At 38.0% G+C, this 57,671-nt stretch carries 46 protein-coding genes (1 of these 46 running past the window's edge); 37 read left to right on the top strand and 9 right to left on the bottom strand.

All coding sequences use genetic code 11. The features are described from left to right. The 5 genes from J2S08_RS05455 to J2S08_RS05435 form a co-directional block, all read left to right on the top strand. Nucleotides 1-9,444, top strand: partial view of a non-ribosomal peptide synthetase gene (locus J2S08_RS05455; RefSeq protein WP_307227439.1) — the 3' portion only. 4,341 nt of this gene lie to the left of the window's left edge; only the last 9,444 of its 13,785 coding nucleotides appear in the window; its start codon lies off the left edge, out of view; the stop codon is at nt 9,442-9,444. A 366-nt stretch (nt 9,445-9,810) separates the two neighbouring features. Then, nucleotides 9,811-11,676 (top strand): asparagine synthase (glutamine-hydrolyzing), encoded by a 1,866-nt coding sequence (gene asnB, locus J2S08_RS05450; protein WP_307227437.1) that lies wholly within the window; start codon nt 9,811-9,813, stop codon nt 11,674-11,676. A 47-nt stretch (nt 11,677-11,723) separates the two neighbouring features. Beyond that, nucleotides 11,724-16,658 (top strand): non-ribosomal peptide synthetase, encoded by a 4,935-nt coding sequence (locus tag J2S08_RS05445; protein WP_307227435.1) that lies wholly within the window; start codon nt 11,724-11,726, stop codon nt 16,656-16,658. Next, complete coding sequence (locus tag J2S08_RS05440; protein WP_307227433.1) at nt 16,658-18,028, top strand: condensation domain-containing protein; 1,371 nt, start codon at nt 16,658-16,660, stop codon at nt 18,026-18,028. The genes J2S08_RS05445 and J2S08_RS05440 overlap by 1 nt, the downstream gene beginning before the upstream one ends. Nucleotides 18,029-18,060: 32 nt before the next feature. Continuing rightward, complete coding sequence (locus J2S08_RS05435; RefSeq protein WP_307227431.1) at nt 18,061-19,344, top strand: MFS transporter; 1,284 nt, start codon at nt 18,061-18,063, stop codon at nt 19,342-19,344. Nucleotides 19,345-19,360: 16 nt separating this feature from the next. On the opposite strand, the gene J2S08_RS22440 is transcribed toward J2S08_RS05435, so the two are convergent. After that, the gene (locus tag J2S08_RS22440; RefSeq protein ID WP_370875638.1) at nt 19,361-19,615 is read right to left on the bottom strand and encodes an IS3 family transposase; all 255 of its coding nucleotides are present in this window, start codon (nt 19,613-19,615) and stop codon (nt 19,361-19,363) included. 363 nt (nt 19,616-19,978) lie between these two features. Between J2S08_RS22440 and J2S08_RS05430 the strand changes: the two genes are divergently transcribed. The 7 genes from J2S08_RS05430 to J2S08_RS05400 all read left to right on the top strand — a co-directional run bounded on the left by J2S08_RS05430 (nt 19,979) and on the right by J2S08_RS05400 (nt 27,184). Continuing rightward, nucleotides 19,979-20,359, top strand: coding sequence for a GntR family transcriptional regulator (locus J2S08_RS05430; protein WP_307227429.1), 381 nt, complete (start codon nt 19,979-19,981; stop codon nt 20,357-20,359). Nucleotides 20,360-20,361: 2 nt separating this feature from the next. Then, on the top strand, nt 20,362-21,240 hold the full coding sequence (locus tag J2S08_RS05425) for an ABC transporter ATP-binding protein (protein WP_307227428.1): 879 nt from the start codon (nt 20,362-20,364) through the stop codon (nt 21,238-21,240). Then, nucleotides 21,233-21,919, top strand: a complete 687-nt coding sequence (locus J2S08_RS05420; protein WP_307227426.1) for a hypothetical protein — start codon at nt 21,233-21,235, stop codon at nt 21,917-21,919. Before J2S08_RS05425 ends, J2S08_RS05420 begins: the two co-directional genes overlap by 8 nt. A 28-nt stretch (nt 21,920-21,947) precedes the next feature. Beyond that, entirely contained in the window at nt 21,948-24,443 is a 2,496-nt protein-coding gene (locus J2S08_RS05415) for an ABC transporter permease (protein ID WP_307227424.1), read from the top strand. Between the two features lie 119 nt (nt 24,444-24,562). Next, complete coding sequence (locus J2S08_RS05410; protein WP_307227422.1) at nt 24,563-25,234, top strand: ABC transporter ATP-binding protein; 672 nt, start codon at nt 24,563-24,565, stop codon at nt 25,232-25,234. Between the two features lie 685 nt (nt 25,235-25,919). Then, on the top strand, nt 25,920-26,708 hold the full coding sequence (locus tag J2S08_RS05405; RefSeq protein ID WP_307227420.1) for a threonine/serine exporter family protein: 789 nt from the start codon (nt 25,920-25,922) through the stop codon (nt 26,706-26,708). A gap of 14 nt (nt 26,709-26,722) precedes the next feature. Further along, nucleotides 26,723-27,184: a threonine/serine exporter family protein gene (locus tag J2S08_RS05400; protein WP_307227418.1), complete on the top strand. Its 462-nt coding sequence runs from the start codon at nt 26,723-26,725 to the stop codon at nt 27,182-27,184. Nucleotides 27,185-27,365: 181 nt separating this feature from the next. Here the strand turns inward: J2S08_RS05400 and mnmH are convergent, their stop codons facing one another. Continuing rightward, nucleotides 27,366-28,406 (bottom strand): tRNA 2-selenouridine(34) synthase MnmH, encoded by a 1,041-nt coding sequence (gene mnmH / locus J2S08_RS05395; RefSeq protein ID WP_307227417.1) that lies wholly within the window; start codon nt 28,404-28,406, stop codon nt 27,366-27,368. Nucleotides 28,407-28,429: 23 nt separating this feature from the next. Further along, on the bottom strand, nt 28,430-29,479 hold the full coding sequence (gene selD, locus J2S08_RS05390; protein ID WP_307227415.1) for a selenide, water dikinase SelD: 1,050 nt from the start codon (nt 29,477-29,479) through the stop codon (nt 28,430-28,432). A 494-nt stretch (nt 29,480-29,973) separates the two neighbouring features. Between selD and J2S08_RS05385 the strand changes: the two genes are divergently transcribed. After that, nucleotides 29,974-31,131: an iron-containing alcohol dehydrogenase gene (locus J2S08_RS05385; protein ID WP_307227414.1), complete on the top strand. Its 1,158-nt coding sequence runs from the start codon at nt 29,974-29,976 to the stop codon at nt 31,129-31,131. A 632-nt stretch (nt 31,132-31,763) separates the two neighbouring features. After that, nucleotides 31,764-32,330 carry a cupin domain-containing protein gene (locus J2S08_RS05380; protein WP_307227412.1) on the top strand — a complete coding sequence of 189 codons (567 nt, stop codon included), beginning with the start codon at nt 31,764-31,766 and terminating at the stop codon, nt 32,328-32,330. A gap of 242 nt (nt 32,331-32,572) precedes the next feature. On the opposite strand, the gene J2S08_RS05375 is transcribed toward J2S08_RS05380, so the two are convergent. From J2S08_RS05375 to J2S08_RS05360, 4 genes are all read right to left on the bottom strand, one after another. Continuing rightward, on the bottom strand, nt 32,573-33,994 hold the full coding sequence (locus J2S08_RS05375) for a glycoside hydrolase family 1 protein (protein ID WP_307227410.1): 1,422 nt from the start codon (nt 33,992-33,994) through the stop codon (nt 32,573-32,575). A gap of 402 nt (nt 33,995-34,396) precedes the next feature. Beyond that, nucleotides 34,397-34,753 carry a PTS lactose/cellobiose transporter subunit IIA gene (locus J2S08_RS05370; RefSeq protein WP_307227408.1) on the bottom strand — a complete coding sequence of 119 codons (357 nt, stop codon included), beginning with the start codon at nt 34,751-34,753 and terminating at the stop codon, nt 34,397-34,399. A 26-nt stretch (nt 34,754-34,779) separates the two neighbouring features. Continuing rightward, nucleotides 34,780-36,012 (bottom strand): PTS sugar transporter subunit IIC, encoded by a 1,233-nt coding sequence (locus J2S08_RS05365; RefSeq protein ID WP_307227406.1) that lies wholly within the window; start codon nt 36,010-36,012, stop codon nt 34,780-34,782. Nucleotides 36,013-36,037: 25 nt separating this feature from the next. Beyond that, nucleotides 36,038-36,352 (bottom strand): PTS sugar transporter subunit IIB, encoded by a 315-nt coding sequence (locus J2S08_RS05360; RefSeq protein WP_307227404.1) that lies wholly within the window; start codon nt 36,350-36,352, stop codon nt 36,038-36,040. Between the two features lie 174 nt (nt 36,353-36,526). On the opposite strand from J2S08_RS05360, the gene J2S08_RS05355 reads away from it, so the two are divergent. Together J2S08_RS05355 and J2S08_RS05350 are read left to right on the top strand one after the other, a co-directional pair. Beyond that, on the top strand, nt 36,527-38,461 hold the full coding sequence (locus J2S08_RS05355; protein ID WP_307227402.1) for a BglG family transcription antiterminator: 1,935 nt from the start codon (nt 36,527-36,529) through the stop codon (nt 38,459-38,461). A gap of 770 nt (nt 38,462-39,231) precedes the next feature. Then, nucleotides 39,232-39,786 (top strand): DUF6944 family repetitive protein, encoded by a 555-nt coding sequence (locus tag J2S08_RS05350; RefSeq protein WP_307227400.1) that lies wholly within the window; start codon nt 39,232-39,234, stop codon nt 39,784-39,786. A 233-nt stretch (nt 39,787-40,019) separates the two neighbouring features. Here J2S08_RS05350 and J2S08_RS05345 read toward each other — a convergent pair whose 3' ends face one another. Both J2S08_RS05345 and J2S08_RS05340 read right to left on the bottom strand, forming a co-directional pair. After that, on the bottom strand, nt 40,020-40,460 hold the full coding sequence (locus tag J2S08_RS05345; RefSeq protein ID WP_307227398.1) for an ImmA/IrrE family metallo-endopeptidase: 441 nt from the start codon (nt 40,458-40,460) through the stop codon (nt 40,020-40,022). A 12-nt stretch (nt 40,461-40,472) separates the two neighbouring features. Beyond that, a complete protein-coding gene (locus tag J2S08_RS05340; RefSeq protein ID WP_307227396.1) occupies nt 40,473-40,922 on the bottom strand; it encodes a helix-turn-helix domain-containing protein in 450 nt (149 codons plus the stop codon). A 320-nt stretch (nt 40,923-41,242) separates the two neighbouring features. Between J2S08_RS05340 and J2S08_RS05335 the strand changes: the two genes are divergently transcribed. The 21 genes from J2S08_RS05335 (at nt 41,243) to J2S08_RS05240 (ending at nt 57,041) form a co-directional block, all read left to right on the top strand. After that, nucleotides 41,243-41,425 carry a hypothetical protein gene (locus tag J2S08_RS05335; RefSeq protein ID WP_307227394.1) on the top strand — a complete coding sequence of 61 codons (183 nt, stop codon included), beginning with the start codon at nt 41,243-41,245 and terminating at the stop codon, nt 41,423-41,425. A 48-nt stretch (nt 41,426-41,473) separates the two neighbouring features. Further along, the gene (locus J2S08_RS05330; RefSeq protein ID WP_307227392.1) at nt 41,474-41,926 is read left to right on the top strand and encodes a helix-turn-helix transcriptional regulator; all 453 of its coding nucleotides are present in this window, start codon (nt 41,474-41,476) and stop codon (nt 41,924-41,926) included. Nucleotides 41,927-42,338: 412 nt separating this feature from the next. Beyond that, on the top strand, nt 42,339-42,842 hold the full coding sequence (locus J2S08_RS05325; protein WP_307227390.1) for a sigma-70 family RNA polymerase sigma factor: 504 nt from the start codon (nt 42,339-42,341) through the stop codon (nt 42,840-42,842). Between the two features lie 105 nt (nt 42,843-42,947). Then, nucleotides 42,948-43,250, top strand: coding sequence for a hypothetical protein (locus tag J2S08_RS05320; protein ID WP_307227388.1), 303 nt, complete (start codon nt 42,948-42,950; stop codon nt 43,248-43,250). Nucleotides 43,251-43,290: 40 nt separating this feature from the next. After that, nucleotides 43,291-43,671, top strand: coding sequence for a hypothetical protein (locus J2S08_RS05315; protein WP_307227386.1), 381 nt, complete (start codon nt 43,291-43,293; stop codon nt 43,669-43,671). A 59-nt stretch (nt 43,672-43,730) separates the two neighbouring features. Further along, nucleotides 43,731-44,567: a hypothetical protein gene (locus J2S08_RS05310; protein WP_307227384.1), complete on the top strand. Its 837-nt coding sequence runs from the start codon at nt 43,731-43,733 to the stop codon at nt 44,565-44,567. After that, nucleotides 44,554-44,760 (top strand): oligoribonuclease, encoded by a 207-nt coding sequence (locus J2S08_RS05305; RefSeq protein ID WP_307227382.1) that lies wholly within the window; start codon nt 44,554-44,556, stop codon nt 44,758-44,760. The genes J2S08_RS05310 and J2S08_RS05305 overlap by 14 nt, the downstream gene beginning before the upstream one ends. Nucleotides 44,761-44,763: 3 nt before the next feature. Beyond that, nucleotides 44,764-46,167: a phage tail sheath subtilisin-like domain-containing protein gene (locus J2S08_RS05300; RefSeq protein WP_307227381.1), complete on the top strand. Its 1,404-nt coding sequence runs from the start codon at nt 44,764-44,766 to the stop codon at nt 46,165-46,167. 162 nt (nt 46,168-46,329) lie between these two features. Further along, a complete protein-coding gene (locus tag J2S08_RS05295) occupies nt 46,330-46,770 on the top strand; it encodes a phage tail tube protein (RefSeq protein WP_307227378.1) in 441 nt (146 codons plus the stop codon). 16 nt (nt 46,771-46,786) lie between these two features. Then, nucleotides 46,787-47,278 (top strand): phage tail assembly chaperone, encoded by a 492-nt coding sequence (locus J2S08_RS05290; protein ID WP_307227376.1) that lies wholly within the window; start codon nt 46,787-46,789, stop codon nt 47,276-47,278. Nucleotides 47,279-47,437: 159 nt separating this feature from the next. Beyond that, complete coding sequence (locus J2S08_RS05285; protein WP_307227375.1) at nt 47,438-50,209, top strand: hypothetical protein; 2,772 nt, start codon at nt 47,438-47,440, stop codon at nt 50,207-50,209. Between the two features lie 81 nt (nt 50,210-50,290). After that, nucleotides 50,291-50,941 carry a LysM peptidoglycan-binding domain-containing protein gene (locus J2S08_RS05280; protein WP_307227373.1) on the top strand — a complete coding sequence of 217 codons (651 nt, stop codon included), beginning with the start codon at nt 50,291-50,293 and terminating at the stop codon, nt 50,939-50,941. Nucleotides 50,942-50,945: 4 nt separating this feature from the next. Beyond that, a complete protein-coding gene (locus J2S08_RS05275) occupies nt 50,946-51,938 on the top strand; it encodes an XkdQ/YqbQ family protein (protein ID WP_307227370.1) in 993 nt (330 codons plus the stop codon). A gap of 1 nt (nt 51,939) precedes the next feature. Then, nucleotides 51,940-52,251, top strand: coding sequence for a DUF2577 family protein (locus J2S08_RS05270; protein ID WP_307227368.1), 312 nt, complete (start codon nt 51,940-51,942; stop codon nt 52,249-52,251). 1 nt (nt 52,252) lies between these two features. After that, complete coding sequence (locus J2S08_RS05265; RefSeq protein WP_307227366.1) at nt 52,253-52,735, top strand: DUF2634 domain-containing protein; 483 nt, start codon at nt 52,253-52,255, stop codon at nt 52,733-52,735. Further along, complete coding sequence (locus J2S08_RS05260) at nt 52,707-53,822, top strand: baseplate J/gp47 family protein (protein ID WP_307227364.1); 1,116 nt, start codon at nt 52,707-52,709, stop codon at nt 53,820-53,822. The genes J2S08_RS05265 and J2S08_RS05260 overlap by 29 nt, the downstream gene beginning before the upstream one ends. After that, the gene (locus J2S08_RS05255; RefSeq protein WP_307227363.1) at nt 53,819-54,460 is read left to right on the top strand and encodes a putative phage tail protein; all 642 of its coding nucleotides are present in this window, start codon (nt 53,819-53,821) and stop codon (nt 54,458-54,460) included. The genes J2S08_RS05260 and J2S08_RS05255 overlap by 4 nt, the downstream gene beginning before the upstream one ends. 308 nt (nt 54,461-54,768) lie before the next feature. After that, entirely contained in the window at nt 54,769-55,980 is a 1,212-nt protein-coding gene (locus J2S08_RS05250; protein WP_307227361.1) for a phage tail protein, read from the top strand. A 21-nt stretch (nt 55,981-56,001) separates the two neighbouring features. Further along, on the top strand, nt 56,002-56,253 hold the full coding sequence (locus J2S08_RS05245; protein WP_307227359.1) for a hypothetical protein: 252 nt from the start codon (nt 56,002-56,004) through the stop codon (nt 56,251-56,253). Beyond that, complete coding sequence (locus J2S08_RS22435; protein WP_370875633.1) at nt 56,250-56,396, top strand: CD1375 family protein; 147 nt, start codon at nt 56,250-56,252, stop codon at nt 56,394-56,396. The genes J2S08_RS05245 and J2S08_RS22435 overlap by 4 nt, the downstream gene beginning before the upstream one ends. A 147-nt stretch (nt 56,397-56,543) precedes the next feature. After that, nucleotides 56,544-57,041 (top strand): GrpB family protein, encoded by a 498-nt coding sequence (locus J2S08_RS05240; protein ID WP_307227357.1) that lies wholly within the window; start codon nt 56,544-56,546, stop codon nt 57,039-57,041. Nucleotides 57,042-57,671 lie beyond the last annotated feature (630 nt).

Below are 57,671 nucleotides of genomic sequence, written 5' to 3'. Positions count from 1 at the left end.
CATTCTCCTCAAGAAATGACTATGTTGAGATCGGCTCAACATATCCACAATGAGGGCGGTGCTGCTTTAAAACAAGGCCATGCCGAGGTGGCGGCAACTGTTAAAGCAATTTCAAACGATTCTTCCGCAGGCCAAAGCTTTGTTCCTTATCGACCGCTATCCTTGAATCAGGCAGATCATTTAACACCAAGGCAGCGAGAGCATTTAGAACATTTAATTAAACAATACACTGAGCGGACAAAGGGTACAAAGTCACTGACGCAATTATATCGTTCCGTCTATGCAAACAATCGAAATGTTGCAGGATTTAGGCCTTTTTTAAAGGAAATGGTTTATCAAATCATTGCTGATAAAGCGAATGGTTCGAAGATTTGGGATGTGGATGGAAATGAATACATTGATTTAACAATGGGGTTCGGAGTGAACCTATTCGGGCATAGTCCGGATTTTATAAGAAGGGCATTGAACAAAGAACTGGCATCAGGAACGCCGATTGGTCCTATGTCAAAATTGGCTGGAGAAGTAGCTCAAGCCATTTGTGAAATGACTGGAGTAGAGCGGGCAGCATTTTATAATTCCGGTACAGAAGCGGTTATGGTTGCTTTGCGTCTAGCCCGTGCAGCTACTGGGCGTTCGAAAGTTGTTATTTTTTCGGGGTCCTACCATGGGACATACGATGGTGTGCTTGCGTTAGGCGGAGTAGGAAATGACAAGAGAAAATCTACACCTTTAGCCCCAGGTATTACGCAGAGTATGGTTGATGATGTCATTGTGCTTAATTATGGAACAAAAGAATCTTTAGACGTCATTAAAATGCTTGGACAAGATCTTGCGGCAGTTCTTGTGGAACCTGTTCAAAGCCGTAGACCTGATTTCCAGCCAAAAGCATACTTGCATAAGTTGAGAGAATTAACAGTTCAACTTGGAACGGCCCTTATTTTTGATGAAATTATTACCGGTTTCCGCATTCATACCGGAGGCGTACAAGCTTGGTGTGGAGTGAAAGCCGATCTTGTTACTTATGGAAAAGTAATTGGTGGAGGGATGCCGATTGGCATTGTAGCGGGAACGGCAAAGTATATGGACGGAATTGACGGGGGCATGTGGAGGTTTGGTGATGACTCTTATCCTCCTCATGAAAATAGGCGCACATTTGTAGCCGGAACATTTTGCCATCATCCTCTTGCCATGTCAGTTACTAAGGCTGTACTAGACTATTTAAAACAAAAAGACGTTTTAGAAAGTTTAAATAGAAAAACAGAGCTGCTTGCTAACGAGCTTAACAGATTATTTGAAGAATCGGGAGTGCCGATCAAGGTAGTTTATTTTGGTTCACTCTTTCGTTTTGTATTACACGGCGACTTAGAATTGTTTTACTATCATTTAATTAACAAAGGAATTTATATTTGGGAAGGAAGAAACTGCTTTTTATCAACTGCTCATTCAGATGAAGACATCATCAAAATTGTCAATGCGGTAACAGAGACAATTCATGAAATGCAAGACGGGGGTTTTTTACCTGACCCGCCTCCTTCAGCATCGAAGCGCAATAAGGCATCTAACATAAAATTACTTAACGCATTACAGCAATTGTCGGTTCATACGATAGATGATAGCTCTCAAGATTATCCAGCATCTTCCTTTCCTTTAACTGAAGAACAAAGGCAAATTTGGATTGCATCGCAAATGGGGGAAGAAGCTTCTGCTGCATGTAATGAGTCTGTCCTTTTTGAACTAAATGGTTTACTTGACATAGATGTATTAGATAATGCTTTTCAACATGTGGTTACGCACTATGAAGCTTTGCGAACTTGCATTCATGAAGACGGTGAGCTTCAAGAAGTGATCTCTGAATTTCCAGTGAAAATGGAAGTGTGCGATTTTTCTCATTTGTCACCTGATTTGCAGGACCAAAATCTAACAGAATGGTTTGAACAAGATAAGAGCCGGACATTTGATATAATACACGGTCCTTTAGCCAGGCTAAGCGTATTGAAACTAAGTGATCACAAGCAGCTGTTAGCTTTTACGGTCCATCATATTATTTGTGACGGGTGGTCTATCGGAGTATTAATGGATGAACTGGCAAAGATATATACAGCAAAGATTCGGGAACTTCCATATGAACCTGCCGCCCCTGTGTTATTTAAGGAATATGTAGACTGGAACCGAAGTATTCGCAGTGACTCTGATATGAAAAAAGCTCTGTCTTTTTGGGAAAAGCAATTGGCTGATTTAAAAAATGTCGCACAGTTGCCGAGCGACTTCCCAACAAGTCAATTAAAGACGTTCCGAGGCGCAAGAGCCAGTGCGGTATTAGACACTGAATTATGCAACAAATTAAAAACAGTCAGCTTACAGCATAACAGTACATTGTTCATCACGTTATTAACAACATTCAAAACACTGCTATTCCGTCTGACATCACAAAACAATATCGTAGTAGGAATACCGTTTGCCGGTCAGCTTTCAATGGGAGCCCATCATTTAGTAGGGCAGTGCACAAATGTGCTTCCGGTATGCAGCCATTTGCTGGCTAATACGTCTTTTGTTGATTATTTAACTGCAGTAAGAGAACAAATGATGATGCTGAATGAGCACCAGAAGGTTACACTTCCTATGCTAGTTGATCAATTAGACGAAGAGCATATTCCAAACTTGGATATTATATTTAACATGGACCCTGCCATTCAGCTGCCGAATTTTGCAGGAAACAAGGCACGTTATGTTGCGTATCCAATTAGCTATGTAAACTATGATCTGTTTTTAAATGTGATGGAAGTAGAGGGCAGATTACATGTTCATTGTGATTACAATACCGATAAATTCACCGCTGAAACCATTCAGTCATGGATGGGGCATTTTGAAATATTATTGCATGCCATCGTTGACAATGCAATTTTAGCTGTATGTAATCTTCCTTTATATTCAGAGGCCGATCTTATTAGAATGTTAGGTTCAGAGCAGGAAAAGATTCAGCAGAGCTTACTAAGTGAGCACCCTGAACTATTAAATGATTTTGCGCTGTCTGACAGGATTGAAGTATCTGTATTAATTGCAGATGAACAAATGAATCCTGTTCCAGTCGGCTCGATCGGCGAGATTTGTATCAGTAAAAAGGAGACAATAGAGAAAGATGCATTCGTTCATACAGGGAAAATGGCTAAATATCTTTCGGGTGGACAGGTGAAATATTTAGGGACTGCAAGTGAAGTGAGCTCATTTGATCATTGTAGCAATTCTGTCCAAATAACAGATAAGCTTGATCATAGCGAAGGGCCGAAAAATAAGACAGAAGAACGTTTGCTTCACATTTGGCGCGACATATTAGGGGTTAATCGGATTAGTGTTAACGATGACTTTTTAAAGCTAGGAGGCAACTCTTTAAAAGTTGCAGCACTTGCATCCAGAGTAAATAAAGTTTTTCAAGTAAAAGTTCCTTTAAAGTTGGTGTTTGAGAATAGAACCATTAGAAGTTTAGCAAACCGTCTTCACACAAATAAGCAAGAGAACATCGATAAAATTCATTCTGTTGAGAAGAGAGAGTATTATCCGTTAACGCCCGCACAAAAGAGACTTTTTGTCTTGCAGAAGACATATGGGGCCACAACTGGCCATAACGTATCAGGTGCAATCGTTATTGAGGGAAAGCTTGAGAGGGAACGGCTGGAGGGTGCGCTGCATTCTTTAGTGCAAAGGCACGAATCTTTCCGAACCTTATTTGACCTGATAGATGGTATTCCAATGCAAAGGGTTTGTGAAAAAGCAGAATTAACTATTTCTTATGTAAAAGTAGACGAGGAAGCAATAGAGCGGACGATTAAAGAGAACCTGAAACCATTTGATTTAACTAAACTTCCGCTATTGAGAGTAGTTCTTATGAAAATAAATCCTGAAAGACATATCCTTCTTTGCGAATTCCATCATATTATCGCTGATGGCTTATCGGGAAGTTTGTTCCTTAAAGAACTGGTTGAGCTGTATGATGGGCGTGCTTTACCAGATCAGCAAATACAGTACAAGGATTATTCTGTTTGGTTTGATCAGTTTCTCCAAACTGATGAAATAAAAAAGCAAGAAGCTTATTGGTTAAATGAATTTAACGATGGGGTTCCTTCGTTTCATTTTCCAACAGATTTTTCAAGACCGCCAATCAAGGACTTCGAAGGAGATACAATCTATTTCAGTATCGAGTTACATCTTGCCGATCGTTTGCACAGCTTAGCGTTACAATCAGGATCCACATTATATATGGTCCTGCTGGCAGCTTATAAAGTATTGCTTGCTAAACATAGCGGTCAAGAGGATATTGTTATCGGTACACCAGTTGCTGGGAGAAATCATCTCGAAACAGAGGATGTAATCGGGATGTTTGTCAACACTTTAGCAGTGAGAAGCTTACCTTCAGGTAACAAGGCCTTTATAGATTATCTCATAGAAATAAAAGATAAGCTGTTTCAAGCAATTGATAACCAAGATTATCCTTTTGAAGAACTGATTCATCACTTAGGTATTGATAGAGATGCTAGCAAAAATCCAATATTTAATCATTTATTTGCCATGCAAAACGACGATGATGAAGTATTAAAGTCGAATAGACTAACGATGAAAATTTATGAATATAGCACTGGTGTTTCCAGTTTTGATCTCGCGTTAAATGCAAAAGAGAAAAACGGTGAAATTTACTTTAGTCTGGATTATTCTACCTCTCTTTTTAAAAGAGACACGATGATTCGCTTAATAGAGCATTATATCCATATCCTAAGATTCATTACTGATAAGCCAATGTCACGAATTTGTGACATAGATATGTGCAGTCTATCGGAGCGACAGCAATTATTGTTTGAATTTAACAAAGCCGCTTCAGATGATAGTAACTCTGCCAGTCTGCATACATTGTTTGAAGAACAAGCAGCAAAGATACCTGATTTACCCGCTATCACTATTCATTCTTGTGAAAGGGACGCAGAAACTGGTCATTCATTTACTTCCCGAACATTGACATATAACGAGTTGAATATGGCAGCAAATAAACTGGGCAGAACCCTTCAAAGCATAGGTATTCAAAAAGAAAAAATTGTTGGTATCCTTGCAGAAAGTTCATTTGAGCTAATTATTGGAATTCTTAGTGTTTGGAAGTCAGGGGGGGCTTACCTTCCGCTGCACCCAGAACAGCCAGCTGAAAGACTTGCTTTTATGATTAAAGATTGCAATATATCCCTTCTATTAGTCGAGAACGGGAGCTTAGCTAGACAAGTATTAGATCAACTGATAAAAATTGGAATCGACTGTTCAGTTAGAATGATCAATGAAATCGATGATTCGGCTGATGATTGCAACTTAGAATATTCCCATGGTCCGAAAGACTTGGCTTATGTCATTTATACATCCGGCACGACTGGAACACCTAAAGGAGTGATGATTGAACAAGGAAGTATTTCTCGTGCCATTCAGTGGAGGAGGAATGAATATAAGCTGAATAGCGAGGATGTTGTACTACAAATGTTTTCTCACACTTTTGACGGTTTTCTAACCAGCTTTTTTACCCCTATCATCTCAGGCTCTGAAGTCATTCTGTTAAGCTCAGAAGAGACGAGAGATGCCCTGCGTATAGTGGATTACATTAAGAATAAAAAAGTGACACATTTTATTGCGATTCCTACATTTTATTCTACATTGCTGCAGATTGCAGAACCGAGTGATTTAAGCAGTTTAAACGTAGTAACACTTGTTGGAGAAAAAACAAATGTCCGTTTAGTGAATGAAAGCAAAAAGAAACTTGGCTGCGTAGAGCTGGTTAATGAATATGGACCTACAGAAAATACGGTTGTTTCTACCATTTATAGAGATATGCAGCCAAACAGCGAGGTTCTTATTGGCAAGCCCGCGGCAGGAACGAAGGTCTATATTCTTGATTCGTTTGGTAACTCTCAGCCGATTGGGTTTCCTGGTGAAATATACCTAGGTGGTGAAAGGCTGGCAAGAGGATATATCAACCAGCCAGATTTAACAGCTGAAAAATTTATTCACAATCCATTTGTGCCAGGTGAGAAAATGTACAAAACTGGCGATATCGGAAAATGGACTGAGGATGGTAATATTACTTATATTGGAAGAGTTGATGACCAAGTTAAGGTAAGAGGGTATAGAATTGAAACTGGAGAAATTGAAGCGGCTTTATTAAAAAACGAACAGATTAAAGAGGCTCTTGTTGTTCCCGAATCATCTAGTCATTCTCTTTGTGCGTATATTGTTGCCAATAATGACATAACGGTGCAACAGATAAGAGAGGATTTATTAAAGGAATTACCTGTTTATATGATTCCTGCTTACTTCATTTTGCTTGAGCAAATGCCGCTTACACCTAACGGCAAGATTGATAAAAAAGCATTGCCTAAACCGAATTTACAGAGCGAAGTAGAGTATATCGCACCGCGAAATGACATAGAGGAAAAGTTGGTTGAATTATGGCGTGAAGTATTAGAGGTCGAAGCAATTGGGATAAATGACAATTTTTTTCATCTTGGAGGCGATTCCATCAAGGCCATCCAAGTAGCTGCCCGCGCAGTGAAATATGGATTGAATTTGAGCGTAAAAGATTTACTGAGACATCAAAAAATATCAGATGTTAGTAAATATGTCACAACATCTGCAACAAAGATCAGTCAGGAGCAAGTGTCAGGTAAATGCCCATTAACGCCTATTCAAAGTTGGTTTTTTAAACAACAGTTCTCAGAATCACATCATTTTAATCAATCTGTGTTACTTTTTAAAAAGGATCGGTTTGATCATGTTCAATTACATGAGGCCATACATCAAGTTGTTATACATCATGATGCGTTACGGATGATCTATACGGTTAATGGTGAGGAAATTATTCAGCACAATCAATCTGACTGTATATTTGGGTTTGAAGTGTGTGATTTACAGAAGGCAGAAGACGTTATGGAGAAGATGACACAAAGAGTCAACGAGCTTCATTCAAGTATGTCACTAGAACATGGACCGCTATTTAAGGCCATTTTATTTAAAACTGAACAGGGCGACTATTTAGTGATTGTCATCCATCATTTAGTCGTGGATGGGGTTTCATGGAGAGTGATTCTAGAAGATTTGGCCGCTGCATATGAGCAGCTGGAAAATCGTAAAAAAGTGTCTCTTCAAGATAAAACTCATTCATATAAAATGTGGTCGGAAAATCTTCAGCGTTATGCAAATTCACCACAGCTTTTAAGTGAAATCAATTATTGGGAGGATATGGATAATAAGCAGACAATTCCAATTCCTAAAGATGGAAATATTGATGATAATTGTATTGTAGATGAAGTGGTTGCTGTGGCTTCACTCTCAAAAGAAGAAACAGAATTACTGATAAAAGATGCGCATCAGGCATTTAACACGAATGTAAATGAACTGTTACTTACTGCTTTAGGGCTTACTTTAAAAGAATGGGCAGGCAGAGGAAATATCGCCATTAATATGGAAGGGCATGGCCGAGAAATAGTGGCAGAAGGTATACATGTGTTGCGGACTGTTGGCTGGTTCACATCCCAATATCCGATAGTGCTGGATACTTCACAAATGGAAGACATTTCTTATGCCATTAAATATACAAAAGAAAGCATCAGACGAGTGCCGAATAAAGGGATTGGCTATAGCGTTTTGAAGTATTTAACTGCAGAGGAAAACAAACGCAACCTTGAATTTAAATTAAATCCAGAAGTCAATTTTAATTATTTAGGACAATTTTCCGAGGAATCAGAAAATGATTTGTTTACAGTTGTGACTATTAACTTTGGACAAACCGTAAGCTTAAAGCAGCGTCGGCCATACACATTAGATATAGATGCCATCATTATTAACGGAGAGCTTCGAGTAAATATCCATTATAACAAGCATGAATATCATCATTCTGCGATAAATAAACTGGCGAATATTTATAAAAATTATTTAATTTTAATAATCGAGCACTGCATAACAAAAGACCAGCCAGAATTGACCCCGGATGATTTCGGAATACACACATTATCAATAGAAGAATTGGGCAGCATTATCGATAAGTATGGAGAAGAAATCAGCAAAGTTTATCCGCTTTCGCCAATGCAAAATGCTATGCTGTTAAACTGGCTGCGAGATCGCACTTCGAGTGCCTATTTCCAGCAAGTTTTATTTAAAATGACAGGGTTAGTAGATATTAAATTGTTGGAAGACAGCTTTAATCATTTAATCAAGCGTCATGATATTCTTCGCACAGTTTTTGAATATCGTCATTTGAGGCAGCCTCATCAAGTGGTCATGAAAAATCGCTTAATCAATATCCGTGTAAAAGACTTGACTCATCTCAAGGAAGAGAAGCAAAAGCAGTATATAGCTCAGTATAAACAAGAGGATTTGAGGCAATCCTTTGATCTTTCCAAAGATTTGCTGATGAGAATAACCCTTTTTAAAACATCAGTTAACACGTATCAGTTTTTATGGAGCTTTCATCACATCCTAATGGATGGATGGTGTATAGGCATTTTAATAAGAGAGTTATATTCATTTTATCGTTCTTCCATGGAAAAGGAACAAGTTCAGCTGGAAGCAACAGTCCCTTATAACTATTATATTAATTGGCTGGAAAGACAAGATAAATCGGAAGCATTGGTCTATTGGGATAAGTACATGAGAGGTTATATATCTAATTGTTATTTTTCTGACAAACAAAATACTTTTAGTAAAGATTTAGATAACAGACAAGAAGTGAATTTTGTTATCCCCCAAAAAGATAATACGTTACTAAAAGACATTGCAAAAAAGAAAAAAATTACAGTGAGTACTGTTTTTCAAACAATTTGGGGGTTACTCCTGCAAAAATATCATCTTCTTGATGATGTCACCTTTGGAGTCGTTGTGTCTGGAAGGCCGTATGATCTTCCCGGTATAGAAAATATGGTAGGGCTTTTCATTAATACAATACCATTGCGAATACAATGCAACCTAAAAGAGCGTTTTAGTGACCTCTTAAGCAAAGTCCATGAAGATATGATTCATGGAAATAAATATAGCTATGTGTCACTGGCAGAAATACAAGCTGGCGTAAATGGAGGAAAAGCATTATTTGACAGCGTCATTAGTTTTGAGAACTATGCTCATCGAGATGAATTCCAGAAGATCATCAGTCAAAAAGACGAGCGGAGCTTTACAATTAGTGACATTGAGGAGCTGGAACAGACCAACTTAGATTTGACAATCGTTCTGGAGCCTGAAGAGGAAGAAATAAAAGTGAAGCTTATTTATCACGCAAATGTTTCCAGTCAAGATTTTATTAATCGTATAGAAGAGTATATGAAAGAAATGATTCAGCAAATTACTGACAATCCTGATATCCTCGTATCAGAAATTTCAATTTTGCCAAAACAAGAGCTGAGCCAAGTGCTTCAAGATTTCAACGAGGAATTGTAATTCATGTTTGAAAGCTTGATTAAAAACGGGAGAGAGTGGAGTATATCAAGATAATCATAGAGATGATCGAGGGAGTCGGGCCTTATTCGGAATCGATTTAGTCAAAAAAATTTTTGATAGTACAAAAGCTGATAAGGATCAAGATCATTTATCTACTATCCTAATGTCATTGCCACATAAAATAGTAGACAGAAGTGATTGTATTAGAATGGTAGAGATTTTGCTTTAGAGCAAAGTGAAGTGGCGGACATTATTTAGTAGATGCGACTTTAGTACTCGCCTGATCTTTAATTAAAGCGGCTTCTCCAGACAAGCTTAATCGTAAGATGCGTTATCAAAATGGATGTAACAGTTAGAGGGGTTCATATGTGCGGAATAGTTGGAATGTTAGATATGAATAATGAAGGCAGGATCAATGAAACGATTATCTGTAATATGACACAAAAGATACGTCATCGGGGACCAGATGGATTGAATTATTTTGTGAAAGATAATGTAGGATTTGGTTTTGCAAGGTTAAGTATTATCGATTTAGAAGGCGAGATACAGCCGTTTTTTAATGAAGATTATTCGATCGTGATGATTTGTAATGGAGAAATTTATAACTATAAAGAGCTTTGCGAGGATCTCCATTTAAAAGGGCATAAATTAAGGACAAATTGTGATGTTGAATGTATCGTACATCTCTATGAAGAGTATGGAGCTGAATGCATCAATAAATTGAATGGTCAATTTGCCTTTGCAATTTACGATTTTAAAGAGGAAACACTGCTTTGTGCAAGAGATTATGCGGGAATTGCTCCTTTTTTTTATACGGTTGTTGACAATATGTTTATATTTGCGTCTGAAATTAAAGCTATATTGGAGTATCCAGCTGTTAAAAGAGAAATTGATTTAGTAGGGCTCGATCAAATTTTGACTTTTCCAGGGCTAATTAGTCCGCGAACAATGTTTAAAGATATTTCTAGCTTAAAAGCTGGTCACTATATTAAGATCAACCATTTTGGCAATATGAAAATGAATGAATATTGGGATTTAGTCTATCCAAAAATTGATGAAATAGAGTATAGAAAGGATGAAACATTTTATATTGAGCAGCTGGATGAATGGCTCTCTAGAGCTGTTAAATATAGGCTTCAAGCGGATGTGCCAGTCAGCTTTTATTTAAGTGGCGGCTTGGATTCCTCTATAATTGCAGCAAAGATAAACAAAATAGATCCGACGCGGCGTCATTCTTTTTCCATCGACTTTACTGATAAAGAAATATCGGAATCTAAGTATCAGAGACTAATGTCACAGCATGTAAATTCTATGCATCATGAGTATTTATTCAGGTTTTATGATATCGAGCAAGAGCTGCGCAAAGTGGTTTACCATTCTGAATGTGCTCTAAAGGAGACATATAATACAGCCTCAATAAAATTATCGAATTTGGTAAAACAATATGGATTAAAAGTCGTGCTAACTGGCGAAGGAGCAGACGAACTATTTGGGGGCTATATTGGATACAGATTCGATAAGCTTAAACAAATGCAGGGGCAGCAAGCGACTGCTAATGATGGGATTGAAGATCATGTAAGAGAAAGTATTTGGGGAGACAAGAGCTTTTTATATGAAAAAAATTATTTTTCCTTTCAACAAATAAAACAAGATCTTTATTCAGATGACGTCAATCGGATGTATGAGGATGTTAATTGTCTGAATCATTTTATAGTAAATAAAGAACGATTGCGAAACGTTGATGTATTGCATAAAAGATCATATGTAGATTTTAAGCTTAGGATGAGTGATCATTTACTTTCCGATCACGGAGATCGGATGACATTTGCTAATTCAGTTGAGGCAAGATACCCATTTTTGGATAAAGGTTTGATTGAATTTGCGACTAAAATTCCGCCAAGCTTGAAGTTAAAGGAATTTGAAGAGAAGTATATTTTAAAAAAGGTTTCAGAAGGGCTTATACCTACAGACATTGCCAAGCGGCCGAAGTTTGCGTTTACTGCTCCAGGAAGCCCAGAATTACTGAAACAAAATATTGAATGGATAAATGACTTGCTTTCTTATGATCGTATTAAAAAGCAAGGTTTGTTTCGGCCTGAAAAGATCGAGCAATTAAAAAACAGTTATTCTCAACCTGACTTTAGGCTAAATGTCCCTTATGATAACGACTTCCTAATTACAGTTATAACGGTCGGTCTTTTGATGGAAGAGTACAATATGAAAGGGTTGTAACAAACAGTTTTGTCAGTTCAATGATTCGAAAGGCAGGGTGATTAAAGGTGAAGAATCAAGAAAAAACGTTGCAAGCCAGAATCTTTGAATGCTTGCAGCGTTACAGAGAAAACGTTGCATTAGAATGCGGAGAAGAGAAAATATCATATGAAGAGCTGGATCGTCATTCAAATTGTATAGCCAACATGATCCTATCTTCCAATGGCAACAAAAAGTTTGCAAACATTTGTATATTGCTTAATAGTAAGACTCGTTTTATTACAGCAATGATTGGTATCTTTAAAGCAGGCTGTGTGTTTGTTCCTCTCGATCCTGCCTACCCAGATAAGAGAATAAAAAAGATGATTGAAACAGTAGAACCAACAATGATTATTACAGATCCCGATAATATTTATAGACTTAAAAATTGCAGTTTAAATGAAAATACAAAAGTCATCGCCGTTTCTAACCAATTTTATAGCGATGATAAATCACAGATGCATCAGCCGAATGTATCGTATTCCATCGATGACCCTATTTACATTTACTTTACATCCGGTTCAACTGGGGCTCCGAAAGCGATTGTTGGAAAAAACAATAGTTTAGTGCATTTTATAGAATGGGAAATGGAAACATTTGGAGTGGATGAAACATTCCATATTAGTCAATTGACGACTCCTTCTCATGATCCTTTGCTTAGAGATGTATTCGTTGCTCTATTTTCTGGAGGAAAAGTATGTATACCAAAGACAAAGGAAATGATATTAGATTCCGAGCAATTAATTAATTGGATTGATCAGTCTCGTATCAGCTTAATTCATTGTACTCCTAGTCTTTTCCGGATGTTTAACTCCTTAAATTTGAGCAAACAGCACTTTTCACAATTGAAATATATCCTATTAGCAGGCGAACGGATTATCCCATGGGAATTAAAAAGCTGGTTTGAACGGTTTAATAATCGAATTCAATTAGTTAATTTATATGGTTCTACCGAAACAACGATGGTTAAGACATTTTATTTGCTTAAACCTGGAGATGTCAACAGAAGGTCTATTCCAGCAGGAGTGCCAATGAAAGGAGCCAAGGTCATTATTTTGGATAACAATATGGAGGTATGTCCTTCAGGAGCTTTAGGAGAAATTATTATTCGCACACCTTATCGAAGTCTTGGTTATTACAACCATCCTGAATTAAATAAAAGCAAGTTTATCCAAAATCCGTTTAGTAATAATCCAAACGACCTTATTTATAAGACTGGTGATCTGGGGAGAATCTTGCCTGATGGGAATTTAGAGTTTTGCGGAAGAGCTGACAGACAAGTGAAAATTAGGGGGATTCGCGTTGAGCTGGAAGAAATTGAAAATGAAATTTTGAAATACGCTCCGATTAAAGAATGCGCCGTTCATCTGATTTCAAGTTCTGTGAATGACGAAATGCTAGCAGCTTACTATGTATCAAATGTAGAAGTAGATGAAGCTGAGCTAAGAAGTTTTTTGGAGGATTCAATTAATCATTATATGATGCCGGCTCATTTTATTAAACTCGAAGCAATGCCGCTGACACCGAACGGGAAGCTGGATTATGATGTCTTGCCTCATCCAGATAGGGTCACTACTCAACAGTCTGATTCTCCACGAGATGAAATAGAGAAGAAGCTCGCTGAAATTTGGCTTGAAATTCTAGATATTTCAGAAGTAGGAGTTAAACAAAACTTTCTTCATATTGGCGGTCACTCTTTGAATATTATGACTCTTATATCAAAAGTAAATAAACAATTTGATGTAGAACTGCCACTTTCTGAAGTGTTTAAGGATGCTACGATTGAGGGAATTGCTAATTATATTCGTAAGTCTAAAAGAAGAGAGTATATACAGATCGCACCTGTTTCTAGAAGAAGATTTTATCCTGTTTCTTCTTCACAAAAAAGAATGCTTGCTCTTTCACAGTTTGCACCTCAAGCAACAGCATATAATATGCCTTGTACAATGTGGATTGAAGGAGATCTAGATAAAGACCGATTTGAAAATACTTTTGCAATGATCCTAGCAAGACATGAAGTACTTAGAACGTCCTTTGAATTAGTTAATAGTGAGTATGTTCAGCGAGTGCATGAAAAAGTAGATTTCAAAATTAATTATTTTGATGTTTCGTTAGAACAAGCTGAGGATATGATTTCATCGTTTATTCAGCCATTTCATCTGGAAGAAACTCCATTGTTCAGGGCTGCTTTAATTCGTGTTTCTCATCTTAAGCATTTATTCATTTTTGATATACATCATGTGGTGGCGGATGCGGAGTCTATGAGCATTATCCTTCGCGAATTCGTTCAATTATATGAAGGGAATTCTTTGGAGGACTTAACTGTACAATTTAAAGATTATTGTATATGGCAAAGCAAGTTTAGAGAAACCAATAATTATAAAAAACAAGAGCATTACTGGCTTGAGTTATTTAAAGGAGAGCTGCCAACTTTGCAGCTGCCTTTGGATTTTGTAAGACCTGAACTAAAAAGTTTTGAGGGCGATAGGGTTAAATATACATTGTCTTCTGATTTAGCAGCGGATATTAGAGAGGCGGCATCGAATGGAAATGCCACTGTTCACATGTTTTTAATGACAGCCTTTTATGTACTGCTTCATAAGTATACTGGGCAAGAAGATATGATAGTCGGGACTGTATCTAGTGCAAGGCGTCATGAAGAGATAAAGGATAATATCGGGCTTTTTATTAATACATTACCGATGAGAAATTATCCTTATAAGGAAAAGTCCTTTACTCAATTGCTGAATGAAGTAAAGTCAAATGCGATAAACGCATATGAAAATCAGGATTACCCATTTGAAGAGTTAATTGAAAAGCTTGAAATTGAAAGAAATACAAGCCGCAATCCTCTATTTGACGTAGCTTTTGATTTACAGAGTGAAGATAACGAGCAAATAAAAACAGCAAATTTAAAATTCACGCCGCATTTTTATGAGGAGAAAACATCTAAATTTGATTTATGTATACGCAGTTTAGAAATAAATCGGGAAGTACAGTTTGAAATTGAATATTGTTTGAAGCTGTTTAGAAGAGAAACGGTAGAAAAATTATTGCAGCATTATTTAAACATTATTAAAGAAGTTTTAGACAATCCGGCAAAGAAAATAGCAGATATACAAATGTTGTCACAAGAAGAAAAGAGACAGCTGTTAATTGATTTCAACCCAAAAAGGAGCTTAACAAATAAGACAACTATTCATGAACGATTTGAGCAAGTTGCCAAGGAAAACCCTAAAGCAGTTGCCCTTGAGTATAAGGTTGGGGAGTCGCTCGTTCAAATACATTATGAAGAGTTAAATTGTAAAGCCAATCAATTAGCTTGTTTATTAAAAGAAAAGGGGATTGGGCCTGGAAAAATAGTTGGTATAATGACAAACAATTCACCTCACATCATCATTTCAATTTTGGGAATTTTAAAAGCAGGTGGAGCATACCTGCCGATTGATCCGAGTTATTATCCAGAAAATCGATTACTGACACTTATTAATGACAGTGAAATAAATATACTTTTAACGGAAGAATCGTTCAGACATAGTCTTTTTACTAAAGCAACCAATTATGATCAATTTAAAATATTATTCTATGATGAAATTGTAAGTCAATTACAAAATTATTCCCAACATAATTTAAAAAATATGAATCAGCCAGACGATTTAGCCTATGTGATTTATACATCAGGTACAACAGGAAACCCTAAAGGTGTTTTAATTAAACATAGTGGGGTTGTGAATTTATCATCTTCTGTAAGTAAACCGCTTGGAATTAGTATAGATAGTAAAGTGCTTCAGTTTGCTTCATGCAGCTTTGATGCGTCTGTATGGGAAATATTCACTACTCTACTAAATGGGGCAACCTTGTGTTTGGTTCAAAGAGATAATGAGTTTATTAACAATTTATCAAATATTCTAAGAGAAAATGCTATAAATGTTGTGACATTACCGCCAACCATTCTTAAAAGTATACAAAGTGACAATTTGCCAAATTTAAAAACTGTTGTTTCTGCAGGGGAAAGCTGTACTAAAGATATTATTAACAAATGGTCATTAGGGAGATATTTTTTAAATGCATACGGTCCAACGGAATCAACTGTTTGTGCAACATTAACAGACTGTCTAACACCGAAAAGTACAATCACAATTGGTAAACCTATTAATAATATTAATATTTATATTGTGAACTCAGCAATGCAACTAGTACCAGTTGGCATACAAGGTGAACTATGTATTGGAGGAGTTGGAATTGCTGCTGGTTATTTAAATAAACAAGATTTAACATTAAAAAAGTTTGTGCCGAATCCCTTTATTCATGGCGAAAAAATGTATCGAACTGGTGACTTAGCAAGATGGCTACCTGATGGAAGTATTGAATTTATTGGAAGAGCTGATCAACAAATTAAACTTAGGGGATTTCGTATAGAAAAGGACGAGATTGAATATCAGTTAACTAGGCATGAAGCCGTGGAAGAGGCAGTTGTAATAGATATTGAAGATGAAAGCGGCGAAAAGAGTTTATTTGCTTTTATCGTATCAAACAGTAAATTGGATGAACAAGAGATAAAAAGATATTTAGCACCAGAGCTCCCTGCTTATATGATCCCATCCTTTTTCATTCAAATCGATCAAGTTCCTTTAACAGCAAATGGAAAGATAGACAGGAAAGCGCTAAAGGAACTGGCACCTAATATGTATATGAAAACAAGTAATGAACTGCCACGGAACGAAATCGAGCAGGCGTTGATTGAGATTTGGAAAGACGTTCTGCACCTCAATAATATTGATATAAATGATAACTTCTTTAATATAGGAGGCCATTCTTTAAACGTTATTGAGATGGTATCGAAGGCGAAAGAAGCAGGGCTTGTATTAAGAGTTAACGATTTGTTTCAATATCCGACAATAAAGCAATTGATGGATCATCAGCTTGTTGAAAAAGCTGCTGAAGTTAAAGGAGGAATACTGTGATGAGGGATTACGTAAAGTCCCTTTCATCAAATATTATTTACTTTGATGGTAATGAAGCAACAGTAGAAAAAAAACTCGTAAGTGTGATGAAACTTCAAACAGAGATTTCAAAACAATTAATTGCAGGAAAGATTGAAAATGAGTATCCTCTTGCACCAATTCAATATTATTATTTAGATCATATGGACTATTCTGGGATCTTTATTCCTTTTCAAGGAGAGTTAAATAAAGATCAGTTGAATAAATCAATTTTACAATTAATCAATCGCCAACAATTACTAAGAAGTGTTTTGTACTTAGAAAAAGGACAAATAAAGTGGAGAGTTTATGAAACACTTCAAGAAATCAACATTCCTACAATAGATATGTCGCTACTTTCTCCTGATTTACAGGAGAAAGCTCTTGATAAGATCATTAAAAAGGTTTATTTAAGGGAGTATAAGAAGTTTAACTCAATATTTTACAGAATCATACTAATTAAAAAAAGTCCACACGATTTTCTATTAATCATGCCTTTTTCACATATTATTTTTGATTTTTTTAGTAGTGAGGTTCTTAAAAATGAATTGATGAATCTTTACTTTTCTTTTAATCAAGAGGAGAGTCCTATGCCACAAAAACATTATTGGAATTACGTACAGCAAATATTACAGGGACCTCAACTATTGAGTGATCAAGAATTATGTGATGTTTATGAGCTAGCAGATCTAAATAAACTTACTAAGGCGATATCACTTACTATTAATCAGCAACCTGATAGTGGAAAAAAAGTAAATGTAATAGAGTTTAATATGGATTATTTAGTAAAAGATACAAACTCGGATACATTTTTGAGTGATATTTTTTACTATAGTGCAGCAGTGTGTAGGATGCTATTAGATCTTAAAACTTCAAAAATACCAATATGGTGTATTAGCCTTGGGAGAGTTTACCAAAACGAAGTTTATTTTGATTTAGTTGGAGAGTTTATCGATTTTATTCCTACGATCATTGACCTTGATAATCGTAAAGCTCCAATTGCTCAATCAATAAAAAAGAAGATTCAGATTGCACAGCAACACAATATTAACTTTATCGGTATGATTTACAATCACAAAGTGAAAGAAAAGAATGTCATGTCAAGCAAGTTCATTCGAACTTGCTTAACAGAGAATTTAATTATTTTGAATGTCTTGGGAATGAACGATGAAGTGAATGGGTCTCTAGAACAATTAATTATGAAAAACAGCCATTTCAAACCAGACAACAAGATCATCATTGAAGCACGATACAGCAAGAACAAAATTAACTTCAAACTATTTTTACCTTTTGAAGTCGATAATACATCCTTGAAGGTATGGTTAGGCGAAGAGGGATATGTCCATTTCTAGACTAGTTGTACCGAGAAAAAGGAGAGGTGACAATGAAGGAAAGTATGATCTTAAATAACATGCCACAAAAACAAACCAACAATCAATTCAAATTAAACTTTGCGATTTTTACTACGTCACGATTAATTTCAGAACTAGGTACTTCTGTTTTTAAATTTGCATTGAGTCTTTTTATTCTTGACTTAACAGGCTCAGCTGCCCTATTTTCAGTAGTTTTAGGATTCACTATTCTTCCAGGAGTGTTTATTAATATTTTTGCAGGTGTTTTTATTGATAGGCACAATAAAAAGAAGATTATTATCATATGCGATTTTTTAAGCGGTATTACCATGTTAACCTTTTTCTTGGTGTTTATAAATTTTCAACCTAACATTGTCATGTTTATTGTAATGGCAGTTATATTAAGTGTTATTCAAGCATTTTTCTCAATTGCACTTCAATCATCAATTCCTGAATTAGTTGAAAGAGAAAATGTTACTAAACTTAACTCTAGCTACCAAGCATTAGGGGCTATCATCAATGTAATAGGTCCTATTTTAGGTGCGATTGCCTATAATTACTTAGGACTTAAATATGTATTAATTATTGAGGCAATTTCTTTTCTTTTTGCAGGTGTCATTCAAGTGTACCTTAAGTATAGGGTTAATGAAGAAGAAAAGAAGTTAAAAAGTTATAAGGAAAGCCTAAAGGATGTATTTAAATATTTAAAAATGCAAAATTCTATTGTTCAATTAATAGGTCTCGTTGTAGTAATCAACTTTTTATTAGTACCGCTGCTTTCTGTTGCCTTGCCGTTTATTGCATATAAGGGGATTAATGTTTCTGGAGCGCAACTTTCTCTCATGCAAGCCATGTGGTTTTTAGGGATTATTGTTGGAGCTGTCACTGTCTCAATGGATAAAGTGAACAAAATTGTAATTGATAAATTGTTTATTCTTTTACAAATACAAGCTCTGTTTATTGCTTTTTGGATTTTTCCTAAATTACCATTCTTCAGTACACTTTCATTATTTATAATAACGGGGGTTTATTGTGTTATTTTAATAATCGGAGGAGTCTTTAATGCAATGACAAATATACCAATGTTGAGTTATTTACAAGTAAAGATTCCTGAAAAAGTGAGGGCAAGCGTATTTGGTGTTGTCAACACTGCTATTCAAATTGCAATACCTTTTGGGTTTTGGATTTATGGGCTTGCATTAGAATATATGGACTGGATGTATGTAATTGTGGTTCCGGGTGTTTCCCTTATTATCATAGGTGTTTTTGCACATAGTAATAAGCCTCTAAGACAATTTTTTAGTAATCCAAACTAAACAAATATATAATAAGTCAGCCCTGTCTAAAAATTGACCTGCCCCCTGTCAAGTAGACAGTGGAAATAATAAAAATGCTTAAACGGCTTGAGCCCTGTATTCCAATGGACTTAAGCCGTTTAATGTCATTATTGTAAAACTGAATATAATCAAATATCGCTGGTTGTAACGCTTCAAAGGTCTCATGCTTATGTACAACGGATACCCGCTGCTTTATTCCGTATATGGAAAAGTTAAAAGGTTCCTGCCTGCCAATGCCGAAAACAATCATTATGAATTTCGGATACGGCAGTGAAAGCAACTAAGTATATGCTACAGAAAAAGAAATAGACTACCTGCCCTCTTATCATACCTATTTGAAAAAACAAAAGCGCGCAGAGAGAAAAACAGGATGTTTTTTCTCTCTGCGTTCTCATTTTAGGGACTTATGAGTCAATCCCACTTCTCGGCTATGCTAGCCCAAATCAATATTGAGTTACATAACATCATCTTAATAAAAAAGAAGGGGGCGTATATCCTGAAAAAACGGAATTTACAAATTTATCTTGACTTGTATATATTTTCTTTATATAGTTAATTACATAAGTAACTAACTAATGAGGAGTGTGTAAATGAGCGGGTATGTTTAGGGGAGATGATAGTATTGAAGGCTAGTTTTGATGATACTCAGCCAATATTTCAACAAATTGCTAATATGACAGAAGATCATATATTAAACGGTACGTACGGTGAAGATGAACAGGTCATGTCAACAACGCAAATAGCTAAAACCTTTCAGATTAATCCGGCAACTGCAGTAAAAGGCATCAATCTGCTTGTCAATGAAGGGATTCTTTATAAGAAGAGAGGGTTAGGCATGTTTGTTGCTTCTGGCGCTAAAGAGAAAATATTAACGAAAAGAAGAAAGATGTTTTATCAAGAATATGTTGTGAAATTGCTTGAAGAAGCAAAAAAAATCCAATTGTCTGCTGAAGATATTGTAAACATGATTAATAACGATAGAGAGGGTGATTGAATTTGGGGGAAATTCTAAAATGCACAAATTTAGAAAAAAGTTATGGAAAAACCAAAGCTTTAAGGAATATTGATTTCGCTTTGGAGGAAAACACAATTTATGGTCTTTTAGGACGAAATGGAGCAGGAAAGACTACATTATTAAATATAATAAGTGGCAGTATATTTCAGGATTCTGGAGAAGTTGAAATTGCTGGTAAAAAGATAAATCGAACTCAAGGTATTGAAGACCTTTGTTACGTAAAGGAGAAAACTTTATTTTTTAATCATGTAAAGGTAATGGATTTGTTAGAGATTGCGTCTTCCTTTCATAAAACCTGGGATTGGGATTTTGCTAAAGAATTGTTAAAAATGTTTGAATTAAATCCTGAAAAAAAATTTAGACAACTATCTAGAGGAATGGAATCTCTTGTAGGGATTATTATCGGTTTGGCAAGTAGAGCTCCTCTAACAATTTTTGATGAACCTGTGCTTGGCCTAGACGTATTTATGAGAGAAAAGTTTTATTCAATAATATTGGAAGATTATTCAAACTGCCCTCGGACAATTCTTATGTCAACCCATTTAGTTAATGAGATAACTAAAGTGATTGAAAAATTTTACATTATTGATTCAGGAGAGATTTTATTGCATGAAGAAATGGATGACTTTAGAAGCAAATCTTATTATGTAACTGGTAATAAAAAAGCTGTTGAAAGTTTTATTGAAGGAAAAAATGTTCTTCAGTGTGAATCACAAGGTAATATTATGATTGCCGCTTTGTTTGATACGATGAATGACCAGGAAAGGCTTCATGCCAAAAGATTGGATTTGTCCGTTGATGGCATGCCACTGCAAAAATTTTTCACTTATTTTGTAGATGGGAGGAATCACATTGAGTAGGCTATTAAACGTTGTTAAAGCAAGTTATGGAGTTTTAAAAGTTTATTTAATGATCCTTGTAGGCCTGGTTGCAATAGCTTTTTTCATTAATTTATTGTTAGGCATTGTTGGTGTAAATCGTACTACTGAAGTTTCATCTGGAAATATAGCAACTGTTTTTTTATTAATGATTGCAGGAGTTTTACCATTATACTTTTTTAAACGAATCATCAATTTAGGGGCGTCACGTAAAGCGTATTATTTTGGGACGATGCTTTCATATGTTTTATGGGTTGCTGGCTTTTCGGTATTTAATATCATTTGGTTTTTACTCGAACAAAATATCTTCATTAAATATAAAAGTTATTTTAATATTATTGAGATATTCGGCTGGGACAGATATGGTGTTATAGGTATGTTCATATATCAATTTTCTGCTTATTTATTTATCGTAGCTTTTTTCAATCTCGTTTTCTCATGTATTAGGGATACGATGGCGTTAGGGCTATACATTTTGCTTGCGGCAGTCATTTCAGTTAGCATGTCTATTTCTTCTTTAAGGGAAGCTGTATTTAAAGGGATTGCTATTCTTTTCTTTAACCCGAATATATTGCCTAGCACGATGTTAACTTTAGTATTGATTGTTTTGTTGTTCATGGCAGGTTGGTTTTTTACAATGCGGAGAGAAATTTATAAATAATTATTTCAAGTGTGAAGAGGGGGATATGATGAAATTTATTATTAAAAGTATTTTAAAAAATATGTTTGTAAAGAAATTTCGCATCTTTTTAATTGTCCTTTCCATCACAGTCTCTACATCATTGTTTTTTGCCTCAATGACGATACCTGATACACTGGGAAAAATCTATACGGAAAAGCTAAAAAGTTCTGTAGGCAATGGAGATATCATTATTGCTAATGGTAATAAAGCGGCACCACCTTTTTTTCATACTGATAAAGCTGAAGAGTATGAAGATCGTACGCGGTATATTGTTGGTGAACTGCTGGGAGAGGCAGTATATACGACACAAGATCAAACGAATGTATGGGTTAACTTACATGGAATCGACCCGTCTGATATGAATAAGGTGAATCCTTTTAAAATTGATCAAGGAGCAGACGCGGAAAATCTTAGTGGTGATGAAATTATTTTAAGTTCGAACGCAGCTAAAAAATATAATTTGGACATTGGAGATCGGTTTACGTTAGAAGTAGGCGGCGAAAAACACAATTTTGTGTTATCCGCTACATCTTATCCTATGGGCATTTTTGCTGATGAAGCACGTTATCTATCAGCTATAATACCTAAAGAAAAGTTAAGTGGTATTTATCAAGCGAATGATGCTGTTAATATTATTCATGTAAAGCTGAAAAACCCTGATGATAAAGCATACATGCTTAATAAGTTATCACAAACGTATAGCGAATATTCTGTACGAGAACCAATAACACAAGAGGACATTAACAACCAAATTGGTGTCATGTCAACCGCTTTTTTAGTTGTGATGGTTGTCGTATCAATGATGAGTATTTATATCATCTATTCTAGTTGTAAAGTTGTAATACTGGAAAGATTACCTTTAATCGGTACTTTTAGAAGTATAGGTGCTACGAAAAGTAAGACTAATTTTATGCTTATAAGTGAAATCTTTTTATACGGTATAATCGGTGGTTTAACTGGCAGTTTGTTAGGTATTGGGATTTTATACGCAATGTCAGTCATTTCAACACCTGAGTATTTAAAGGATCTAAATAATGTCATTCAAATTACTTATTCAGATGTTATCACAACTTTTGTATTTGCTGCACTATTAAGTTTAGTTAGTTCAATCCCTTCTATTATAAAAATGTCAAAAATTCCAATTAAAGAAATTGTCTTAAACACCATTGCTAACAAACCTGTAAAGAGAACAATTCGATTTGTAGTTGGAATCATTTTGCTCATTCCTGTCTTTATTTTGCCGCAATTTGTTACGGGGCAGCTGGCAGTGGTAGCTGTTGTTATGAGTGTTTTGTTAGCAGGGATTGCTATTGCTTTATTAATCCCAGGTATTTCAGAGTTTTTCATCTCATTTTTTCAGCCTATTTACAAATTGATTTTTGGTAATGTAGGGACGATAGCAGTTAAAAATATTAGACAAAATAAAAATATGTTAAATACTATTTCGTTATTAGCCATTGGAGTTTCCAGTCTTATTTTTATTATCTCTGCAAGCAGCAGTGTATTAAGTGCAACTACCAATCTATATTCCGAAACGGCCTTTTTTGATATTGAGATGTCTGTCGCAAAAGCGGATAAGGAGTTTGTACAACGTATAAAAGATGTGGATGGCGTTGAGGATATATATGGAACGTTTCGGGCTATGAATATTGATGTAGTCGGAAAAGGCAGCATCGTAGCTATTGATAGCGTCGATAAAAATAAGCTTAATCATTTTTGGGATTTCGAGTTCCGATCAGACAGTAGTAAAGTTTTAGAAAAACTTGATTCAGGAAAAACTATTTTGCTTGCAGCACAAACGAAAGAAAGATTAGGTGTAGAGGATGGCGATGAAATTACACTTGAATTTCCAGAGGGGGAAAGAACATACACAGTTTTAGGAGATTTTTCTACATTACAGTTTACGGGGAACTATGCATTAATATCTGAACAGAATCTAAAAGAGGATTTAGGAACCCCATATTACTCTAATATTTATATAAAAACAAATAAAGATTCTAATCAAGTTATTAAGAATCTTGAAACAACGTTAAAAGAGAGCCGCCCTGATATCATCACAACAAAACAGCTTGAAGAAAATAATGTGAGAAGCAACAATCAGATTTTTACGATTATAAAAGGATTTGCTCTTTTCTCGATGCTTATCGGTATTATTGGAGTTTTCAATAATTTAATTGTAGGGATTATAGAGCGAAGGAAATCTATCGCAATGTTTCGTTCAATCGGAATGAGTAAGGCGCAAATAGTTAAAATGATTTTTCTCGAATCATTAACATGCGGTTTAATTGGCGGAATCATTGGATCCATTGGGGGATATATCTTTGTTTGGATAATCCCGTATATTTTCAAAGCTATTTACATTCCTCCTATCTCAGTAGAATATCCTCTTAGTCAAGTCATCTTATTTATTCTAGCAACAGTCATTATCACTATCATTGCATCGATTAGTCCAGCTATTCAATCACTAAGATTTAATATTATTACAGATATTAAATATGAATAAGCAGTTTGTTTCATTGAGTTATGAAAGGATCTCTAGAAAAATGACTGTCGATGCTGATTTTGACAGCCTTTCTGTAGACTCTTTCAATCATATTAATCTAATAAAAAGGGGTCATGATAATGAATTCCGTCATTCAGGTTGAGAATATGACTAAATCATTTAAAATAGGATCAGAACAAGTAGACGTATTGAAAGGAATTAATCTTAGTATTGAAAAGGGAGAGTTTGTCTCTATAATGGGGCCATCTGGGTCTGGTAAAAGCACACTTTTATATTTGATGGGCGGTCTTGATAAACCAAGCTCTGGACAAGTAAAAATAAAAGGAAAAGAAATTTCAATAATGAAGGATAAAGAGGAAAGCTTAGTTAGAAGGAAAGATATCGGCTTTGTATTTCAATTTTACAACCTTATTCCTAATTTTAATGTAGAAGACAATATTATATTGCCTATTTTACTAGATGGAAAAAAACAAAAAAACTATCGGAAAAAGCTTGATAAAGTTATTGAGGTTGTCGGTCTTTCTGAAAGAAGAAAGCACACTCCTAAAGAACTTTCTGGAGGACAGCAACAGCGTGTTGCAATCGCACGAGCATTAATGAACGATCCGGAAATTATTCTTGCTGATGAGCCTATTGGGAACCTGGATAGTAAAACGGGTTATGAAATTATGGATTTATTCCGGGAAATCAATAAAGAAAAAGGTCATACAATCATTCAAGTAACTCATTCAGAAGAGGCTGCTGCATACGGAAATAGAACGATATTTTTAAAAGATGGCAAGTTACAGTAGAGAAAGTGAAACAACGTGAATGATCCAATCTAGAACGTTAAAAGTCTCCACCGAGAAATATACTCACTAACATTCTTTTAAATGCTTTCTTTTTTAACAAGTAACAATTAACCAAGTGATGATGAAATTGAAACTGGCTTGGCAAGAAGTCACAAAATATAATGTACTTCATTGAAAGTACGACATGAAAAACACCTTCAAACTGAAGCTCAGGTATGCTACTACTTGAGTAGGGCTTGCAGGTGTTTTTTCGACGTGAAAGACAATATACATATATTTTGGTGTGCAGTTTCTTTCTTTATAACATTTATCCCACATCTAACTAGCAGTAAGATCCCACCTCAAGAGTAAAAGGAATCAAAGAAGTCTAGGAGGGGGATAACTGAAAGTCAAATGTCCGATTGGTTCGGGCCAACAGGACAAGGAAAGCTTCTTGAATCAACATCGCACGAAGAAAAAGTGCTCTTCTTTTTCGAGGATGTTGGTCATTCAAGCGTTGCGACAGGACGTCGCGCTTTTAGCTTGAGATCCTTTATAGGGGGGATAAGAGAAAACCCTCACTGATGGAAGTTTCACTTTATCATCCTAGTCGTTTCCGTATATTTTACATTCAATGTCTAATCAGTTGTTCCCAAAGAGAATCGGATTTGGTATATTGCAATATATATACTGCGGCACGCGATACATGCCGAAGGGGGTAAATATCATAAAAGAACAGTTTTACCAAGCATCTGACATTTTAGATATTTGTATATTAGCAGGTGAATTAATGTTAAAGAATGGGGCAGAGACGTATCGGGTAGAAGATACTGTTACGCGTATTGCTCGCAGCTATAGTATTTCACATGTCAATGTATTTGTCACACCTACCGCGATTATTATGACGATGCAGGATCCGGAAGGGACAATTGATCATACGGAGCTCCTTCGTGTTGTTAATCGTACGATTGATTTGCATAAAATTGCGTTGGTGAACGATTTGTCCCGTCGAATTGCAAATCATCCTCTTCCATTGGAAACAGTGAGGGAGCAGCTGGAGCAGATTGATACGTCAACTCGTACTTATCCATACTGGTTTCAAATTTTATCAGCGGCCTTAGGAAGTGGCTGCTTAATGATGATGTTCAATGGTACGTGGCCGGATTTTTTGCCGGCTTTTATTACTGGAGGAATCGGATACGCTGTTTTTTTAAAGGTGCAGCAAGTGATCAATGTTAAATTTTTCTCTGAAGTCTTTGCATCATTTTTGATTGGATTGCTTGCGGTTGCTTTTGTAGCCATGGGAGTCGGGCAGGAGTTAGATAAAATTATTATTGGCTCAGTTATGCCTTTAGTACCTGGGTTGGCAATTACAAATGCTGTTCGCGACTTAATGGCCGGACACTTATTGTCGGGGTTATCTCGAGGCGTGGAAGCGTTGCTGACAGCAACTGCGATTGGATCGGGAGTGGCGATCGTGATTACTTTTTTATAAGGAGGAAACAGTGAATGTGGCTTGATATATTAAAACAGGTAGAGCCTTTCGTAATAAGCTTCTTTGCGGCCGCGGCATTTGGCATTATTTACAATGTGCCACACAGAACCGTGTGGGCTGGCGGATTAGCTGGCATGGTAGGGTGGAACGTATATAAAGCTTTAGTGACGGTGGGCAGCTTAGATGCTGTTATTGCGACGGTTGTCTCTTCTTTCATTGTTGCGATGATCTCTCAATTTTTTTCCCGCCGATATAAAATGCCTGTCATTGTTTTTAGCATTGCCGGTATTATTCCGATGGTTCCTGGTGGGATGGCTTATAATGCGATGAGACAGTTTGTTGAAAAGGATCATGGGTTAGCGTTGCAGTACGCTTCTGAAGCATCAATGATTTCCGGTGCCATCGCATTTGGCTTATTATTAGGAGGTGTGTTTACACAAATTATTAAGAAGCAATCTGAGCCGGTAATGCGTTAAATCCATTTTTCTGCCTTCTCTATGACGTTTGTCATCTAGTCTTGATTCCGTTTTTATAGGATAATTAACTATTTGGAAACTACCTAAGAAGTAAATTTCAACATGTTCCTTAACATTCTTAAACATAAAAGGGGCATCCAATTGTCAAAAATTTGACTTGTTGGAAGGCCCCTCCATTAACTTAATGAAGAATATTCTTTTTTATTATTTGGATTATTTTATAAAAAGCATCCTCCGTATTTGCGGCCTCAATGATGATTTTTTGCTGATCGGGATATTGTCGGCTCGAATATTCATATTTCGGATCGTAATAATATTCAAGTAACAGCCGGACGGCAGAGGCAAAGTCCCGATTCTCTAAATCTGTTTCAATTTTTTTAGCAACAGGTGTGTGAATACGCTTTTTAATCAATTGAAACGCCTCTTCAAAGCGCTGCGGATAATTCCAAGGCTGATAATCCTCTAAGATAATCTGCACTCTTTCTTCAATAGGCAGTTTGAGAAAGATTTGCAGGCTGTTCTCTTTTTTCTCATTTAAAACAGGAGGAAGATATACTTTACCAATACGCTTGCTTTCTCCTTCAATAAAAACGAAAGGTTCTTGCTGGTAACGACGGATTTCATGAAGAAGCAGAGCATCAAACTTTTTCTGGTTGCTTGGCTCGAGGCCAATTTGGCCAAAAATCGATCCCCGATGGCCAGCCATTTGCTCCAGATCAATAGCAGGATAGCCATTTTGGGATAATCGCCGCAAAATAGCAGTTTTTCCTGAGCCGGTATAACCATTTAATACAAATAGTTTTGGTTTGAACTGTTGATTTTCCAGTTCATGGACAACCCATTGGCGATAGGAACGGATGCCTCCTGTCAACCGGTTGACACGGATATCCGCCAAATCTAGCATCGTGGCTGCTGTTTTGCTGCGCATGCCTCCGCGCCAGCAAAACACAGTTACAGGGGTTTCAAATTTTTTAAAGGCCGCAATAAATGCCGGGAGCTTGCGAGAGAAAATTTCTAATCCTCTCTCCTTGGCAGCCTCTACACCAACTTGTTTATAGATCGTTCCTACTTCTGCACGCTCTTCATTATTAAAAACCGGAATATTTATACTTCCAGGGATAGTAGCTTCGTTAAACTCTTTCGGGGAACGGACATCAATTAATGTGTGCTTCTTGTTTTCATATAACGTCAATAAGTTGGATAACGAGATATCCTGAAACATCTATTTCACCTTCTATGTTTAATTCAGCGTACAATAATACAGCCTTTATTCTCTTCCGTTACTTCTCCGATCATTCGCGCTTCAACTCCCTGCCCTTGAAGCTCTTTCACAAGCTGTTCAGCTTCACCGTCCGCTATAGCAATTAGCAGTCCGCCAGATGTAACCGCGTCACATAAAATCCAGCGCTCCACTTGATCGAGTGACTCCGGATAAGTAACAACATCTTTTACGTGCTGAAAGTTATTTTTTGTTCCACCAGGTACGGCACCTGTCTCAGCCAGTTCCTTTACACGTGGTAAAATAGGTACTTGATTATAATGAATACATAGTCCGACGCCACTTGCTTTTGCCATTTCTGAAGCATGACCTAACAGACCAAAGCCAGTAACATCTGTAGCAGCATGGACATCGTAGCTTGCCATTACTTCAGCCGCTATTTTATTTAGTGTTGTCATTACTTTCGTAACACGGGCAATTTCTTCTTCTGATAATAAACCTTTTTTGAGTGAAGTTGTGAGGATGCCGACACCGATTGGCTTCGTTAAAATTAAACGATCACCAGGTTTAGCACCCGCATTGGTTCTTACTTGATTCGGGTGAATGACACCTGTGACGGCAAGGCCGAACTTTGGTTCTTTGTCTTCAATAGAATGGCCCCCAACAAGTGCAACCCCAGCTTCTTTCAATTTATCGCCGGCACCTCGCAATATTTCACCCAAAATACGCTTATCTAATGTAGCAATCGGAAAGGCGACAATATTCAGCGCCGTGATCGGTGTGCCGCCCATTGCGTATACATCGCTGATCGCATTAGCAGCAGCGACTTGTCCAAAGTCATATGGATTATCCACAATCGGCGTGAAAAAATCTACTGTTTGAACGATAGCTGTTGTGTCATTTAAACGGTACACTCCTGCGTCATCACTTGTGTCAAGGCCAACGAGTAAGTTTGGATCAGAAACAGTCGGTGGCAATGTATGTAAAACTTGCGCCAAGTCAGCAGGACCTATTTTACACCCACAGCCACCTTTTGAAGATAAGGTCGTTAATTTGATGGAATCATCTTTCTTCATGTCGAATCAGCCTTTCATTCATGTATATACCCTCTATTTTAACACAGGAGCAGAAAAGTCATGCGGCAGTGAACTCGGCAAGTCCCCCCCCATGCTTTGGAGGGAGAACTTTGGCAATGGGTCATCGAAAGAATTGTCAAACGAAAAAAAGTGTCTTGACCAGTTCAACGAACCATTCATGAGAGAGGAAGAAACTTGGCTGATGGAAGGGGATATTTATATTCTAAAATAGTTTACTAATTTTTATGAAAAATTGTTTTTATTACAAAATGCAAGATTGGACAAAGTATAAGTGAATTTAAGTAGATATAAAAATTGAAATAAAAGTAAAACTGAATATAAATATAATTATAATATTTTTGTAATAAAGTTTAATATGTTGAAAAACAAAAAAAGTAGGTGTATATTCTAGGTATATAGTAATAAATTATTTCTGGGAAACAACCTATCTTTATTTCGGTTGATTTCCCAAATAAAAAAAATTAAAAAGGAGAATGAACATGACACAGAACCAATTTTCCATGCCATCTATTAATTTATTCGGACAAGGTACAATTCAAGAAACAGGATCCCGTTTAAAAGATGTCGGAGCTAAAAAAACACTGCTTGTGACAGATGAAGGCTTATTTAAGTTAGGGATTGCTGATCAAATTGTGGAGATTATTAAAGCATCTGGGATTGAAGTGGAAGTCTATCCGAAAGCGGAACCAAATCCTACGGATAAAAACGTTGCGGATGGTGTGAAAGCGTTTAAATCAGCAGGGTGCGACTCACTTGTTTCGCTTGGTGGCGGATCTGCTCATGATGCCGCTAAAGGAATAGGTCTTGTTGCTTCAAATGGAGGGACCATTCACGATTATGAAGGCGTTGACAAGTCAAAAAATCCATTAGTTCCATTAATTGCAATTAATACAACTGCAGGTACAGCAAGTGAGATGACAAAATTTACAATCATTACTGATGTAGAACGTCATGTTAAAATGGCAATTATCGATAAACATGTAACGCCATTAGTTTCCATTAACGACCCAGCTTTAATGGTCGGTTTGCCACCGGCACTGACTGCTGCAACAGGTCTTGATGCGTTGACGCATGCCGTGGAAGCGTATGTTTCAACTGCTGCAACACCAATGACAGATGCCTGTGCTGAAAAAGTATTTGAATTGATTCCTGAGTATTTGCCTCGTGCGTTTGCCAATGGACAGGATATCGAAGCGCGTGAAAAAATGGTGTATGCTCAGTTTTTAGCCGGCATGGCCTTTAACAATGCATCATTAGGTTATGTTCATGCGATCTCACACCAAATGGGCGGTTTTTACAACTTACCGCATGGAGTATGTAATGCGCTTCTATTACCGCACGTTTGCCGTTACAATTTAGTGGGAAGTGAAGACCGTTTTGCAACCATTGCAAAATACTTAGGAGAATCTGTGGAAGGCTTAAGTAAACGTGAAGCAGCAGAAAAAGCAATTGCTGCTATTGAACGGTTATCTAAAGACTTAAACATTCCATCTGGCTTTAAAGAGCTAGGTGCGAAAGAGGAAGATATTCCGACACTTGCTGAAAATGCAATGAAAGATGCTACAGCTGCCACGAATCCGCGGAAGCCAAAACTTGAAGAAGTAATGGAAATTATTCGAGGAGCGATGTAATATTGCCTAGGTTTGTTTGAAGGAGATACTCTCTACCCTTGAATTATTTTCAACCTACACCTATCTGATGAGCCGCTATCTGAGCTGTTCATTAGATAGGTTTTTTATCCCACATCTAACTGGCGAGTCAAGACTCCCACCTCAAGAGTAAGAGGAATCAGAAGCGCTAGGTGGGGAATAACTGAAAGTCAAATGTCCGATTGGGTTCGGGCCGACAGGATAAGGAAAGCTTCTTGAATCAACATCGCACGAAGAAAAAGTGCGCTTCTTTTTCGAGAATGTCGGTCACAAAGGCGTTGCAACATGACAAGGAAAGCTTCGGAATGCAGCGATACATCGCACGAAGAAAAGCGGTTTCCTTTTCGAGGACGCCTGCGATTGTTAGCCTTTGTTCTATTATTTATAAGTGGGGGATGAAAGAAAACCCCCACTTATGAAAGTTTCACTTTATCTTATTAATCAGTAGTGAGAAAAACTGTAATGAAATGATGGAAGATAAGCAAAGGGCTTTGTTATTCATACAAGGTTATGTAAGAGAAGTAACTTAAGAGAGGACACCCATACAATCATTTCCTTCAATCAACGAATAGGATAGTACGGTAATGATTCTATTTTAGAAAGAAGGTAATTGTATGACAAACCCAACTTCTGGTTATGTTACGGATAACCGAAACATAACAGGGAAGGGAACGCCAAATCTATTTTTTGATATTAACCAAAATGTGTTGTTTGAAAGAAATCCAGACAATGTTGCTTATATGTTAACTTCAACACAGAACCCAACAATGATTGGAGGGGCTTGTGTAAGTTTAAATTTGAACAAAGATTTTATACGTGAACCTCACTGGCATCCTAATGCTTGGGAATTAGATTTTCTTATTTCCGGAAAAGCTACGGTTTCTGTATTAGATCCTGATACACCACAGTTGGTAACGTATACGCTAGATAAATTTGGTCAGACCGTATTTATACCGATGGGTTGGTGGCACTGGATTTCAGCAGAAGAAGATGATACTAAACTAGTTTTATTTTTTAATAATGATCAATTTGAGTCTGCTGAAGGATCTGTTACACTTACAAAAACCCCACCCGAAGTATATAAAGAAGCATATAATATCGATGCTGACTTAATTGCTAAGGTGCTTGCACCAATTAAAGGTACCGATGATGTGATCATTGGGCCGCCAAAAAAAGAGTAAAAGATTGAACAAAACTTACCATATTACTAGGCTTCCATGCTTAGTAAATGCAAATATAACTTCATAAAAAGCTATTATCAATTATCATACGCTTACATTTTTTTCAGAAATATGGAAGAGAAGGGGGATTCCCTTCCCTTTTTTAGTAGAATGCATACATACTATATGAGTGATCATTGAATGAACTCATCTCAAAAAACAGCCTCTCATCTATCGACAAAGTCTTGAGAGGCAGTTTATCTTTAAAGCTGCTTTCCATTTGTTTCAATTACTTTTTGATACCAATAAAAACTATCTTTTTTGATTCTGCGCAAGTCTTTTAAGTCTTCATCTGTTCTGTTAACGTACACGAAGCCATATCGTTTGCGAAATCCGCTTGTCGTACTTAATAAATCCATGAAAGACCATGGACAATATCCAAATAATTGAACGCCATCTCCAATTGCTAGCCGGCATTGTTCAAGGTGTTTTCTTAAATAATCAATCCGATAATCATCGTGTACTTTCTCATCAGCTGTTAATTCATCAACAGCACCCATGCCGTTTTCGGTAATGATGATTGGCAAATGATAGCGGTCGTTTAATTCATTTAACAGTGTACGAAGGCCGATCGGATCAATTTCCCAATCCCAATCAGTTTTTTCTAGATATGGATTCGTACTTCCTTGATAAATGCCTGGAATAATTTCAAATTCTGTTTCACCTTTTTTGCCGTTTGCATTGATTTTCATTTCTTTATTCTTCATTGTATCTGGAGCATATTTTACGACACGGCTTTGATAATAATTAATGCCTAAAAAGTCAGGCTTAGCCGATTGAAGCAGTTCCATATCACCTTTTTCAATCGTTGGAGCGACACCATTTTCCTTCATATATCTCCATATGTTTAGTCGATATATTCCATGAACATATAAATCGGTGAATAAATAGGAACGGAAATCGTTAGCATTGCGAGCTGCTTGAATATCTTCAGGATGACATGTTTTTGGATAATTGGGCGATAGACCAATAGCAGGTCCAATTTTAGCATCTGGGATCATTTCGCGGCACAGCGTGATTGCTTTTGCGTGTGCCAATGTCATGATATGATTCATTTCATATTTTTGTTTTTCAAGGGGAGTGTCGGCATCAAATTCCATTAAATATGGTAAAAGAAACATATTGCTTTGTTCGTTAATCGTGAACCAATATTTCACTTGATCTCCTAGGTGTTCAAATAAAATCTTGCAGTAATAGGCAAAGTCGTCAATAATTTGCCGAGAAGACCAACCGCCATATGCATCTTGCAAAGAGGCAGGTAAATCAAAATGATAGATCGTAGCTAACGGTTCAATACCATTTTTTCTTAATTCCGAGACGAGATCTTTGTAAAAATCAATTCCTTTTTTGTTCACTTTACCACGGCCATTTGGTAAAACCCTTGGCCACGAAATCGAAAAACGATAAGCAGTCATCCCTAATTCTTTCATCAATGCTATATCCTCTTTGAAATGATGGTAATGATCCGATGCAACACTTGTATCGGCATAATGAGGATTGATATTTTTATCAACAACGGAGAGCGTTTTTCCATCTTCTACATAAGCACCTTCATATTGGTATGCAGCAGTAGCAGCCGACCAAAAAAAATCTTTTGGGAATGAAACGGCTGTTTTATATTCCATTGAAGTATACTCCCTTCATAAACATGATTGAAATGCCAGATCATACATTTATCCCACATCTAACTGGCAGTAAAACCCTACCTCAAGAGTAAGAGGAATCGAAGAAGTCTAGATGTGGGATAACTGAAAGTCAAATGTCCGATTGGTTCGGGCCAACAGGACAAGGAAAGCTTCTTGAATCAACATCGCACGAAGAAAAAGTGCTCTTCTTTTAAGAGGATGTTGGTCACTCAAGCGTTGCGACAGGATAAGGAAATGCTTCGACAGCAAAACATCGCACAAGAAAAAGATGATTTTCCTTTTTCGAGGACGTCGCGCTTTTAGCTTGAGATCCTTTGTATGGGGATGAGAGAAAACCCCCACTGATGGAAGTTTCACTTTATCTGGCATGTCAATAAACACTTATTTTTCTTCAAGCTTTTTCAATCGTTTATCAAATGTTTCAAAAAGTTGGATTAAATGCTTAGCTGTATTCCATTCGCTCATAATAGTCATTAAGGTGTCTTGTGCGTGAGCGAATAATAAAGAGAATGTTATTTTTTCCCCGCGAGCTTCTCCTTGAATAGTGTCTGTTTGCACAGAGTGAGCAGCAGTAATTTTCTTTTTCGCTTCGATTAATTTGTTATTTGCCTGATTGAAATTACCTTTAGCAATGCTTTCAAGCGCCTCGCTAATGATTGCTCTTGCATCGCCGGCATTTAAAATAATTTTCATGGATATTTCATTCATATCCTTTTCTTTTAAGCTATCTCCCGTCATTCTATTTACCTCCCTATCATGCTAATTTACTGTTGTTCCTTTTTCAGTTGCTGCATATCATACACTTTAAAGAATGGGAACCAGATTATCCAAGAGACGACTAAAATAATCGCTAATAGTATTAAGCCTTTAAAGTCAGAGTTGACTAAGTACGTTGAAATTCCAGCTGGGAAATACCATAATTGAAGAATTTCCGCAGGGATTTTAACCATTCCTATATTTAAAACGAAATAGGTAATCGCAGGAATAATCAGCCCATTTAACCACATTGGAACCATGAGGATCGGATTAAATGCTACTGGAGATCCGAAAATAACCGGTTCATTTATATTAAATATCGATGGTGCAATGGTGACTTTTCCAATTGCTTTCAAGTGGTTAGATTTAGCTAAAAATAACATCATGATGACAAGCGGCAAGGTTGTTCCCATTCCACCAATCCATACCCAACCCATAAGCGTTTCAAATGTATGGATATTTTGCGGCGCCAATCCTTGAGAAACGTTTAAACTGTTCGCTTCAATACCAGCCATCCACATCGGAAACACGATTGGATATAACGCCCAAGGACTGATCCCAAATGAATACAAGAATACACATAGGAAGGTAATCATGACAAAACCAGCAAAACTTTGACCAATGAGAGACAGTGGTTGAAAAAGCGATAAAATGAAATTGTATAAATCATATTGTAATTGAAAGGCGAATAACCAGCCGAAAAGTAGTAAGATGGCGATTGGTATAATCGTATCAAACCATACAATAATAAAATCGGGAAGCGAACTTGAGTCTTTAAAAAATGAGAATTTACTAAATAAATACATAACAGCGCCGACAATTAATCCGACAAATAAAGAGACAAACATACCGTTGCCGCCAAAACGTTCAAATGTAAAAGTGATGCTTGTCCCGTCTTCGGAAAATACCGGCATTACTAAGATGAAAAATAAAGCTAAGCCAGTTAAACCAGCAATTATTTTTCTATCATTTTTCTTCTTTTTTTCCATAATGAAATAGGGTGTTAAAAACACAATGAATACACTAATTAATCCAAATGAGAAAGAACTAATCGGTGATAGATCAGGCATTTTTGGAAAATACTCATTCAATATTGAAATCATCGTAATAAGAGAGCCTACGAGAATTAAAGGCAAAACTGCCATAATAGCATCCTGAATAGCTGAAACCCATGGATTTCTCGTTATCTTATTCATCTTAGGAGAGAATTTCTCGTTCATCCATTTAATAAACGTATTCATGACACTAACCTCTTTTCAATTAAAGTTATTTTTCAAGAAGTTCTAAGATGAGGTCCAAACCTTTGTTGCCATCTAAAAGTCCATAGACAGATTGATCAATAACTGCTGCTGGAATATGATACGGTTCTACTTTTGCTCTTAAATCAGCCTCCATATATTTCAAATGGGGGCCGATGAGTAAGACATCGATTTCATTGATATAATCTTCAATTTCAGACTCGCTTCTAGCCATCACATCAATGTCAATGTTTCTTTTTTTAGCCGCTTTTCGAATATTTTGCGCCATAAAACCACTAGAAGCACCGCCGCCACAAACGAGTAAGACATTTTTTTTATCCATCTTGATTTCCTCCTTGAAGGTCATTTTAAGTAGTATTTCCTAATATCATTTTTCTACAAAATCAAACTCTTCGCCAATAGAAAAAGTTCCGCACAGCGGAGAAAAACTTACTTTTATATACATAATGATAAGGATATAATGATAGGGGAAAATAGAACGAGGGAGGTGTCAGATTTGAAAAAAGAGAGAGAAACCGCTTTTATCAAGCATTTATATCATTTGAATAAATGGGTGAAAACGGATGAGCTTGCTGCTTATTTTTCTGTTTCTACACGCACAATTCGACATTATATTAGTGAAATCAATGCGCTTCCCTACCCCGAACCACTCATTATGTCGTCAAATAATAACTATAAAATAAATGAAGCAATGTTTCTAAAATACAGAGAGCAAGAAATGCAAGAGAACGATATCCCAGAAACACCGATTGAACGCACTCATTATTTATTAAAAAACTTGATTTACAACCAAGAGGGTCTTAATATTTTTGATGCTAGTGAAGAGTTATGTGTAAGCGTTGCATCGATAGAAAGCGACCTGAAAAAGGTGCGTGCCTACTTAAAAAAATACGACCTCCATTTGCAACGGAAAATGGATGAGATTCAATTAATAGGTACAGAAATGAATAAACGGAAGCTAATGAGCCAAATATTTCAAGATGAGTCTAATGAAGAATTTCTCCATCTTGCCGATATTCAAAGTGATTTTTACGGTTATGATTTATCGTTAATGAAAGAAAAAGTAATCGATATTTTAAATCGCTATCATTTATTTATCAACGGGTACACGATTAATAATATTTTGCTTCATCTTGTCATTGCCATTGAACGAATTAAAAGTAATCACGTACTCGAACATATAAATCTCAAACAAATTAAAGATAGGTACGAGTATGATGCGGCTTTGGATATTGCCGCAGAGATCGAAAAGATTACCGGTGTAACATTTGATACGACCGAACTGTATTATTTAACTTTGTTGCTCGCCAGCAAAACAACTACTCTCAAGTACAACGATATTACCACTGAGAACATCAATGATTTTATTGAACCTGAATATACGAGATTAGCTAATAGGATTATTCATAAAGTAAATGAATATTTTTTTATCGATATTTCTGATGATGAGTTTATGATCAAATTTACACTTCATCTTCGGAACTTAATTACGAGAGCAAAATTCAATCGATATTCCAAAAATCCGATGACCAAAAAAATAAAGTCATCTTATCCACTTATTTATGATTTATCAGTATTTATAGCGAATGAGATTCAGGAGGAAGAAAATATTAGGATAATCGAAGATGAGATTGCCTATATTGCGTTTCATATTGGCGCCTTCTTTGAACGAAAAAAAGAACTTAAAAATAAAGTCCTTTGTGCAATCATTTGTCCTGAATACTACGGCATGCAAATGGAAACTGTGAATAGATTGACGCAAACATTTAGTGATTCATTAGAAATTACGAGGGTATTATCAACGACAGATACAAATATCCCACAACTAAATGTCGATTTGGTCATCTCTACTGTAGAAGTTCCACCAATTGCCGATATAGAGCTTATTCAAATTAATCCTTTTCTGACAGAAGCTGACCAGAGTAAAATCATTGCTAAAATAAGTGAAATGAAAAAGCGGCGTTATTTTACTAATATGAAATCCTACCTTGGCCAATATTTCGAACCAGCCCTTTTTAAGAAAAATATTTATTTTGATGATGAAATAAAAATGATTCGATTTATGGGCGAAGAACTGGTTGAACTCGATCGCATTGATCAACACTACGTTGAATCAATCATTGAAAGGGAAAAAATATCTTCTACCGCATTTAATCATATTGTTGCCGTCCCTCATTCAATGAAGATGAATGGGAAAAGAACGTCTATTTCAATCGTCATTAATGATAAACCTGTAAAGTGGGGAGAAAGCACTGTTCAGATCATTGCCATGATTGTCATGAATAGAGAGGAACGAAAAGAATTTCGCTCTATTTTTGATAGCTTCATTGAAGTGTTATCCGAAAGTAAAAATGCGAATAAAATTATCGAATCAAAAAACTATGAAGACTTCATTAGGATCTTGTCAGAATTAATGAAGCATCATAACTAAACTGGGACTTGCGGCAGTTGGCAAGTCTTTTTTTATTAAGAATTGATTATGTTGAGGCATCAAAACACTGGGAACACTCATTTATGGAGTGTTTCTTTTTTTTCAATAGATGTTGATAAAATATCAACACTAGCACTTACGTGAACACTTTTCGTATCGAGGTGCAAAACATTTTATTCATTTTCTAATGGAAAAAAATAAAATAATGAATACAATAAAGTATTGATTAAATATCAACACTTGTTTGGCATATGAGGAAAGATATCGTTATTGTGAACAAATTAACTAACAAAAATAAAAATCACCTGATAGCTCCTCCCCCTTATTTTTGCTTTGGCATTTTAGATCATTAGACTAAAGGAACTGAAAGGAGTCGAATTAGAATAAGTTTCGCTTAGTCAACTCAAACTCCAGTAAATGTAAAAGGTTTTCCAATTCTTTTATATGAACTTTACCTTTAGATTCTAAATGTCTTCTGATACTTAGATGCATGTTAATCAATGTGTAATCAGAAAAACTTTTGAGTTTATCTTTATTTACCAAATCCTTCACCCCCTTTCTTGGGGGAGGATAATCAAAAGTTTACAGTTAATATTGGAAGACACAACTAAATGAGCATAATCGAATGTCTATTGCAAAAAAAATGCTCCTTTCATGAACGATGATTCTAATGTTGAATATATCTAACATAAGACATGGTCAGTGAAATGAGGGATGCTAATTATATGACAAATACATCTATTTAGGCAACAACTAAGGACGTGTGGCAAATGGATCCGTATATCCCGTGGATAGCTCCAACAGGAACAATCTTGGCGGCAATTGGAAGTTCACCTTCTAAGCGTTTAGATAGTCAGAAGCGATTTTATCTTCAATTATGGGGTAATGAACTACAAGCAGTTGGTAATGCTTTGGAAGCTGAAGAACAATATGGACTTGAACGGATTGGTACGGAACTGCAAGCAATTGGAAATGTTACAGTTATCGGTGCTCTCCTTTTATTAGAAGGAAAGCAGGAAGTGCAGTTAGCGATCAAAGGGAATTTGATACAGGCTTTAGGTGGGGCGGCAGCACTTGCAGATGAATTGCAAGACGATACCGTATCTGATCGAGCACAAAGGGTGATTGGACATTTATTGCAGATTATAGGCAATTCTCTACAAGCAGTTGGTGGTTTTTATGAACTAAAATATGACTCAAAAGAAGGTTTTTATAAAAATAACATCAAAGCAGAAGAAGGGAAGCTTATTGTATTTAGTGGCAGTTGGATTCAGGCAGTCGGTTCTGTTATATTAGCGCTTGGAGAATCGCAAGGAAATAAGTGAGATATAGTTATTCAGATGATCGGCAAGTGATGTTAATATGAAAAGAAACATCATGGCGGTTAGAAGTAAGAAATGGGAAGTGGGACTCACTTCTCATTTCTTACTTCTAATAAATGTCCGATTGGTTAAAAACTAGACCCATTGATGAATGTTACTTTATTTATCTTTTGAAGGAATTATTTTTTGCGAATTAAGACACAAAGAGAATGAGAATCTTGTAAGCAAAAGCGGCTTTATGAAGATTCGTTATTTTTTAAGTATGAAACTTCTCTTGGTACACCGTATATTTCAGCCACTTCGTTGATTGTTAGGCTCGTGTCTTTATATTCATAAATGGCGTCATCTGGCATTAACAGCTCAACTGCAAAAGTGTTTGCCTCCACCTCGATTTTTTCTGGTGAAAAAAACGTATTCGCTTTCAAAAATTGAGTGTTAATATCCCGATGCAAGATGGCATGGCCAAGTTCATGGGCACATACAAAGCGCTGCATCTCTTTATCGAGTTTATTATTAATATGAATAAACTGAATTCGTCTGTAGGAGCTATAAAAGCCAAAAGTGCTGCCTAGCTCTGCAAATACAAATTCGATGCTGCGGGCCTTTCCAATTTCAAATGGGTCGTTCGTTCCGTATTTATCAATGATTTTTGCGACAATTTCTTTCATTCGAGACATAAAATTGCACTCCTATTTACGATATTTTTTAGGGGTGAATTTTTGTTTAGCTATCCGTTTTGCTAAGCGCATAGAGTTTTCAAGCGATGCAATAAGCAATTCACGATCCTCCTCGTCCATATCATCCATGCTCTGTCCATCAAACTGTGAGTAACCTTCTTTTTTTTCTAAATTGCTAATCATTTTTTCTAAATCTTTGGCGATATCTCGTTCGTCCTTTTCGGTTAATTCTGGAAGCTTTGAATCCCAATCGTTTTCTTTTTTTGCTGATCTGCCAAGAATGTAGTCAGTGCTCACTGCAAAAAAATCAGCTAGTTTAGAAACAGTTTCAAAATCTGGCTGTGTTTTTCCTAATTCATAGCGGGCATAAGTAGAACGATTAATCTTTAATCTATTAGCTAACTCTTGTTGAGATAATCCTTTTTCTAATCTTAACTGTCTAAGGCGTTCTCCATAATTCATCATTCAACGCTCCTATTAATCGATTATCTATATTATACGTGAAAAAAATGCACAAAGCAAAATAATGTGCTCAAAATGAACAATGACATTGACAGTGCAAAAAATGCACGATATAATTGGTGTATAAATTGCACAATGAGTAATGGGAGATTAATAGAATGTCTAGTACTATAAGGATAAACACTGTTTTTAAAAAGATTTTTGAACGATCGTATTTTTAGTGTATAAAATACACGAAGAATGAAAAGAACCAAACCGCGATTTTTTTTTCATTTAATTTGTGCAAAAAGTGAACATAAAATAGTAAAGGAATTGAAAAAATGAGTCCAACGTTACAAAGCCATCCAAAAAAGCAGCATCGCATAGATAAAAATAGAAATGAAACCGATTGCAAAAAACCGGCACTTAACCGAGTGCCTTTAAGTGAAGCAGAGATTAAAAACTTAATGGGAATAAATAGACCGACATATAGGCGCTACAGAGGTGCCTTTAGGCAGCGGTAGGACAAGTAAAAAGTAGCATAATAGTTTGATAGAAAGGTGATAAACATAATGAACAAAAAAGAAATAGAAAGCATGATAAAAGATTACCATTGGATGATCAATACTGTTCAAATGATGCACGATTCACTTGGAGCAGCTGGAGAGAGGCTTGCTGCTCAATATGGAGTCGAAGGTTCACTCCCGAAAGCAAAAGGTGCGATGAGCGATCCTATTTATCGAGAGTACTTGCGCAGGGAAAAAAGATGGAAGAAGTTAAATGAATACAAGATGAAAATAGAAGCGATTCAAGAATGTGCATGTTTAATAGAAGAAGAACGAGAATTGGAAGTGCTACATTGGTTGTTGGAAGGGAAAAACTATTCATGGATCGCTCGCCATATGGGATTATCTGAAAGGCATATTCGCCGTCTAAAAGATGCGATTGTCGAGCAAATGTCGAAAATGCCGAATTTGCCGAAAACGACGGGAAAGTCGAGAACGTCGGAAAAATGCATGTGTTAAATCGTAAAGTGTAAAATAAAAAAGCAATCATTCTTTAACTTCATACCAGCAGTTTTAACGCCATCCGCTGCGATGGCTTTTTTTATCCCACATCTAACTGGCAGTAAGACCCCCCACCTTAAGAGTAAGAGGAATCAAAGAAGTCTAGGTGGGGGATAACTGAAAGTCAAATGTCCGATTGGTTCGGGCCTACAGGACGTAGGTCACAAAGGCGTTGCAACAGGACGTTGCGATCTTAGCCTTTGTTCTACTTCTTGTCCATTGGGGGATGGGAGAAACCCCCCCACTGATGGAAGTTTCACTTTATGATAAAAAAATTCTTTCCAACTATTGGAGGACACGAAATGAACGATCAACGTTCGTTTCGTGTCCTTTTTTGTGCTTAAAAAAATGAACATTGGAGCTGATAAGGATGGAGGAACTCATTCAACAATATGATCATGCGCTTGCTGATATGGTAAGGCGGCAAAAAAATGTATGTGAAAAAGACAAACTATTGGTGTCGGGGATGGTTTCTGATTTGGAGTATGCACTGGAATGGATGAAAACGGGCCGTCAGCCTGGCAACCGCAGAGGCATTGAAAGAAGAGCCGCTTATCAACGGGAGCGTCCGTTTGATCCAGTGCTGATGCAAAGATATTTTAGAAGCGGGAAAGAAGATGTCTATGAATGGGATGACCATCAGGAGGAAAATTTAATCACGGCTCGCGATCGCAAGCGGATTGATGATGTGTTATCTGTGTTGACGAAAAGGGAATTAGAAGTGTACTTGATGTCGAGAGGCCATTGTTTGTCATTTGGCCAAATTGCGAACCAATTATGTGTATCGAAAGGTACTGTCCAAAAGATGATTGAACGCGCCGAAGCTAAAATTACAAAGAAGAAAAAAGAACAAATGTTGCATTTATGTGGATAAAAAATGAACTTGTCTTACGAAAGCCACCATATAGTGAAAGGCAAAAAACGAGAGAGGGGAGGCAAAGACGATGCTGGATACAGGGAAAGGAAGGCGGTGCCGAAAATGAACACAACTGAATCGCAAATCAAAAGACTGCGAACGATGGTGAATGACCCGATTCCTGATAGCGGAACAGATGCCGATGCGGCATTTTCCAATGCAGAGCTGGAAGAAATTTTAACCGAAACAAACGATATGTATCAAGCTGCTTCAGATATATGGATACTGAAAGCAGGCATGGTTCAGGGAGGAATTGAATCGTATGCTGTCGGCAGTGAACATTACGAGCTTACCTCAATGAAAGATCAATACGATCATGCGCTGGCAATGGCTAGCATGTATGTCGAAAGAGCAGGCCGATCATGATTCGCATACGGAGCAGCTTCAGGACAAAGGATGTGAAGCCATGGAAATTGGAGCAATGAGGCGCAAACATGTACAATGGGTAATCCAGCAAAATCCAGTTGAGGTCACGATCAAACGAACAGAAAAGACGAAAGCAGCAGGCCGCCTAGAGGAAACAAAAAAAGAGGCAGGCCCTTTTACTGTGCGGATTTTTGCCGCAAAGTCCACCTCTCCAGAAAAAATCGCAACGCTGGCAGGAGAAAAACTTGTTGATCGCAGTTATGAGATGCTGGCAACTAGTCAAGCTGATATCCAAGCAAGCTCGATTGTAAGAGATGAATTTGAGGCGCTTGGGATGCATTATATTGTGAAAACAGTCTCTCCGCAAATCGTGCATAGTGAGGTCATTGGCTATCGTTGTGAATTGGAAAGAGTCATATGATGACGAAAGAAAATCTTCAATACAAGAAGAAGGAAATAACAATGTTGGAGGGCCTATCAATGAGAGAAGCAATCAAACAACTGCTTGTCGCACATGTCCCAACAATAAATGGACATGTATGGGAGCCAACAGCCGCAGGGCCGCAGCTTGAGATGCCTTATCTCGTGTTAAGAGCTGGAAAACAGGAAAATAATGAATACGAAGTGCATGCTGCATTTTATGAAGTATGGCCATATGTAAGGCGGAGAACGTTTCAAGAAGTCGATCAGATATCTAAAGAGGTCATTGCTGCCCTTCACCAAAAAAGCTTTGCATACGATGGGACGCCTTATTATATCGAATATGTCGGCACTGTCAGCGATGACATGGTGGATGAAGATTGGGATGCCTTAACGCGGGGCTTGCGTTTTAAAATTTTTTCACTCGCTTGGCTATTGCATACTCCGATTGAACCAGATCCGGTCGAAGCGATGAAAAGATGGACGACAGCAAGATTTCCTCACATTAATACTGATCCGCTCGCATTGCTCACCACAGATCATCTGAGTCTCTTCTGGCGGCAAACAACGATTACATCTGTTGAGGAAATGCATTGGGGCGCTTGGCTTACTGTTAAAATGCACGGCCATCTCCTTGCTGCAGATGCATCTACTCGCAGACAGTGGGTTGAAAAGATTACAAGGCAGCTTGCCTTAGATACGGGCGCATCTTTGTCAGACAAGTCAAAGCTGACTTTTTTAACTGTATCGGCAAATCATGACCAAGATCCATTCAAAGCGGGGCAAATTGAATTAGAAGTTCGTTATGGCATCCTTCATGGCAAAGCAGTGTATGAAAAATTAAACAGGGTAGAAGTTGATCCGAAACGAGGAGGTGTTATATATGGCAAAAAATAAGCAAACAACAACAAACATCCCCCCTGTATCAAATGAACCGAAGTACAGCCGTTCTGAAATCATCGGGGCGGCTGCTTCTTTTGGGGTGATGCCTGAATTAATGGCAGGTGCAATGAAATTAGCAGGAAAAAATCACTTAACTCGTTCGGAAATAGAAAAGGCAATCCGACAGTTCAAAAAAAGGGAGGCTTAACACATGATTGGAGAATTATTTAGACTAGGTGAACAAAAAGTTCGCCCTGGGGTATATGTACGTTGGTTTAACGATGGAGCATTAGCAAAATATTCGCGGGCGATTGGCATCGCAGCGGCAGTTATTAAATCTAACTGGGGGCCGCTCGAAAAAGCAATCACGATTGAGGATGAGAGCGACATTCTCGATAAAATCGGTTCAGGCTATGGCGCTGAAGTGGTAAAAGAAATTTTTCAAGGCGGCGCTTATACTGTTCAAGTCGTACGAGCTGGTACTGGAGGAGCGCTTGGCGAAATCGTCTTAAAAGATGAAGAAGGAACTGACACGCTTCGTCTCGGAACGAAATATCCAACTTCCCGCCAATTTACGGTGACAATTCGGACAGCACTTGATGTGTCTGAAAAAGAGTTTATTGTCTTTGAAGGCGATCGTCAAATTGAAAAATTAACATTCAAGAGCGGCGAAAATGAAGGGAATCATCTTGCCTCACTTCTAAATGAAACGAGTAAATATTTCGACGCTGTCGTACTAGAAAACGAAGGAAGCAGCATTGCTGCGATTTTAAATGAAAGTGTAAAAGGCGGAGAAGACCCAAAAGTAACCGCTCAAGATTATGTAGATGCATTCGGAGTTATCGAAAAGCGCTTCTTTGATGGGATTACGGTCGATTCTGAAGACCCGATCATTCATGCTAGTTTACAAGCTTTTGTCAATCGCAAATTGCGTGAAGGGGCAAGGTTTACTGGTGTTGTCGGTGAAAAGATCACGGTCCCATTTGAAACACGAAAGAACAATGCTCGTTCGTTTAACGACTTTGCAATGATTTACGTCGGCAATGGTTTTGAAACGAAGACCGGAGGCGTAGATGGGGCAAAAGCTGCCGGGCACGTATTAGGGAAGATGGTTTCTGCTTCCTATAAATCTAGCTTAACGAAGAAAACCGTTAGAGGCTCTGTTGGCGTATACGGTGAATTATCCTCTTCACAATATAATGAGGCAGCGAAGAATGGAATGCTCGTGTTCTCCTTAAATCCAGATGGACTGGCGCAAGTAGATTACGGCATTAATACCCTCGTTTCCGTTGCTAGCGAAGAAGATGATGGCTGGAAAAAAATCCGCCGCGTCCGCACTCGTTTTGAATTAATTGACCGTGTGGCCTTTACGCTTTCTAAAGCAATGGGAAGCGGCGACGGCATTGACAATTCCAGCGATGGACGTCAATACGTGATCACTGTTGCCAATGGCATTATTAATGACATGATCATGGAAGGCGGACTGGAAAGCGGCGAATTGATTGTGGACGAGCAGAACTTGCCTAAAGGAGATGCGGCATGGTTTAAATTCCGTGACCTTGTCGATCTTGATGGCATTGAGAAGCTATATTTGGCATTTGGCTTTCAATATTAAGGCAGGTACTTTTTCTTTTTATAGCAGAGAAAGGGCTTCCTTCTCTGCTCCCAAGATTAGAAATTTGATAGGCAAAACTGCCGATACATTGTCACCATCAGTGAGGAATGAGAAAGCTCACTGATGAAAGTTTCACATATTACTTAAATAGGAGTGATCAGTATGTCTGATGGAAGATACGTATTTAGGAATTGTATTCCAGATGGTTCGATCGATGTTGTCAATGTGCAGCCGGGTGAAATCCTTAGTCGTGAGTGGAGTTTTCGTGTGAATATGCCGCCTGAATTGCAAGAAGAATTGGATGGCGGCGAATGGGATCCAAGAAACATCCTTCATGGAAAAGACGGAGAGCTTTATGATGAGGAAGGAAATTTCCTCGCCGAAGTGAATACGTTCCAAGCGCAAATGAATTTCAACACGAATGACTATCAAGCAGCAGGAAACATGGTCGTATGGGGTATTACGACTGGCTATACATTCACACTTACTTTTACAGAAACGATTGTTAGAGACAAAATGCTCGTCAAAATCTTAAATGGCTTCAAAAAAGGCGAAAAAATGCCGCAGCTAAACTTTACTGGTGTATTAAGAGCACACGATTAATGGAAGGAGAATGCATATGTCTACTGAAAAACGAACGAATGAAGAATTATTGGCCGTGGAGGAGGATGTCCTTCGCGGCCTCCTTGATGCAGCCGCTGACAATAAAAATGACACTGTCATGATTGAAATTGCCCGCAAAGGCAAAGTGCTCTTTCAATTCCGCATCCATGGTTTAACAGAAAAAGAATATAACGAACTGCAAGACCAAGCAACGAAATTCAAGAAAGCGAAAAACCTTGGCGGCGTAAAAGTAGCAGAAGAGACAAATATTACAAGATTCCGTTCTCTATTAATCTATCATGCGACAGCAGCTGAGGATCGCAAACGACTATGGAACAACAAAGAGGCGTGGAAAACACTCGGTGTCTTAAATGGGCCAGATTTAATCGATAAAGTCCTAAAAGCTGGTGAAAAGAAAGCGATCATTGACAAAATCGATGAGATGAGCGGCTATAGCGATGATACGGAAGAAATAGTAAAAAACTCATCGGAGCAGGAGGAAAACTAACCCTCCTGCATGAAGTCTTCCAACGAACGGGCAGAACGCCTGATGAAATCATGAACAAGCCTGAGGGCGTTCAGTCGTTCGTATTTGCTTCGATGATGTATCAAATGGAGAAAGAATACAAAAATGCCAAGCTCCATAAACAGCCAAAGGGGTGAGATAGTGGCAAATGAACAAGTATTTAGAATAGAAATTCCCATCGAAGTAATTGATTCGTTTTCTCCAGGTTTAAAAAAAGCAGAAAAAGAAGTCACTGCTTTTCAAAGAACGATCATGAATATGCAAAAGCGAATGGACCAGCTCACCAAAGGAAGGTGGTCCATGACAATTGGCGCGATTGATCAAGCTTCAAAAGTCATCAAGACCGTCGGTGGCTACGCAAAAAAGGTCGCAAATAGAACGTACAACATCGCGTTCTGGGCGATAGATATGGTAACCAAACCTTTAAAGGGCATCATCGACACCGCCATTTCCCTCCTTGGCAAGATTGGTCCCGATGCGATGGGCACTCAGCTTCCTATCCTCATTGCCGATGTCAAATCGCTTTTTAACGAAACAGTCTTTATGAGCTGGGGAAGAGGGATGGATAAAGCCCTGTCGCCGGCGTTAATAAAGTTTAGAGAATGGAAAAATGAAAATAAAGATATTCTCGATGAAATGAGCAGCAAAATCGAACAATATGGGGAAAAATTTGCCTCCTTTATGATCAAGCACGTAGAAACAGCGTCATCTTATCTAGCTGATTTATTTTTATCGGACAAGTACGAAGATTTGTCCTTCGGTGCAAAAGTAAAATTAATGATCGATGATGCCAGTAATTCGTTTTCTGACTGGTGGGATCGTATCGGACATGATCAAGTAACAGGATTGACTGGAAGAATGGGCACTGCTTTTGGAGACTTAATCAAAGGAGCCGTACTTGGTGCTTTAGGAGTAGACTCGGAAGGCGCTAGTGCCTTTACGAAAGCAGGAGCAGATGCAGCCTCTAGTTTTATAAAAAACTTCATCGAAAGCCTTGATATCGGAATGTTGGCAACTGAAATAGCAAAAAAATTTGCCTCCATCAATTGGAATGCGATCACGGGAAATGGCTCGATAGCAAATGCGATTATTTTTGATTTACTGGCATTAAATGCTGCTTCAAAGCTATTGAAACCATTCGACAAAGTGAAAGAATTGTTTGGCGGGAAAGGCGGTAAAGGAAAAGGGAAATGCGCGCAAGTAAAGGCTTCTGTTCAAGCGAATAAACCTCCTGCCCCGAAAGAGGATTCTTATAGTAAAGCAATGAAAGAAATGGCTCAACAACGAAAATCAGAAAAACCGAAAAGCAGGTTTAAGTTTCCCAAACTTCCCAAACTCCCAAAATTACCAAACATGGCAGGAGCAATAGCAGGAAAAATACCAGGACTCGGTTCATTGTTGGGAGCGGCAAGTCTCTTGACAATGTCAAAAGAAGAGTTGCCTGGCGGCGTAGGCTCATTAGCTGGCGGCGTAGGTGGAGCAGCAGCTGGGGCTGCAATTGGCTCGGTCGTACCTGGAATTGGCACAGCCATAGGCGGCATCGCCGGAGGTGTTATCGGTTCTCTTGGCGGCGGTGCGGTTGGTGATTGCCTTGGCAGCTTAGATTTTAAGGCGATCGGAATAAACATCAAGGAGGCTTTTAGCAGTGCTTTAGATTGGATATCCGATCAGTGGAGCAGCTTTAGCAATTGGTTCAACGAGACTGTGTGGACACCGATCAGTACAGGGGCTTCCATTGCAGCAGATTGGATTAGCGAGAGCTGGAATACGCTAAGCAATTGGTTTATGGAAAACGTCTGGACACCGATATCCGACTTCGGAGTAAATACGCTAAACTTTCTTGTCGGTCTTTTTGATATGGGAAGAGAGTGGATTGCAGAAAGATGGCAGGCTTTAAGCAGTTGGTTCATGGAAACCGTCTGGACGCCGATCTCGGAAGGTGTTGGTACAGCCGTTGATTTCATTATTGAGCGGTTCACTGAGACTTATAACTGGTTGTCCGAGGTCTGGGGGGCTGTAGCCGAATGGTTTATGGAAACGGTCTGGACGCCTCTTTCGGAAGGCGTAGGTCTAGCAGTTGATTTCATCATTGAGAGGTTTACTGAATCCTATAACTGGTTGTCCGAAGTTTGGGGTGTTGTAGCAGCGTGGTTTGAAGAAACTGTTTGGGCTCCTCTCCAAGAAGCTGTGGGAGTAGTGACAGAATGGTTTACTGAGCACTTCTCTAGCGCAAGCGAAGGCATCATGGAAGTCTGGGGTGCGGTAAACGAATGGTTTACAGAAAACGTATGGGGACCGATTGAACAAGGTGTAGAAGCCGTAACAGGAGTTATCACAGGAGCCTTTGAAACTGCCTGGGGAATTGTTTCAGATATATGGGGCGGTATAAAGGACATGTGGAATGGTGTCAGCGGCTGGGTTTCCAATCGATGGGACGGCGTTACAAGTTTTTTTAGTAAGACGACTAAAAGAGGCGAGGATACAACTGGTTTAAAAACAAGCAAGTCTTCATCCGGCAAGAAAAAGTATGCAAACGGTGGCTATATTAATCGCCCGCATCTCGGTCTTGTCGGTGAAGCAGGGCCAGAGATGATCATTCCTCTTTCAAGCAGCAGAAGAAGCCGTGCTATGGAATTGTACGAGAGAACAGGACGAATGCTCGGGGTAAAACCATTCGCAAGCGGCGGTCTAGTTGGAAAAGTACCGTTGGCATCAAATGATGCCACAGTCGTCGGAAATGCTGGCGCTGTATTTGGTGATATTCATGTCAATCCGAGTGTCAGTGTTATCGTACAAGCGGAAGGAAACGATATCGATGCCAACAAGATCGCGGAGAAAATTGCAGATGCGGTTGGTTTGAACTTAGCAGAAAAAATGCGGGAAGTGGCAGGAAATATGCCGCTTGCGACATAAGCAAAGGCGGCATCGCGCCGCTTTTTTTTTAGGAACGTGTTCTTTCAATCTTCTTATATCAATTACTTTAGGAGGTGTGCAATGAAAATATCGTTAATCGATATGAACAATAAGCAGACATTGGTATTCCCTGTATCTCCAGAGGAACTTCGTGTGCAAATGGGGCCTAAAACGTTATCATTTTCGCCGATTACAATTGGCGATATTGAGATGCCAAGAGGAATGACGTCTGTCAGGGTGAGCTGGGAAGGATTTTTCCCTGGTGTCAGACAAAGCGTTCCTGAAAGGCACACAGATTTGCCGCCAAATGATATTGTTCGCCTGCTGGAAAGGTGGATGGGAGCAGAAGGAGACGATTATCAGCTTCGGCTCATTATTACCGAATCTTCTTGGAATATCCCTGTCTTTTTGTCGTCATTTGAACCGAGTTATCGGGGTGGATTTGGCGATATTTATTATGCGATTTCTTTTACCGAAAAGCGATCCTTTTCCGTTCAAGAGAAGAAGCCTGAGCAAGCAAGCAAGCCTCCGGAAAAAAGACCCGATCCGAAGCCGCAGCCCAAAACACATACGGTTGTTAAAGGCGAAAATTTATGGAATATTGCGAGGAAATACGCAGGACATGGCGGCAAATGGCCGGAACTCTGGGAAATCAACAAAGATAAAAGCAAGAGTAAAAACCCTGATTTAATTTATCCTGGCGAAGTGTTTACTTTGCCTTCTGGGTGGTGAGCAAATGGCAATCGATTTATCAAAAGTAGCTTATCGCCTTACTTTGGTGCCGCCAGATGGCCGGCAAATAACGGTAGACCATCTGATTTTATCTGCGTCTCTTGAGACATTGCCGCAAGAACTTGCTGCCCGCTTAAACGTTCAGCTTAAAAATGTGAAATTGAAAGACGGCTGGATTCATCAACATGTTTACCTTGCCAAAAGACTTATTTTACAGGCAACAGATGGCAGCGGTTGGAAAGAAGTTTTTCGCGGGGCTGTCTATCGTTGGAAAACGAATGCGTCTGATCACACGATTGAAATAACAGCGTATGATCCACTGTTCCCGCTGCAGCAATCAAAGGAACATTGGTATTTCGGATCAGGCGAGACAGGGGCATCTAGTATTAAAAAGATCGCTGAAAAAGCAGGAGTTCCCGTTGGGCGCATCGATGGACCGACTGTGAAACTAGCAAAAAAACCTTACTCAAATGGAAGTCTAGGCGATATTATCGCAGATCGTTTAGAAGAATCGGAGAAAAAGGGCGCAGGCCGCTTTCTTGTGCGGTCTACACAAGGCAGTTTAGAAGTCGTCAAAGAAGGGTCTAATGAAACGATCTATGTGTTGGACGATCACTTCGTCGAAGATAGCGCTGACGAGCATAGCATCGAGAACTTGGTTACTCGTGTGAAAATCTATGGCAACGAAGGGAATGAAGGCAGAGCGCTTTTAAAAGCAGTGAAAGATGGGAATACGAAATTTGGCATCATTCAAGAAGTGTTGTACAGCGATTCTTATGAAAGTGTCTCAGAAGCTCAAAAAGCAGCCGATGAAATGTTAAAAGAAAAAGGCAAGCCAAAAATCGAAAGGTCTCTCAATGGCCCAGATATTCCGTGGATTCGCAGAGGGGACAAAGTCGAAGTGAAAACAGGCACCATTGGCGGACGCTATATCGTTGAAGGAATTTCTAGAGATATTTCTTCATTGCGGATGAGCTTGAATCTAAGGGGTGATTAGGATGGAAGGAAGCAAGGGAGCCAACGCTTTACTGCAAGTAATGCGAGAAACAACAGCCAAAACAATCGGTTTTCAAGTAAAGTCAGCGATCCTTGGCACGATTACAAGCAGCGGTCTTAAATTAGACCATTTTGAACATCCAATTCCGTTAACAGATTGCAGCGTAATGGAGGAAAAGGCAACACTGATTTCCGAATCAACCGGAACGTCACACGATTATATCATTCGATTAAAACTGGAAGAAGGCGATCGGGTTCTTTGCGTCCCGATAGACGAGGGAAGAACGTACATCATCATAGGGCAGGTGAAATAAGATGGCAGAAACATTATATCCTGCTTTTGATACACCAATCATCATTGCAGAGGATGCTTTTGATCAACAGCCGCTCGATGTTGTTGCCCCAGTTTTTAATATGGAAACCGTTCAGCTTGACATCAATGGTGTAGGCCAAGCGGTAATCGGCGATGAAAAAGACGCCTATCGTTTTTGGGTGATGAAATGCCTGCTTACAGAGCGCTATCAATATCCAGCTTACAGCAGTGATTTTGGCGTAGAATTAGCGAATATTGTCCGTTCCTTTCATGATCGCGGCATTGCCGAAAGTGAAATCAAACGAACCATCACCGAAGCATTAATGGTTGATGCACGAACGAAAGCGGTCGATTCCTTTGCATTCGAATGGAAAGGAGACAATGTGTGGATCACTTTCCAAGTGGAGTCTGTATACGGAACGGAATTTTACGAAATGACGAAAGGCGGTGAAGCAATTGGAACAGTCAACATTCGCCCTGCCTGACTTTTTGCAAGTAAGCGAAGAAGACATTCACCAACGCATGTTGAAAAGCTTGCCTCGCAACTACGACCTTTCCGAAGGTGCGTTAATTTATGACGTAACAAAACCTGTTGCGATGGAAAAAGCGAAGATGATTGAATACGAACTAACACTGACAATGATGATGATGTTTCCACAGTTTGCGGAAGGGATATTTTTAGATTGGCATGGTACACCGATTGGTGTGACGAGAAGGCCGGCTGTTGCTGCTAAGGGGTCGCATATGGTTTTCATCGGCAAACCTGGCGTGACGATTCGGGCAGGTACAAAAGTAGCAACGGTCGCGAGCGATCATACTGCTGCGATTGTTTTTAAGACAACACAAGAAATAACGACAGACGAAAACGGGAAGGCAGTAACTTCTATTGAAGCAGTTGAACCTGGGGTGGTCGGAAATGTGCCGGCCGAATCGATTCGTATTCTCATGGAACCGATACCGGGAATTGTCGAAATCATCAATGAAGAAGCGACAAGTGGTGGAGCAGATATTGAAAGCGACAGCTCATTCAGGGAGCGGATTATAGACCGTGATCAAAATAAATCATTAAGTGGTGCCCGCCGAGATTATGAAAGATGGGCAAAGGAAGTTCCTGGAGTTGGAGAAGTGATCGTCTTGCCAGAATGGAACGGAGCTGGAACTGTCAAAGTGATGATAACAGACAGCAATGGAGGCGTCGCCACTCCAGAATTAATCGCCGCAGTTCAACAGCATATTGCTCCTGATGAAAGAAAGGGTGGAGGACTAGCGCCAATTGGAGCGCTTGTTACTGTTGATTCGGTTGAAAGGATGACCGTTCATCTTTCCTTCTCCTTAGAATTAGAAGATGGGGCAGATATAGAAGAGATACTCGCTTCGATTAAACAAGCGGTCGCTGCTTACTTTTCCGACGTTTCGATTGGCGGGCTGATCCGTTATGCGCGAATAGGATCGTTCATTATCGAAACGCAAGGGGTAAAGGACTATGACAATTTATTACTGAACGGGCTTGCGGAAAATATCCAGCTCGATAGCGGAGAAATCGCTGTTGTTGGTGAGGTGAAGGCATCGTGAAAGACCGCATGATCACCTCACCAACTGCTAAAGAGATGCTATCTGCTATTCTTCCAATCTATCACCACGATGCGTATATGCTTCATATTTTTGAAGCAAATGGGAAAGAGCTTGATGATCTTTGGAAGACGGCCAAAAGTGTCCGTGAGCAGGTTTACCCGCAATTTGCATCATGGTCTCTTTCCTACTGGGAGCAGCGGCTTGGTTTAAGCAACGGGAAAGGATTAAGTATAGAAGAACGCCGCAAACGAATCATCGTATTTTTAAATACTTATTTTCCTGTTAACAAAGAGCGTGTTGAAATGGTTGCTTCTGCGGCAGCTGGAGTAAAAGTAACAATCGAAGAAAATATCGATGATTATGTATTTCGCATCAATTTAGACAAAACAGCTGAAAACGTAGATTTTCCAAAACTTATTCACGAAGTAAATAAAATCAAACCCGCTCACCTTGGGTATCGCATCACCCAACACTTAAGTGGAAAAATGCATTTGGCATCCGCAATGCTTTTCGGGGAGGAAGTAACTGTCTATCCTTGGCGGAACACCGAGCTAGAAACAAAGGGCTATGCGCGATTTGGAACCGCATCACGATCTTTAGAAACAATTTCTATTTATCCCACATCTAACTGGCAGTAAGACCCCCACCTCAAGAGTAAGAGGAATCGAAGAAGTCTAGGTGGAGGATAACTGAAAGTCAAATGTCCGATTGGTTCAACTAACCATTAGTAGGGGATGAGAGAAAACCCCTACTAATGAAAGTTTCACTTTATCCCCTCTCTAGCTAACAAGAAAATTCCCGTTAAGAATAAAAAAAGAAGAAGTCTGACGGGGGAACTGTTAGTAAATGACCGATTGATTCCAACCATTAGTAGGAGATAAGAGATTCCCACTAATGGAAGGTTCACTAAATCCGATAAAATTTTGATAGAACGGAGTAAATGATCATGGCAGAAAAATATTATACGATTCTAACTGCTGTTGGAAAAGCGAAAATAGCAAATGCGCAAGTACTTGGAAGAAAAGTCGATATCACACATCTTGCAGTTGGTGACCGTCAATATAATCCGTCTGAAAATCAAACAGAACTGCAAAGCGAGGTCTGGCGTGGAAACATTAGCTCTATTCACACTGACGAGGAAAATTCGAATTGGATTATCCTCGAAGCTGTTATCCCAGCTGATGCAGGAGGATTCAATGTCAGAGAAGTTGGAGTATTTGACGCAGAAGGCGATTTAATTGCAGTCGGAAAATATCCTGAAACATACAAACCGATTTTAACAGAGGGCTCAGCAAAAGACCTATATCTTCGTATGATCATTGAAGTAACAAACGCATCATCAGTTCAATTAAAAATCGATCCGACCATCGCCATGCCATCACGTAAATGGGTAGAAGAAGAAATAGGCAAACACGCTAATACAAAAGCTTCTTTAACACAGGTAGGGCATGTTCAATTGTCTGACGCTGTCAATAGCACAAGCACAACAGAAGGAGCGACACCAAGTGCGGTTAAAAAAGTAAATGATCTTGTTATTGCGCATAAGGAAAAAATAGCGACAAATGAAACGAATATTACAGGTTTAACAAATAGAATGAATTCGGCAGAAGACCAAATTGAGCAAATCCAACAAAACGTAGGAGAAGAATTTGAGCAGCTGCCTAATATGGTAGACTCTGTGAAAACTACTGTGGAAGCTGTTAAGAAACAAACAGATTTGATTCCGACAATCAAAACGAAAGCGGATTTGATTGGGATGGCGAATCCATCTACAGCGGGGACAGATTCTTTATTTAAATACTTAAAGCGAATCGAAGGGAAAATTGAGTCTAACAATATCTTTACTGGGACTCCTAAATTCGTATCTTCTAGACATTATTCAAATTCTTCGAATGCAACAATTGTAAATATTACCGGAAAAGGTATTGTAACATCATTTAACTTAGCATCTAACACCTCCGCGCTTGGAGAAGTTGAAATTACAATCGAAGCAGATGGACAAGTTGAAACCTTCAATATTGAAGGTAGTTCCATTTCACATGGGACTGGACTGTTTTCTCCGATGATAGAATTTACTAATAAACTAAAAATTAGTCTTTCTTTTAAATCTTCAACTTCAAACTATTTGTATGTGAGTGCGAGTTACATTTTAAAATAATAATTCAAAGGAGGAACTTAAATGTTAGAAGTTTTACGTGAATATGTTGAAAATGATAAACAAGTTACTGAATATACACGAGACGGAGAAACTATTTCCCATCGGGTTGAAGTGCCTGTAATGTCGGAAATTCCCGAGGATGAGGTTATTCCTGTACAACCAACTTTTAACCAAAGAATTGAAAAATTACAAGAAGAAAATTTGCAACTATCTTTAGCTCTAGCAGAAATGTTTGAGGAGCTAACTAAGCTGAAGGACGGTGAAACGGAATGATTTATGTTTATGTACGACTTATTCAAGCGGGATTGAGAGAGCTGCAGCAAGTACCAGTTATAATTCGTAGCGATGTCCAAAAAGCGTTAGTTGCGCATAAGAACGATGATGTGCAACATAAAGAAATGATTAATCATGTTTGAAAGTGAAAGAATTCTCGTTCTTAAACACATCACATATTCCGAAAAATAAATAAACACCCAAGAAAAATGTTTAATCTACTAAGGAAGAAGGTTAATCTACTAAGAATGTAGAATAAACGATATAGATTATTTTTAGGGGAGAGTAAGATGGAATTAGTTCATTTCTTAGATAACAGTCTGTTTGATGAAAATGCAGAAAAAACTTTTTTAGCTCACAAAAAAATCATGAAAGAAAGCCTGCCTGAGGCTGATGTCCAGCACGTTGGAAGCACAGCCATTCCTAATAGCCTAACAAAAGGTGATTTAGATATACAAGTACGTGTTATCTCTGGACAATTCTTTGAAGCAGTTGACTCACTTTCAGCATTATATGAGCTTAATGAAGGCAGTATAAAAACAGACAGGTTTAGGGCTTTTAAAGATGATTCCACTATTCCACCTCTTGGAGTACAATTAACTGTCATAGGTTCAGAACACGATTTCTTTTGGAAGTTTCGTGATGTTTTATTACGAAATGATCATTATAGGAAAGAATATGACGAGTTAAAAAAGAAGTATGAAGGGAAGGCTATGGATGATTATAGAAAAGCTAAAAATGAATTTTTCCAAAGATTAATGAAAACTCCAGAATATAAAAAACTATGACATATGAATTTCTTTAGTAAAATTCTCCTTTTTTATTGAATAATCTATCATCTAATAATGAGTGTTGGGAGTTTTGACCTGGGTAGCTTTTTTTGTTGTACGAACGTATAGTTCAGTTAAGAAAGACAGCTAATAATTGAAATAGAAAAAACAGTCACACCTACACCTTCATAAAGGTGTTTTTTTATGTGCGCCAGGCATGGCAACTATCTAGGTGGTGAAAGTCCGCTGTGGGGGTACACATCAACCAACCACTAGAGAAGCGCAAGGTACTTATTTCGAGGTAAGGGCTGAAGGAAGCGCGTATCAAAATCTTGGCTCGACGAACAGAAATCTGATACGAGGCTCTATGGGCGGATAAGACTCCATAACAAGTCAAAGTCCAAAAAGATGTGCGTAATCCTATAGAGTAAATCAGGCGAGTAAAAGAGGAAAGCTAGTTGTCTTACCCTGGGAGGTCTCACGGACAGCTGAGGAGTCCCCTAAGAAGAAAGTTGGTCGAAAAAGGTTTATCGTGAGAAGTCAGCCGATGCCGTAGTGCGTGCGTGGCAGCACGCTCATCAGGTGGGTTAAAGTCCCACTGAATCTCGGACTAGGAGATTCATATCCAAACTTGGGAGTAACGACTCA

Source organism: Bacillus chungangensis (assembly GCF_030812995.1).
In the GTDB taxonomy this organism is placed as follows: domain Bacteria; phylum Bacillota; class Bacilli; order Bacillales; family Bacillaceae_C; genus Bacillus_CF; species Bacillus_CF chungangensis.
This window is presented reverse-complemented; position numbering and strand designations above follow the sequence as displayed.

Coding starts and splice junctions, on each gene's coding strand:
- asnB (WP_307227437.1), top strand. CDS start 9,811: ATGTGCGGAATAGTTGGAATGTTAGATATGAATAATGAAGGCAGGATC.
- J2S08_RS05440 (WP_307227433.1), top strand. CDS start 16,658: ATGAGGGATTACGTAAAGTCCCTTTCATCAAATATTATTTACTTTGAT.
- J2S08_RS05435 (WP_307227431.1), top strand. CDS start 18,061: ATGAAGGAAAGTATGATCTTAAATAACATGCCACAAAAACAAACCAAC.
- J2S08_RS22440 (WP_370875638.1), bottom strand. CDS start 19,615: ATGATTGTTTTCGGCATTGGCAGGCAGGAACCTTTTAACTTTTCCATA.
- J2S08_RS05430 (WP_307227429.1), top strand. CDS start 19,979: ATGATAGTATTGAAGGCTAGTTTTGATGATACTCAGCCAATATTTCAA.
- J2S08_RS05415 (WP_307227424.1), top strand. CDS start 21,948: ATGAAATTTATTATTAAAAGTATTTTAAAAAATATGTTTGTAAAGAAA.
- J2S08_RS05410 (WP_307227422.1), top strand. CDS start 24,563: ATGAATTCCGTCATTCAGGTTGAGAATATGACTAAATCATTTAAAATA.
- J2S08_RS05405 (WP_307227420.1), top strand. CDS start 25,920: ATGCCGAAGGGGGTAAATATCATAAAAGAACAGTTTTACCAAGCATCT.
- J2S08_RS05400 (WP_307227418.1), top strand. CDS start 26,723: ATGTGGCTTGATATATTAAAACAGGTAGAGCCTTTCGTAATAAGCTTC.
- mnmH (WP_307227417.1), bottom strand. CDS start 28,406: ATGTTTCAGGATATCTCGTTATCCAACTTATTGACGTTATATGAAAAC.
- selD (WP_307227415.1), bottom strand. CDS start 29,479: ATGAAGAAAGATGATTCCATCAAATTAACGACCTTATCTTCAAAAGGT.
- J2S08_RS05385 (WP_307227414.1), top strand. CDS start 29,974: ATGAACATGACACAGAACCAATTTTCCATGCCATCTATTAATTTATTC.
- J2S08_RS05380 (WP_307227412.1), top strand. CDS start 31,764: ATGACAAACCCAACTTCTGGTTATGTTACGGATAACCGAAACATAACA.
- J2S08_RS05375 (WP_307227410.1), bottom strand. CDS start 33,994: ATGGAATATAAAACAGCCGTTTCATTCCCAAAAGATTTTTTTTGGTCG.
- J2S08_RS05370 (WP_307227408.1), bottom strand. CDS start 34,753: ATGACGGGAGATAGCTTAAAAGAAAAGGATATGAATGAAATATCCATG.
- J2S08_RS05365 (WP_307227406.1), bottom strand. CDS start 36,012: ATGAATACGTTTATTAAATGGATGAACGAGAAATTCTCTCCTAAGATG.
- J2S08_RS05360 (WP_307227404.1), bottom strand. CDS start 36,352: ATGGATAAAAAAAATGTCTTACTCGTTTGTGGCGGCGGTGCTTCTAGT.
- J2S08_RS05350 (WP_307227400.1), top strand. CDS start 39,232: ATGGATCCGTATATCCCGTGGATAGCTCCAACAGGAACAATCTTGGCG.
- J2S08_RS05345 (WP_307227398.1), bottom strand. CDS start 40,460: ATGTCTCGAATGAAAGAAATTGTCGCAAAAATCATTGATAAATACGGA.
- J2S08_RS05340 (WP_307227396.1), bottom strand. CDS start 40,922: ATGAATTATGGAGAACGCCTTAGACAGTTAAGATTAGAAAAAGGATTA.
- J2S08_RS05335 (WP_307227394.1), top strand. CDS start 41,243: ATGAGTCCAACGTTACAAAGCCATCCAAAAAAGCAGCATCGCATAGAT.
- J2S08_RS05330 (WP_307227392.1), top strand. CDS start 41,474: ATGAACAAAAAAGAAATAGAAAGCATGATAAAAGATTACCATTGGATG.
- J2S08_RS05325 (WP_307227390.1), top strand. CDS start 42,339: ATGGAGGAACTCATTCAACAATATGATCATGCGCTTGCTGATATGGTA.
- J2S08_RS05320 (WP_307227388.1), top strand. CDS start 42,948: ATGAACACAACTGAATCGCAAATCAAAAGACTGCGAACGATGGTGAAT.
- J2S08_RS05315 (WP_307227386.1), top strand. CDS start 43,291: ATGGAAATTGGAGCAATGAGGCGCAAACATGTACAATGGGTAATCCAG.
- J2S08_RS05310 (WP_307227384.1), top strand. CDS start 43,731: ATGAGAGAAGCAATCAAACAACTGCTTGTCGCACATGTCCCAACAATA.
- J2S08_RS05305 (WP_307227382.1), top strand. CDS start 44,554: ATGGCAAAAAATAAGCAAACAACAACAAACATCCCCCCTGTATCAAAT.
- J2S08_RS05300 (WP_307227381.1), top strand. CDS start 44,764: ATGATTGGAGAATTATTTAGACTAGGTGAACAAAAAGTTCGCCCTGGG.
- J2S08_RS05295 (WP_307227378.1), top strand. CDS start 46,330: ATGTCTGATGGAAGATACGTATTTAGGAATTGTATTCCAGATGGTTCG.
- J2S08_RS05290 (WP_307227376.1), top strand. CDS start 46,787: ATGTCTACTGAAAAACGAACGAATGAAGAATTATTGGCCGTGGAGGAG.
- J2S08_RS05280 (WP_307227373.1), top strand. CDS start 50,291: ATGAAAATATCGTTAATCGATATGAACAATAAGCAGACATTGGTATTC.
- J2S08_RS05275 (WP_307227370.1), top strand. CDS start 50,946: ATGGCAATCGATTTATCAAAAGTAGCTTATCGCCTTACTTTGGTGCCG.
- J2S08_RS05270 (WP_307227368.1), top strand. CDS start 51,940: ATGGAAGGAAGCAAGGGAGCCAACGCTTTACTGCAAGTAATGCGAGAA.
- J2S08_RS05265 (WP_307227366.1), top strand. CDS start 52,253: ATGGCAGAAACATTATATCCTGCTTTTGATACACCAATCATCATTGCA.
- J2S08_RS05250 (WP_307227361.1), top strand. CDS start 54,769: ATGGCAGAAAAATATTATACGATTCTAACTGCTGTTGGAAAAGCGAAA.
- J2S08_RS05245 (WP_307227359.1), top strand. CDS start 56,002: ATGTTAGAAGTTTTACGTGAATATGTTGAAAATGATAAACAAGTTACT.
- J2S08_RS22435 (WP_370875633.1), top strand. CDS start 56,250: ATGATTTATGTTTATGTACGACTTATTCAAGCGGGATTGAGAGAGCTG.
- J2S08_RS05240 (WP_307227357.1), top strand. CDS start 56,544: ATGGAATTAGTTCATTTCTTAGATAACAGTCTGTTTGATGAAAATGCA.